The following is a 57,423-nucleotide window of genomic DNA, read 5'->3' as shown; positions in this document are numbered from 1 at the left end:
ACAGGTAGCCGCAATTTGCCTGGTCGGCATTGAAGTGCTGTACGCCGCCCAGGCCGTGGATATCCCAGCTGGCGCAGTCCCAGCCCTTGCCCTGGCAGAAGCTGGCGACGCCGGCCGGCAGGGCCAGGTCGCGGCCGTTGAAGGCGGCCAGGTTGTAGGCATCCTTGTACATATAGGTGTCGATATCGCTGAGCAGCTTGCCGACGTTGTCGCTGTAGTCGGTCACGGTCTTGCGCATCTTTTCCGTGGTGGAGTGGATTTCCAGTGCCGGGGTCAGGATTTCAGACCAGCCGATCGTGGTGCTGCGCACCGCGCTGGCGAAGGTGGCGGCGCTTTCCGGACCGGTGTAAGCCGCTTGCTGGCCGACGCCGCTGAACTGCAGCGCGACATTCAATGGGCTATCGGTTTCCTGCAGGCGCACGTAGATGATGCCGCCGGTCGGGCTGCTCAACTTGATGGTCTGGCCGGGTTCGAGCGGCACCTCATTACCCCACAAGAATTGCGGGCGGTCGTACTTGTCGCCAAAGATATGCGCGGCACCGCTGCGCAGCTGGTTGATGAACACCGTGACCTTGGCCGCGCTGCTGTCGTTGCGGGTCACGCTGAAAGTCTTGCCAGGCAGCGCATAAGTGGCTGCGCTGGTGCTGAAGTCAACCTTGCGGGTGGCAAAGCTGCGGCTGACCGAGGTCTCGGCGGCGCTGCCGGACAGCGATGGGAAGCTGCTGCCCTGCAGTTTCATGGCCGGCTGGATGTCGCGGTTGCTCGCCAGCGCATGGTCGGCGAACAGCGCCTGCAGGAAGGTGTTGACCGGCGTGCTGCTCTTGCTCATCGGGTAGGTGACGTGGTTGCGGTAGTAGTCGCCCAGCAGCACCAGGTACTTCAGGAGCTTGGGCGCATCCGCGTCAAACGGACGCTTGCCGGCAGTCTCGACACTGGCGATCCACGATTGCAGTTGTTCCGCGCCCTGGAAGAATTCAGCGCCCAAGGCCGGCACGGTAGGGCAGCGCCGGTCGTCTTCACACTGCCCGAGGTTGAAGGTGTAGTCGGCGGCCGCCAGGTGGTTGACCACGCGGCTGATCGACTGCATCGGCTTCAGCGCGCCCGGCTGGGCGGCCATCATGGCATCCTTGTTGGTCCAGTTGGCGCTGTCCTTGTCAAAGTAGTTGCCGGCGTAAGGCAGCGGCGCCTGGCCCAGCAGGCCGGCGATTTGCGGCAGCCCGCCGTCGCCCCAGCTGGCGGTGTGCTGGTACAGCAGGGGCTTGCCGGCCGCCAGCGATTTGTTCAGGAAGGCCAGCAGGGCCGCGTTGGAATCGTTCAGGCTGGAGCCCGCGCTGCCGACCAGCAGCAACTGGCCGTTCTGGGTGCAGCTGGCCAGTTGGTTGTCGTCGGCGCAGGTGCTGATGGTCCAGTTGGGGAACTGGGTCTTGAACCAAGCCTTCAAGGCCGTCTGTTCGCCGTTCGAGTAGCGCAGCAGGGTGATCTCGCGTGCGGCGCTGACGTCTTGCTGCTGGCCGGACAGCAGCCAGGACAGCAGGCGGCGCGTCGGCGCCACCATCGCAGGGAAGTCGCCGCCGATGACATTGGCGCCAAACGCTGCCACGCGGGCACCCTGCACCTTGCCGGCCATCGCCAGGCTGTCGCCACCGCTCCCCACCACCAGCGGGTAGGTGCGGGCCGACTCGCGCGTCGTCTGCGGGACCAGCAGCTGGCTATTGGCGCCCGGTGCGTAGACGATGGACTCGTTGCCCCATACCTGGTTCAGCAGGTCCGACTGTTCGGTTTCGCGCAGGGCGAATTCGGCCTTGATCGCTTTCAGCAGATCGGTGTTGTTGTCGTTCAATTTGCTGACGTCGCCGCTCGGCAGGGCGGCTTCCAGCGTGGATTTGCCATCAGGCTGGACCTGGGTTGGGGGCGTGCCGGAGCCGCCGTTGCCGGAGCCGCCGTTATTGCCGTTGCCGGAGTTGCTGGACTTGTCGCCGCCACCGCCGCAAGCGGTCAGCAGCATGGCCAGCGCCATGGTCGCCAGCAGGGGCCGGCGTTGTTGGGAGAGGTAAAAAGGCATGAAAAAAGTTTTGTGGAAACAAGGTAGTTAAATTTAACTGGCGAATTTACCACTAATTGCCACATGGAAACAAAAAGTTTCCGCTTGCGCGCTGAAAAAAAGCGGAAGGCATACAACAGTTTCGCGAAACTCATGTGAAAGAAGTGCTCCAACCCTGATCCATCTTATGGACGATTGGCCAACTCCTAAGGTAAAATCGCAGGTTGAGGGCGCAAAGGAGCGGTTTTGTTGCGCAATGCAGTGTCCGATTTCAACTGATTAAAGCCCACACCTATGAAAAAAATCTTCGCACTCCTCGCGCTGACCGCCGTTGCGCAGGCAGCCGTAGCCGCGGACATCGTCGGCGACGCCAAGAACGCAAAAGGCAAGATCGAGATGTGCATCGGTTGCCATGCAATTCCAGGCTACAAAGCGACTTTCCCCGAAGTTTTCCAGGTGCCGATGATCGGCGGCCAATCTGCCAAGTACATTGAAAACGCGCTCAAGGGCTACCAGAAGGGTGAGCGTAAGCACCCGAGCATGAAGGGTATCGCTGTCAGCCTGTCCGACCAGGACATCGCCGACATCGCCGCGTTCTACTCCCAGCAGAAATAAGGCCCTGAACCATGAAAAAACTGATTATTGCTCTGTTCTGCTCCGCGGTCTCGTTCAGCGCCCTGGCTGGCGGCAACATCGAAAATGGCAAGGCCCTGGCTGAAAAATACAGCTGCGCTGCCTGCCACGGCAAGGACTACAACTCCCCGATCGACCCGAGCTATCCCAAGCTGGCCGGCCAGCACAAGGACTACCTGCAGCACGCGCTGACCGCTTACAAGCGCGGCGACGCGCCGAACGGCCGCTCCAACGCGATCATGACCGGCCAGGTCAAGCCACTGACCAACAAGGACATCCAGGACATCGCCGCCTACCTGCACTCGCTGCCAGGTTCGCTGGTCCTGAAGCGCTGAACCAGCGCTGCTTGCAGAGAAGCCCGCCCAGTGCGGGCTTTTTCATTTTTAACCCATGGTTGCCGGCTTTCGTCACACCGGTGGTCCACGCGCCCCGGCCGCTGTTAAGCTTTCTCCAACTTTTTGGGGGGAAGACCATGGCTTACACACTCAATATCAACGGCGCGGCCCGAACGGCCGACGTCGAGGGCGATACGCCGCTGCTGTGGGTGCTGCGCGATACGCTGGGACTGACCGGGACCAAATACGGTTGCGGTGCCGGTGTGTGCGGGGCCTGCACCGTGCACATCGACGGCCAGGTGGTGCGCAGCTGCGTGATGCCGGTCAGCGCGGTGGGCAAGGGCAAGGTGCGCACCATCGAGGCGCTGTCGCCGGACCGCTCGCATGCCTTGCAGCAGGCATGGATTGCGGAGCAGGTGCCGCAGTGCGGCTATTGCCAGTCGGGCATGCTGATGGCAGCGGCGGCACTGCTTAAATCCCATCCCAAGCCGAGCGACGCGCAGATTGAGGAGGCCATGACCAACCTGTGCCGCTGCGGTACTTATCCACGCGTGCGGCGCGCGATCAGGCGCGCGGCGGGCATGCACGTGGAGGAGCTGGCATGAGCAATCGTCGCGATTTCCTGAAGACGCTGGCCGCCGGCGGCTTGCTGCTTGCGGTCGGCCCTGGCATCGTTGCCTCGGCAGCCGATGCGCCGGCGGCGGAGGTTGCGCCGCCGCCGGGCTGGGTGCGCATCGCGCCGGATGGCAGCGTCACCATCCTGTCCAATACCAGCGAGATCGGGCAGGGCACCGGCACCGCCATCGCGCAGATGCTGGCCGATGAAATGGACCTGGACTGGAAAACCGTGCGCATCGACATGGCGCCGGTGGAAAAGCAGTTCATCAATCCTGGCTGGGGCGAATACGCGACCTATGGCAGCGGCGGCGTGGCGCGCCAGTTCCAGCAGTTACGCAAGGCCGGCGCCCAGGCGCGCGCCATGCTGGTGGCGGCTGCGGCAGCGCAGTGGAAAGTCCCTGCGGCCGAATGCGACACCCAGCTCGGCGCCGTATTGCATCAGGCGACCGGCCGCAAACTGCCGTACGCGAAACTGGTGCAACAGGCTGCCCTGCAGCCGGTGCCGGCCGAGCCACCGCTGATGCCGAAGGAACGCTGGCGCCATATGGGCAAGGACGTGGCACGCCTCGACCTGCCGGCCAAGACCGATGGCAGCGCGGTGTACGGCATCGACGTGAAAATGCCCGGCATGCTGCATGCCGCCATCCTGCAATGCCCCCACTTCGGCGGCAAGCTGGCGGCAGTCGATGCGCAGCCGGCGCTGGCAAGGCGCGGCGTGAAAAAAGTGGTGCGCCTGCCCGATGCCGTGGCAGTCGTTGCCGATAGTTACTGGCGCGCGCAACAGGCGCTCAATGCGCTCAAGCCGGAATGGGATCTTGCCGCTGCCAGCAAGCACTCCAGCGCGCCTTACCGCGACATGCTGCGCGAGGCGGTGCGCAAAGATGGCGACCTGGTGGTGCCGCGCAATGGCAAGGCCGAAGACCTCAACGCCGCGCACGACGCCGGCGCGGCCAAGGCCAGCGCCTGGATTGAACGGACTTACAGCGTGCCGCTGCTGGCGCATGCCACGATGGAGCCAATGAACGGCACTGCCAGCGTCATGGACGGCAAGGCGCAGCTGTGGCTGCCGACGCAAGCGCAGGACACGGCCCGCACCTACGTCTCGCAGGCGCTCGGCATCGCGCCGGAAGCGGTCACCATCCACACCACGCTCAGCGGCGGCGGCTTCGGCCGCCGCATCGAGGCCGACTTCGCCGTGCAGGCGGCCTTGATCGCGAGGGACGCCGGGGTGCCGGTCAAGCTGCTGTGGAGCCGCGAAGAAGACATGCGCCACGGCTACCACCGTCCGGCAGCCGTACTGCGCCTGCGCGCCGGCTTCGATGCCGCAGGCGCCGTGACGGCCGTGCGCATGGACAGCGCAAGCGACACCCTGTTCAGCTACTCGCGCTTCGGCGCGGACAAGCAGTACGCCAAGCCCTTTGACCGCAGCGCGGTCGGCGTGCTGCTTACCCGCTACTATGGCTTGCCTGGTTTCGTCCACCGCACCAATACGGTCGATGCCGGGGTACCGCTTGGTTATTGGCGCTCGGTCGCGGCGTCGCAAAACATCTTTGCCACCGAGTCCTTCGTCGACGAACTGGCCTTGCGCGCCAAGCGCGATCCGCTCGACTACCGGCGCAGCCTGATGAAGCCGGGCAGCCGCGAACGCGCCGTGCTGGACCAGCTGGAAGCGCGTTCCGGCTGGCATGGCAAGGGGCCGGCCGGTCGTCACCGCGGCATGGCCTTCACCTGGGCCAACGGCACGTATATCGGCCAGGTGGTCGAGCTGTCGGTGGATGCGGAATCGCGCGTCAAGCTGCACCGGGTCACCACGGTGCTCGATTGCGGCATCACGGTCAATCCGCGCAATGTGCGCGGGCAGATCGAGGGGGGCGTCATCTTCGCCTTGAGCGCTGCCATCTATGGCGAAATCACGGTCAAGGATGGCGCGGTGGAGCAGTCGAACTTCACCGACTACAAGCTGCTCGCGCTGGCCGAGACCCCGGCGCTGGAGGTGGTCATCATCGACAGCAATGAAGCGCCCGGCGGTGTCGGCGAGGAAGCGGTCGGCCCCCTGGCGCCGGCGTTGGCCAACGCCTTGTTTGCCGCGACCGGGAAGCGCTACACCGATTTGCCATTGATCAAAGCGGGGCTGCGGCTGCAATGATTGGATAGTTTCCTTATGGCATCCATGGTCTATGCTGAAGTAAAGCTAGATGCCTGGAGGGAATTAATATGGAAACTTCGACAATCTATGTCAGCCACTCGCTGCCGCCGCGCGGGCTGCAGCGCCGGGTCGACAAGGCGCTGGGCCGGGTCGGGGGATTGCCGGCCAGCGTGCGCCGGGCCAGCCAGCACATGGTGGCGATCGAGCTGCGCGACGACGCCTTCTGCTGGCCGTGCGTGCTGCAGCGGGTCGGCAGCCGCGCCGCTTTGGCGGCGCTGGCGCTGCGCCTTGCTTCAGCGTTCGGCTCGAGCCACGCCATCGTCGCGCCGCGCGGCGGCCCTGGCGCGGGCGCCGCGTGGGACGACTTTGCCGCCGACGCGACGCTGCCCGAAATGCTGACGCACCTGGAAGCGTGTGCCGGTTCCTGCATCCACTTGCTAGCGGATGGACACCTGGCTGCGACGCCCGATGCGCGCCTGGCGGCCGGCTATTGCGTGTTCAGGAAGCCGGCATAAATAATTTGCGTTTCGCGATTTTTGGATAGTTTCCCGCCAGAACTGTTGGTCTATGATGACCCTATCCTGAAATCGCGGAGGTGCCGAGAAATGGTGTACTTGCTTACTGCATTGCTGGCCGGTGTGGCAGTGCTGATGCTGTGCCTGATCGCCCGCCTGGGACGCAAATCGCAAGCCTTGCTGGCAGCCACCTTGCCATGGCTGATCAATGTCGGCCCTGCGCTGGCCGTGGGTTCCGATCACCTGGTGCGCTCGGTGATTTTCGCGGCGATCGCCAGCCCGCTGGTGTTTGCCCTGATCTGGCATATGCCCATTGTCCGCGTGGACGAAGCTTAAATCCGGCGCTTGACCGCTTCCACATAGGCCGCGCCATCCGGCGGCACGCCACGGCGCTGCGAGTTCCAGATCATCTCGCCCAGGCATTCCATGATTTCATGGTGCGCCGCGTGTTCGGTGCCAAGCTTGCGCGCCAGGCCCACGAAGGCCTCGCGGATGCCGCGCGGCTGGTCGATCGAGAGCTGCTCGGTAATCGACAAGTGCATCGACAGGTGCAGGAAGGGGTTGGCCTCGCTGCCTTCCACCGAGTAGTCGCGCGCCATGGCGGCTTCCACATCTTTCAACTGGTCGTGGTATTCGGGGTGCGCCATGATCCAGTCGCGGGCGATCAGCTCGATCGGATCCATGATTTCGTTGGCGTTGGCTTTGCGGTAGACGTCGCAGAAGAAGCGGCGGACGTCGTGGGAAGACGGGGTAAACATTGCGCCATTGTACCTTGCGGCGCGAAGGTGTACCCTGCGCCTCTTTTTCGCTGTTCTTTTGCTAATGCCCATTTTCCTGCCATTCCTGTTCGTCGATCACGCGCTATATGAAGGCGCGCCCAAGGTGCCCGCCGCCATCGTGCTGCCGGTGAAAATCGACGGCATCGACTGTTACGCGCAGCTCGACACCGGCGCGCCCGGCGCCGTCATCTGGCACAGAAAAGGAAACGCGGATGCCCCGCGCAAGCAGGTGACAGTCGAACTGGCCGGGCTGCGCCGGGTCGCCAGTGCGGATGCTGCCAACCTGGCCCCGCTGGAGCAGGGCCACTGCACTTCCGACCTGATTGCCACCGTCGGCAATGAATTCTTCGAGCACGGCACGCTGGAACTTGACCTGGCTGGCGCCCGCTACCGCTGGCAGCAAGGACCATCCTTGCAGGATGCGCCGGACGCGCACACCATGCGTTATGTGCGCTGGGGCGGGCCGGGCGGCCACCCCTTGGTGACGGTGCGCGTGGCGGGCGGGGCGCCGCAAGCCGCGCTGCTCGATACAGGGTCGGCAGCCTTCGGCATCAATGGCCATTCGGCGCAGGCCTGGGCCGGGCTGACCGGCGGCGCGCCGCTACGGGACGCGCAGCGTTTCTCCGCCAACGCGTGGGGCCGCCAGTTGCCTTGTGTCATGGGAACGGTGCAGCGAACGCTGGAGATCGGCGACAGCGTCAAGCTTGCAGGCTTCCTGGCCGGATATTGCGAAGGGCTGGGCTTCCAGCCGGACGAACCATTGGCCGGGGTGGTGGGCTTGCACCATTTGCTGGGGAAGCTGCTGGTGATCGACTACGTATCGCAGCGCTGGGCCCTGCGCCAGCCGTAAAAAAAGCCGCCCTCGCGGGCAGCTTCCTTATTCCTTGGTCGCCAGTTCGGCATCCGGCGGCGTCACCACCGGCTGTTGCGGCTTGTCGCTGCTGCGCTGCCCACGCTGGCCGTGCGGCTGGCGCAGGTAGCGCGAGGAATGGCGGCGGTCGCCATGCGCCGGCCAGGTCAGGAAGCGCGATAGCTCCTGCAAGGCGCGCTGGTAGACTTCGCGCTTGAATTCGATCACCACGTCCAGCGGAACCCAGTAATCGTGCCAACGCCAGGCGTCGAATTCGGGATGGTCGGTCAAGCGCAGGTTCACGTCATTGTCGCGCGCGCACATGCGCAACAGGAACCAGATCTGCTTCTGGCCACGATAATGGCCGCGGATTTCCCGCTTGATAAAGTGATCCGGCACCTCATAGCGCAGCCAGTCGCGGGTGCGGCCGATGATCTTGACGTGTTCCGGACGCAGTCCGATTTCCTCTTCGAGCTCGCGGTACATTGCTTGCTCCGGCGTTTCACCATACTTGATCCCGCCCTGCGGGAACTGCCACGAGTGCTCGCGCACCCGTTTGCCCCACCACACCTCGTTATGCGAGTTGAGCAGGATGATGCCGACGTTGGGGCGAAACCCTTCACGATCGAGCATATTGCACCTCAAACTTTCCGTGGCCGAGGCGTCCTCTTATATTTTTGACTACAAATCCAACTGCAATAGCGCTCTTTGTATAAAGTTTGGACGCATCGGGCCAGCTAATCCTTTAAAATTAGGTTGATTATAACTCTCTCTTTTTAAAAAGAATTCACCGATATGCGTGCATCCCGCTTTTTTATTTCAACCCTCAAGGAAGCTCCATCTGACGCCGAAATCGTCAGCCACCAGTTGATGATGCGCGCGGGCATGATCAAACGCCTCGGTTCCGGCATTTATACCTATATGCCGATGGGCTTGAAAGTGATTCGAAAAGTCGAGGCCATCGTTCGCGAAGAAATGAATAATGCCGGTGCCATTGAGCTGCTGATGCCTCTGGTACAGCCTGCCGAGCTGTGGCAGGAAACCGGTCGTTGGGACAAGATGGGCCCGGAGCTGCTGCGCGTTAAGGACCGCCATGGCCGCGACTTCGCGATCCAGCCGACTTCCGAAGAAGTGATCACCGACGTGGTGCGCAGCGAGATCAAATCCTACCGTCAGATTCCGTTGAATTTTTACCACATCCAGACCAAGTTCCGCGACGAACGCCGCCCGCGCTTCGGCCTGATGCGTGGCCGCGAGTTCACCATGAAGGATGCTTATTCCTTCGACCGCGACCTGGAAGGCATGCAGAAGTCGTACCAGATCATGTTCGACGCCTACACCCGCATCTTCACCCGCTTCGGCCTGAAGTTCCGCGCTGTGGCGGCCGACAACGGCGCGATCGGCGGCACCGGCTCGCATGAATTCCACGTGATCGCCTCCACCGGCGAGGACGCGCTGGTGTACTGCCCGAGCTCCGACTACGCGGCCAATATGGAAGCGGCGGAAGCGGTGGCCACCGGCACCCGCGCGGCCGCCGGCGCTACGCTGGCCAAGACGTCGACCCCGAAGGCTGCCAAGTGCGAAGACGTGGCCAAGCTGCTGGGCATCGACCTGAAACAGACCGTCAAGACCATCGCCCTGACGTCGGAAAAAGAAGACGGCAGCAAGCAGCACTTCATGCTGCTGCTGCGTGGCGACCACGAGCTGAATGAAATCAAGGCCAGCAAGGTGCCTGGCCTGGCGCAGAACCGCTTCTCGACCGAGGCCGAGATCCTGGAAGTCTACGGCTGCAAGCCCGGCTACCTGGGCCCGATCGGCACCAAGGGAGCCGTGACCGTGGTGGCCGACCGCACCGTGGCGCTGATGTCGGACTTCGTGACCGGCGCCAACGAAGTGGATTACCACTTCACGGGCGCCAACTGGGGCCGCGACGTGGCGGAACCTGCCATCGTGGCCGACCTGCGCAACGTGGTGGAAGGCGATGCCTCGCCGGACGGCAAAGGCGTGCTGGCGATCGAGCGCGGCATCGAAGTGGGCCACGTGTTCCAGCTGGGCACCGCTTACTCCGCATCGATGCAGGCCACCTTCCTGGATGAAAACCAGAAGCCGGCCCCGCTGCAAATGGGCTGCTACGGCATCGGCATCACCCGCATCCTGGGCGCCGCCATCGAGCAGAACTTCGATGACAAGGGCATCATCTGGCCGACCTCCCTGGCGCCGTTCGAACTGGTGCTGTGCCCGATGGGCATGGACCGCTCGGAGCTGGTGAAGGCCGAGACCGAGAAGCTGTACACCGCTGCGCTGGAAGCCGGCATCGACGTCATCCTGGATGACCGCGGCCAGCGCCCGGGCGCCATGTTCGCCGACTGGGAACTGATCGGCGTGCCGCACCGCGTGGTGATCGGCGAGCGTGGCCTGAAGGAAGGCAACCTGGAATACCAGGGCCGCCGCGATACCGAGGCGACTGCCGTTCCGGTGGCCGATGCCCTGGCCTTCATCAAGGGCAAAATCCAGAAGTGATCCCGATGGCTTGGCGATCACCAAGGCAGGGACGCGAACGCCGCCGCTGGTGGGCGCGTCCTTTGCGCTGGTGGCATACGCTGGCATTCGCCAGCGGCGTGCTGTGCGCGCCGCTCGGCTTTGCCGGCAACCAGAAAGAGGAAGCGCTGGCCGACGGCGTGCGGGTGGCGCTGTCCAACGCCATCATGGATGCACGGCCGCCCAAGCCGGTGTTCCTGACGCCGGCCGACCGCGCGCAGTACGACCAGTGGTACGCCGCCATGTCGGACCGGTTGAGGCGCAAGCTGTCGGACGAATTCACGCGCCGCGAATTCCTCGAAACCGCCTGGTACGAAGCGCGCCGCGCCGGCCTGGACCCGGGCCTGGTGTTGGGATTGATCCAGGTCGAATCGGCCTACCGCAAATACGCGGTGTCGATCGTCGGCGCGCGTGGCTATATGCAGGTGATGCCGTTCTGGACCAATGTGATCGGCGACCGTGACCGCGCCAAATTGTTCAATATGCAGACCAACCTGCGCTATGGCTGCTCGATCCTGCGCATGTACATCGACATGGAGCAAGGCAACCTGTATCTCGCCCTCGGCCGCTACAACGGCAGCCGTGGCCGGCCCGAGTATCCGAACGCGGTGCTGGCGGCGTGGAACAAGTGGAAGCTTTAAAGCGGCTGTGACAATCGGTGCATCTGTGCGAGGAGGCTGGCGCTTACACTCTGCGCCTTGACTCACTCGCAACGGAGCACCTATGCATTCCAATAAATTCCTGTTCATCCTGGCCAGCCTGGCCTTCGCCGGCAGCACGGCGGCAGCTCCAGGCCAACTCGTCAAAGGCAAGCTGGTCGACGGCGGCGGCAAGCTCAAGGGCAAGCCTGTCAGCGCGACCATCGCTACCGGGCGCAATGCCGGCCGCATCGCAGGTCCTGACGATGATGAACGCGTCCAATTCATCCAGAGCATCTCGTTCAGCAAATAGCCTACGCATTAAAGTATTGCAAAATGTATTGAATTGTCGGAAATCTTTACATTTGTCTAATTTTGAACATTGGTCAATATTGTAACTGGCTGAAAGATAAGAAACTTTTCCTTTTGGCATGATTCCTGCTTGGAAATGTTGTAGCAATTAAACATTTCATGAAATCATGTAAAGGGAGAAGGTAATTTGAGCAATACCGCAATCAAGAAGCTGCTTGGCATCGTCCTGGCAATTGGCGCTGTCGGCAGCGCGTCCGCAGGCCCGGTGGCCCAACTGACCGGCCTCAAGCCGATGATCAGCGCCGGGGCGCCACCGGACTCTCCCGAAGCCCGCGTGGACGGCAACCTTGCTTCGTCGCGCTTCACCGGCGTGGTCAGCTTGGCCATCCAGAAAGATAACCAGTTGTACATCTGCTCCGGCACCCTGGTCGGCAAGCGCCAGGTGGTGACCGCCGGCCATTGCGTCGACTCCAACGACAACGGTGTCCTAGTCGACCTGAACAAGCCGGGCAATTCCGTGCGGGTAGTCTTCAACGCGACCTCGTCCGGCCCGGGTTCCCAAGTGATCAATGCGTCGAAAATCTCGATGCACGGCGATTACGCCGGCTTTGGCAATTGCCCGGCAGGCTTTGGTCCCAACGACCAGTGCGTCAATGATGACGTGGCGGTGGTGACCCTGAGCCAGGATGCGCCGAAGGAAGCGCAAATCTACAAGATCGCGGCCACCGAACTGCGGGCCGGTACTCGCCTGATCATGGCTGGTTACGGTACTTCGGGCGACGGTATCAACGGTTACACGGTCGACCCGCAGTTCCGCGTGAAGCGCAGCGGCGAAAACTATGTGGACGTGTTTGATGCAGACGACGAGCAAGGCTACACCGGCCGCCGCGAAGTCTGGTACGGCGACTTCGACGGTGAAGGCAAGGACTTCTGGTGCGCGAACGCCGGAGTGTGCACGCCGGTCCTGCCAAACGACCGCGAAGCCAATATCGGTGGTGGCGATTCGGGCGGTCCTACGTTCGTGGAAATGTACGGTGAGCTGATGCTGATCGCCACCAACACCTTCGGCGGGACGCCGCGCGGCCTGGCGGAAGGCGCGTTCGGCAGCTACTTCGGCGGCATGCTCCTGCACAGCTACCTGGACTACATCAAGGATGCCACCGGTGGTGACGTGACCTTCGTCCCCGAGCCGGCCTCGGTTGCCGTGTTCGGCCTGGGCCTGCTGGCGCTGGCCGGCGCCCGTCGCCGCAAGCAAGGGAAGTAAGACTTACCTGGGCAGCAGCAGCGCGCTGGCACCGACCATCGCGAACAGCAGGCCGCCCAGCGGCAGCAAGCCGTAATGCAGGAAGGGCGCCACCAGTTGCGTGGCGCCTGCAACACAAGCAAAGGCGAAGAACATCAAGAGGCCCGCGCCCTTGCCCGCATCTTCTCCGGCCGCATGCAGCGCGCCGCCCATGGTGGCAGGGCCGCGCAGGCCGAGCCCGGCGCAGAACAAGGCGGCCAGCACGGCCAGCGCCACCAGGCCGCGCGTGCCCACCAGGCCCGCCAGCGCCATCCCCATCAAGCCCGCACCCGCCAGACATTGCAGCAGCGTCCCTGTGCGCATCAGCCAGAGCTGGCCAAGCCGCTGCACCATGCGCACCGCAGCCGAGGCGCCGACCATGAAGGCCAGCACGCCGCACATCTGCAGGATGGCGAATGCTTCGATCCCGAGCCCGAGGGTATGCGTGACCAGTACCGGCGCACTTGCCACGTACATCAGCAAGGCGCCGAACATGACGGCGTAGCTCAGGGCGTAGCGCAGGTAGCGGCGGTTGCGCAGCAGCGGGGCATAGCCGCGCCGGGCATGGGATGCTGCCGGGGGCAGTTGCGCTGCGCGGCCGACGATGCGCGCGACCAGCGGCAGCAGCAGGAGCGACATGGCGGCGATCAGCCAGAACGTGGTGCGCCAGTCGGCGTACAGCACGATGGCGGCGCCGGCCACCGGTCCCAGTGCCGGAACGGTGGATTCGGCCATGGCGACCATGGCCAGCGCCTTGACGGCATCGGCCTCGTTGAAACGTCGCCGTATCAGGGCGGGCACGGCCACCGTTGCGGCTCCTGCGCCCAGCCCTTGCAGCAGGCGACCGGCCAGCATCGCGTCGATCGCAGGCGCCATGGCGCAAACCAGGCTGCCCCCGCCCAGCAGGGCGGTGCCGGCCATGATGGTGCGGCGGTCGCCGAAACGATCGGCCGCCCAACCCCAGGCCAGTTGCGACAGGGCCAGCGCCGCCATGAACAAGGCCATGGTCGCCTGCGCGGATGGAATGGAGGCGCCGAGCTCCGCCGCCATCACTGGAATCGCCGGCAGGTACAGGTCCGAGGCCAGCAGGCCCAGGGCTGTCAGGCTGGCGAGGGGAATGGCAAGGCGGTGCAGTGCTTGCATGGCGGCTGGCTAATGTTTGATGTCGGCGGAACGCCAGATAAACCCCGGCAGCAAGGCCGCTCCCGCAATCACCATCACGGCGGCGCTACCGAAGGTGATCAGTGCCGCGTCTTCCACATTGCCCTTGGCCGTCAACCGGATAGCGGCAGCGGCAACCGCGTGGCTGGCAAACTGTAGCAGCGACAAGCCGGCGCGTGCATGCCGGCCTGCCGCCTTGAGCGCGCCCGCGGTCAGCGGCATGGCGCATGCCGAGAAGCCGGCGCACAGTGCCGCCCAGCATCCGAACAGGTAATAGAAGGGATCGACGCCTTGCTCCAATTGGTTCCACGCGACGATGAAGGCGGCGGCCATGATCATCACGGCGATGCCGCCGGTGACCCGCTGCCTCGTCGGTCCGCCCGGGTTGCCGAACGACTGCACCAGCATGACCGAAGCGCCGGCGGCTTGCAGCAGGGCGATATGGGCGGCGCCCAGCCCAAGGTCGAGAGAGATCATGACGGGCAGGGTGGCTGCACCGGCCATCATGGCGCCAAAGCACAAGGCATGGCAGGCGGCATAGCGCAGGTAGGTGAAGTTTCCCATCAACTCCCCGAACTGGAACTCGTCGCCAGCCTTGTTGGCGGCGGCCGGCGCACTGGCCAACAGCACGAGCAACAGCAGGCACGCCGCTACCGCCATCCAGAAGGTGTAGCGCCAGCCGGCACCCAGCACCAACAGCGCGCCGATCGCCGGTGCCAGGATCGGGATCGCGCCATCGGTCAACAGGCGAAGCCGGCGGCTCGCATGGGGCCGCATCAGCAGCGGCAGCAGGGCCGCCGCGGCGCCCGCGCCCAGCCCTTGAAGAACGCGTCCGGCCTGCAGTTCCCACGGCACTTGCGCCAGCGCGCACAGGGCGCTGCCGGCGGTAAGCAGCAGCGTGCCGCCAATCAGGACCGCACGCTTGCCCAGGGCATTTGAGGTCCAGGCGAACAGCAGGTGGGCCGATGCCAGGGCTGCCATGTACACGGACAGCAGGGACTGTGCGGCGGGCAGGGACAGGCCGAATTCCTTGCCGAGCGCCGGCAAGGCCGGCAGGACAGCATCAAACGCCAGCGGGCCAAGGGCGGCCAGGCTGGCGAGCGACAGGGTCAGGTGAAGGCGTGCACGCATAAAAAATAAAAGCCCCGAGCGCGTGGCGTCGGGGCTCCTCGAATGGCTGCAACAGCCAGAAGCAGCTTATTTCAGGTGGTCGGAAATCAGCTTGGTCATTTCAAACATGGAAACCTGGGCCTTGCCGCCGAAGACAGCTTTCAGCTTGTCGTCCGCATTGATCATGCGGCGGTTGGCGGCGTCCTGCAGGTTCAGTTTCTTGATGTAGTCCCAGACTTTCTTGGTCACTTCGGTACGCGGCAGCGGTGCGGAACCGACTACGGCGGACAGTGCGCTCGATGGCGTCATCGCCTTCATGAAGGCTGCGTTAGGTTTACGTGCGGCTGGTGCTGCTGCTTTCTTTGCTGCTGGCTTGGCTGCTGCCTTGGCCGGCGCAGCTTTTTTTGCTGCTGGCTTGGCGGCGGCTTTCTTTGCTGCTGGTGCTGCTTTCTTGGCTGTTGCCATATTCGAGCCTCCTTAACAAACAAATGGAAAATTGCGCAATACTATCGCACGGCTAATATTGGCGGGGGTTTGCTGCTTGTGCAAGTGTTTTTGTGGGTTTTTTAGGGGAAACAAGCCTGAAACACAAAAAAAGCCGCCCGAAGGCGGCTTTTTGCGGCAACGCGAGGCTTAGCGCATGCCGGGCATCATGCCCTTCATCGAGCGCATCATCTTCATCATGCCGCCGCCGGACAGCTTTTTCATCATGGTCTGCATCTGCTCGAACTGGTTCAGCATGCGGTTCACTTCCTGCACCTGGACCCCGGCACCGGCCGCGATGCGGCGCTTGCGCGCCGCCTTGATCAGTTCCGGCTTGGCGCGTTCCTGCGGCGTCATCGAGTCGATGATGCCGACCATGCGCCGCACCTGCTTCTCGGCCTGGCCCATGTTGGCGCCGGCCGCGGCTTGCTGGAACTGGGCCGGCAGCTTGTCGAGCAGGCCGCTCATGCCGCCCATTTTTTTCATCTGCGCCAGTTGCGCCTTGAAGTCGTTCATGTCGAACTTGCCGCCCGACTTGACCTTGGCGGCCAGCTCGGCCGCCGCCTTGGCGTCGACGTTCTTCTGCGCTTCCTCGACCAGGGCCAGGATGTCGCCCATGCCCAGGATACGGTTGGCCATGCGCTGCGGATCGAACGCTTCCAGGCCGTCCAGTTTTTCCGACACGCCGGCAAACTTGATCGGCTTGCCGGTAATGTGGCGCACCGACAGCGCCGCACCGCCGCGCGAATCGCCATCGAGCTTGGTCAGCACCACGCCGGTCAGCGGCAGCGCGTCGTTGAAGGCCTTGGCGGTGTTGATCGCGTCCTGGCCCAGCATCGCGTCGACCACGAACAGGGTTTCGATCGGCTTGACCGCGCCGTGCACGGCGGCGATCTCTTTCATCATCTCTTCGTCGATACCGAGGCGGCCGGCGGTGTCGATGATCAGCACGTCATGATGGTGCTTCTTGGCCCAGTCCAGCGCGGCCAGCGCGATGTCGACCGGCTTGTCCTGCGCAGTGGAAGGGAAGAAGTCGGCGCCGACCTGGCCGGTCACCGATTGCAGCTGGGCGATAGCGGCGGGACGATACACGTCGGCCGATACGGTCAGCACTTTCTTCTTCTTTTGTTCTTTCAGGTACTTGGCCAGCTTGCCGACGGTGGTGGTCTTGCCCACGCCCTGCAAGCCGGCCATCAGGATGATCGCCGGCGGCTGCTGGGCGAAGGAAAGCTGCGACGCTTCGGCACCCAGGTCCGCGCCCATCAGGGCGCCCAGTTCGCGCTGCACCACGCCGACCAGGGCCTGGCCCGGGGTCAGCGAGGAAATCACTTCTTCGCCGAGGGCTTTTTCCTTGACCTTGGCGATGAATTCGCGCACGGCCGGCAGGGCGACGTCGGCCTCCAGCAGCGCCATGCGCACTTCGCGCAGCATGTCGGCGGTGTTGGTTTCGGTCAGGCGGGCCTCGCCGCGCATCGTCTTGACGACTTTGGCAAGGCGCGTAGTCAGGTTGTCTAGCATTGGTGGCCTACTAATTAATAAAGAGAGCTGCGAATAAAGAGAGCGGCGAAAGAGCGCTGCGATCAGCGGAAAATCCCGCCATTCTACCTTAGTAGGGGGCGCCGGCGGCAGCGCAGGGTGGTGACCGCCTGTCTCTCACGAAATGTCACTATCGTGCACAAATTTGCGAAATAAACAAAGTTTCTTCTTGACAAGACATGCGGCCACCATGCATCTTGTTCATAAATTAATTTTACGGATGAACTTGTGCAATCGCTGGCCGTTCCAGACCTGATCAATCTATGCGCGCCCGGCCGGCGGCGCGCCCTGCGCCATTGGCGCCTGGCAGCCCTGGTGGCTGCGGTGTGCCTTGTCCTGTGCGCCGGCTGGCAACTGGCCCGCCCCGTCATCGTCGACCAGTTGGCCGCGGCGTTTCCGCCGGCCCTGGAAATCCAGCTGGGACAGGACATGCTGCGCCAACTGGACCTGCAGGCGCTGAAACCGAGCGAGCTGTCGGAGACGCACCGGGCCCGCATCGGCGCGGCCTTCAACAGCCTGCAAGCGCCGCACGAAGGCGCGCCGCGCCACCGCCTGCTGTTTCGCAGCAGCCAACTGGGCGCGGCCGCCTTCACGCTGCCCTCGGGCGACATCATCCTGACCGACAGCCTGGTGCTGGCGCTGCCCGACGACGGCGCGGTGCTGGCGGTACTGGCCCATGAACTGGGCCACCAGCAGCAGCACCACATGCTGCGCCGCCTGGCGCAGGAAGCCATGTTGCCGGCAGCAGCCGGCGTGGTGCTGGGCGATACCAGCTGGCTGGTTTCCAGCATGGCGGCGCGTGCGCCGCATCTGGATTGGCCGCAACAGACCGAAATCGAAGCCGACAAGTATGCCGCCGACCTGCTGGAACATAACGGCTTGTCCTTGCGCCTCCTGAGCGAAGTACAGGAAGCATTAAGCGGCGCCACCGGCATGGCCGGCGCAGAGCGAGCCTACCTCTCGATCCATCCGCCATGCGCGGAACGCCTGGCGCAACAGCGCGAACGCAGCGCCCTTTAAGCGCCCCTGCCTTCAATGTATGATGGGCGCGCGGCCGCGCAGGCCAACTATTCACTAAGGAGAGCTGGATGAGACTGAAAAGTATCGGCACGGCGGCAGCCGTGGCGGCATTGGTGTTGGCTGGCAGCGCGCAGGCGCAGGAGGTGGTGCGGCTGGGGAACCTGAAGTTCGCCCATTACGGCGCCGTATCGTATATCAAGGAGATCGCGCCGAAGTGCGGCATCAAGGTCGAAGAGCGCGTGTTCGCCAAGGGCCTGGACGTGATGTCCGCCGTGCTGGCCGGCGAGCTTGACGTGGGCGCTACCGCTTCCGAGGCTGCCATCTCCGGCCGCGCCGGCGGCGCGCCGATCTACGTGGTGGCCGGTTTCGCCAAGGGCGGCGCACGCCTGGTGGGGCGCAGCGACCTGAATCTCAAATCGATCAAGGACCTGAAGGGCAAGCGGGTCGGCGTGACGCGCGGCGGCATCCAGGAAGTGCTGCTGCTGGCGGAACTGCAGCAGGCCGGCCTGACCGTCTCCGAACAACCGGGCAAGGACGTGCAGACCGTGCTGCTGGCCTATGCGGACCTGAACCAGGCCCTGCTGGGCAAGCATATCGACGCCATGATGCAGTCGGAGCCGCAATCGTCGCAAGCCATCAACAAGGGCTACGGCAGCGAGATCCTGAAGCCGTACAACACCGCGATCGGCGAGCCGATCCGCACCATGGTGATGACCGAGAAGTTCTACAAGGAGCGCCGCCCGGTGGCCGAGAAGTTCATGCGCTGCTTCGTGGAGGCGACCAAGACCTTCATCGACCAGCCGGCCACGGCCGAAAAATACGTGCGCGATACCGTGTTCAAGGGCCAGATCACCAGCGACGATTTCCAGGACGCGATCGGCAACTCGCCCTATTCGTACGACGTGTCGCCCGAGCACATCCAGGTTACCACCGACACCATGGTCAAGACCGGCGTCGGCAAGATGGCCAAGCCGCCGCTGGCCAAGGACTGGGTCAAGACCGACCTGCTGGAGCAGGCCAAGAAATCGCTGGGCGTCAAATGAGGGTGGCGTGGCGCGATGTCGCTGTCGGCCTGGTGGTGCCGGCGGCGCTGGTATTGGTCTGGCATTTCGTCACGTTCCGCGGCTGGGTCAACCCGCAGGCCCTGCCGTCGCCGGAAGCGGTGGCGCGCAAGTGGGTGGAATACCTGCTGCCGCTGCAGCCGTATGACGGCAACGGTAGCCGGCTGGCGTGGGCTTTCTCCGGTGAGTTGATCCACGATGCGATCGGCAGCATGTACCGCGTGCTGCTCGGTTTCGTCATCGGCGGTGGACTGGCGCTGCCGCTGGGACTGGCCATGGGCGCCAGCGCCCACGCCTACCGCCTGTTCAATGTGCTGGTGCAGATCATCCGCCCGGTGCCGCCGATTGCCTATATCCCGCTGTCGATGCTGTGGTTCGGGCTGGGCAACCCGCCGGCCATCTTCCTGATTTCGCTGGGCGCCTTCTTCCCGGTCCTGATCAACACCATCGCCGGCGTGCGCCAGGTGGACGGCATCTACCTGCGCGCGGCGCGCAACCTGGGCGCCTCCGGTCCCACCATGTTCCTGCGCGTGATCCTGCCGGCAGCGGTGCCGTCGATCCTGGCCGGCGTGCGCATCGGCATCGGCACCGCCTTCATCGTGGTGATCGTGGCGGAAATGGTGGCGGTGAACAACGGCCTGGGCTTCCGCATCAGCGAGGCGCGCGAGTACTTCTGGTCGGACAAGATCATCGCCGGCATGATCACCATTGGTATGCTGGGACTGGCGATCGACGTCGCGATGGACCGCCTGAACAACCACCTGCTGCGCTGGCACCGCGGCCTGGAGAGCTGAATGAGCGCCGCACATATTGAAGTCAGGGGTGTCAGCAAGGTCTTCGGCACCTCGGTGGTGGCGCTGCAGGACATCAACCTGGAGATCCCGCGCGGCCAGTTCGTCTGCCTGCTCGGGCCTTCCGGCTGCGGCAAGTCGACCCTGTTGAACGCCATCGCCGGCTTTTCGCCGCCCACCGGCGGCAGCATCGTCGCCGATGGCAAGCCGGTGACCGCTCCGGGCCCGGAGCGCGGCATGGTATTCCAGGAATACGCCCTGTTCCCCTGGATGACGGTGGCCGACAACGTGGCCTTCGGCCTGGAGATCAAGGGCCTGCCGAAGGAGCAGATCGCGGCCACGGTGGACCAGCTGCTGAAGACCTTGTCGCTGCAGGACTTCCGCCAGCGCTTCCCGAAAGACCTGTCGGGCGGCATGCGGCAGCGGGTGGCGATCGCCCGCGTGCTGGCGCTGGATTCGCCGATCATGCTGATGGACGAGCCGTTCGGCGCACTCGATGCGCTGACCCGGCGCGACCTGCAGGACGAGTTGCTGCGCATCTGGGACGAGCAGAAAAAGACCATCATCTTCGTCACCCACAGCATCGAGGAGGCGATTTACCTGGCCGACCGCATCGTGGTCATGACGTACCGTCCCGGTACGGTCAAGCGCGACATCCTGGTCGACCTGCCGCGCCTGCGCGACCCGTCGTCGCCGGAATTCAACGCCTTGAAGCGCGAGCTGGGACAGTTGGTGATGGAAGAACAACAACGCCATCATCATGACGAGTTGCGTGCGGCGGCGGTTGATTGAAATCGTCCCGGTGCCAGCTCCTGACACGCGGAGCGTGTTGGGACCTGGCACCGCTGACTGAGTGTTAAACTTACCGGATGCAAACTTACTTCCTGCTCGCAGCAACGCTGCTTTACCTGATTTGTGGTGTCCTCCCGTCGCGTAAATCCGTGCCTATCGCCGCACTGACGGCCGGCGCCTGGCTGCTGCACGGGGCGGCGCTGTGGGTCGACGTGATGGTGCCCGGTTCGCTGCGCGTCGGCTTTGCCACCATGCTATCGTCGGCGCTGTGGATTTCGGTGGGCGCCTACTGGCTGGAAAACCAGAACTTCCCGCTGGACGGCCTGCGCCGCATCGTGATGCCGGTGGCCGCGCTGGCGGTGGCCTTGCAAGCGGGCTTCCCCGGCGCGCTGATCCCGACCGCCGGCCGTTCCACCATGCTGGGCTGGCACATCGCCATCGCCACGCTGGCCTACAGTACCTTGACCATCGCCGCCTTCCACGCCGTGCTGATGGCGCTGCAGGAGTCGCGCCTGCATACGCGCAGCGACAGCCCGGGCTTTTTCGCCACCGCCCTGGACCAGTTGCCCGCCTTGCTGACGATGGAAAAGCTGCTGTTCCGCCTGATCGCCTTCGGCTTCGTGCTGCTCAGCCTGACCGTCCTGTCGGGCATCGTGTTCAGTGAAGAATTGTTTGGCCGGGCGCTGAAGTGGGACCATAAATCGGTCTTCACCCTGCTGTCCTGGGCCCTGTTCGCCGCCTTGCTGGCCGGCCGTCATTTCCGCGGCTGGCGCGGCAAGACTGCCCTCAGCTTCACGCTGGCGGGCTTTGCGACCCTGCTGCTGGCCTACGTCGGCAGCCGTTTTGTGCTGGAAGTGGTTTTACATCGAGGTTTGGCATGACACGAGTCCTGTTCTGGCTGGCGCTGTTTTTCCTGGTGATCGCCGCCATCCGCAGCAAATTGCGCAAGATGAGCGGCCCGCCGCAAGGCGGCACATCGCCTGCGCCGCAGCAGCCGCGCGCGGCCGAGCCGCAACAGGCTGAACAGATGCTGCAATGCGACCATTGCGGCGTGCATTTCCCAGCCTCCGAAAATGTCCCGGCCAACGGCCGTGACTACTGCTGCGCGGCGCACGCCCCGCATTGAGTTCCAGCGTGTTTGCCCGTCTCCACACCCTGTCGGCCGCCTCGCGCGACACCTTCTGGCGCTCGCTGAAGGCGCTGGGCGCGACCCGCATCGTGATCACCCTGGTGCTTTCGCTGTACTTTACTGCCGGCGACCTGTTGTCGCGCGAGCTGAAGGTGCAGGTGTGCGCGGCCTACCTGCTGGCGGCGGTCGCCATGCAGGTGCTGGCCATGCGCTGGCGCCGCCACTTCATGTTGCAGCTGATGTCGCAGGTAGCCTGCGACCTGACCTGCATTTCGCTGCTCTACCTGGCGGCGGGCGGCTTGCGCTCCGGACTGGCCATCCTGTACCTGTTCCCGCTGGCCGGCTGCGCCATCCTGGCGCCGCTGGTGCTGTCGCTGTTCAGCGCCTCGCTGGCCACGCTGTTCATGCTGGCCGACAGCACCTATCTCGCTATTTCGGGCGGAGAATCGCTGGTGTTGCAGGCCGGCCTGTACGGCGTTGCCTGGTTTGCCGTGGTGCTGATCGTGAACCGCATGGCGGCGCGCCTGATCGGCCAGGAAGAGCTGGCAGCCCAGCGCGGCATTGAAATCGGCGTGCAGCAAGCCGTCAACCGGCTGGTGATCGCACATTCGGCCGACGGCATCCTGGTGGTCGGACCGGACGGCACCATCCACATGAGCAACCCGGCGGCGCAGCAAATGCTGGGCGGCACCGCACAGGTGCTGGATGGCGCGGCGCTGCAGCCGATCGCGGTCGCCTATGAGGCTTGGCGCAGCGACCCGCAACAGGCCAGCGCCTTCATCACCATCAAGCCGTTCGAGGATCCGGAGCAGGCAGACCTGACCGCCGCCTGGAATTCGCGGCGCGACGTTTCTTTGCACCTGAAATTGCGCTTCGCCGCCGCCGACACCAAGGGCCTGGATGTGGAACGCAACGTGATCTTCCTGGAGGACGTGACCGGCATCGAGGAAAAGGCGCAGCAACTCAAGCTGGCCTCGATGGGCCGCCTGACCGCCAGCATCGCGCATGAAGTGCGCAACCCGCTGTCGGCCATCGGCCACGCCAATTCGCTGCTGGAAGAGGATTTGCAGGCGCCGGTGCACAAGCGGCTACTGAGGATCATCAGCGACAACGTGGCGCGCGTGAATCGCATGGTGGAGGACATCCTGCAGCTGTCGCGCAAGGCGCAAAGCCACCACGAACCGATGGAACTGGAATCCTTCCTCAATGAGTTGAAGGCGGAGTTCGACGAAACCCATCGGCTGGACCGCAAGATCGTATGTTTGGGCGGCATGGCCCAGGTGATGGTGCGCTTCGACCCGCTGCACTTGCGCGAAGTGCTGATCAACCTGCTCAATAACGCGGTGCGCTATGCCAGCGGCACCCCGGCCAGCATCCGCGTCTTCGTCGTGCAGGTGGCCGGGCGGCCGCTGGAATTGCATGTGCAGGACGATGGCCCCGGCATTTCGCCGCAGGTGCGGGCCCACCTGTTCGAGCCGTTTTATACAACATCGAGCAAGGGGACGGGCCTGGGCCTGTATCTGGCGCGCGAATTGTGTTTGAATAACGAAGCCATGCTGGATTACGAGCACCGATTCGAAGACAGCGTGACTGAGGGCGGCGCGCGCAAGTCGAGCGGCCGCTTTGTGATTACATTTGCGAAAAACACATGACTTCTCCACGTGTCCTGGTCGTTGACGATGAAGCCGACCTGCGCGAATTGCTGGAAATTACCTTGTTGAAGATGGGGCTGGACGTGGACAGCACCGAAACCCTTCAGCAAGCGCGCCAGCATTTTGCCGAAAAAGATTATCAACTGGTGCTGACCGACATGCGCCTGCCCGACGGCCTTGGGCTGGACCTGGTGCGCGAGGTGACGGCCAGCGGCAAGAACATCCCGATCGCGGTCGTGACGGCCTTCGGCAGCGCCGAAAATGCCGTGGTGGCGCTGAAGGCGGGCGCCTTTGACTATGTCAGCAAGCCGGTGCAGCTGGAGCAGTTGCGCATCCTGGTGCAGTCGGCATTGAAGGTGAGCGACAGCGTGCCGGCCGCCGCCCCGGCGCGTGGCCAGTCGCCAAGCCGGTTGCGCGGCAGCTCGGCCGCGATCCAGGCCCTGCGTGCCCAGATTGCCCGGCTGGCGCGGTCGATGGCGCCGATTGCCATCAATGGCGAGTCGGGCAGCGGCAAGGAACTGGCGGCGCGCGAAATCCATGCCCAGAGCTCGCGCGCGGACAAGCCTTTCATCGCCGTCAACTGCGGCGCCATTCCGGAGGCGCTGATGGAGGCCGAGTTCTTCGGCTACCGCAAGGGCGCCTTCACCGGTGCGGCCGACGAACGCGACGGCTTTTTCCAGGCGGCCAACGGCGGCACCCTGATGCTGGACGAAGTGGCCGACCTGCCGCTGGCGATGCAGGTCAAGCTGCTGCGCGCGATCCAGGAACGGCGGGTGCGCAAGATCGGCGCCACGGCCGAAGAGCCGGTCGACGTGCGGATCATCTCGGCCACCCACAAGAACCTGGAAAAACTGGTCGAGGATGGCCTGTTCCGGCAGGATTTGTTCTACCGCCTGAACGTGATCGAGCTGCGCCTGGCACCGTTGCGCGAGCGCCTCGATGACCTGGATGAACTGGTGGAGGCCATCCTGGCGCGGCTGGGCAGCTTTGACCACAAGGTGGTGTTGGCGCCCGGCGTGCTGGACGCCTTGAAGGGATATCCCTTCCCGGGCAATGTGCGCGAGCTGGAGAACATCCTCGAACGCGCACTGGCATTTTCCAACGATGGCGTGATCTCGGCGGAAGACCTGGCGCTGAAGGGCGGCACCTTGCCGCCGGCCGTGCCAGCCGCAGCGCAGGCAGCGGTACCGGCTGCTGGCGCCAGCCAGGCGGCCGCTCCTGCCGGCGCGGCGCCAAGCCAGGCGGTTGAAGCGGCGGCCGTGGAAGCCGCGCCAGCCGGTGAGTCATCGCTGCCGGCGCTGCCGGTGTTCGACGTCCTGCCCAGCAACCTGCCGGCTTACCTGGAAGCGGTCGAACGCCACATCATCACGCGCGCCCTGGCCCAGACCAATTACAACCGCACCCAGGCTGCCCAGCTGCTGGGCATCAGCTTCCGCCAACTGCGCTACCAGATGCAGAAGCTGAACATCCAGGACCCAAGCTAGCGGTTCGCGGCGGCGCGGCAGGCGCCGCCCGAATCGTCTATAATCCCGGTCCGCTGCGAAAATCCCGCCCAATCCTGTAGCGTTTTCGCCAGCGCACAAGCGCATGCTGCGCTGCAACATTGCTTAATCGATCAGCAAACAAAACGCGGTGCCGCCACTGATCGCCTGTTCTGGCAGGGGATATCAAAAGTCAATAAAAAATCGTGGCTGATTCGAAAAAATTCATCTTGTGCCAACCTTATCGCGTCACTACAATTAGTGCACAGCATTCAATGGTTCACTAGATATAGTGGCCATAAACAAAACTTAGATACGCGGAGCATAAATGCAATCTACTCAAGATATTTCCACCACTCAGGCGCCTCAAGTGCCTGTTTCCGCTGGCGAAACTGCCGGTGGTGTCGCTGTTTCCGCTAGCCAGATGGCCGACTACCGCATCATCCGCCGCAATGGCGCCGTGGTAGCTTTCGAGCCATCCAAGATCGCCGTCGCAATGACCAAGGCTTTCCTGGCAGTGAACGGCGGCCAGGGTGCGGCTTCCGCCCGCATCCGCGAACTGGTGGAAGACCTGACCAAGCACGTGGTGGCCGCCCTGATGCGCCGCCAGCCAGCCGGCGGCACCTTCCATATCGAAGACGTGCAAGACCAGGTTGAACTGGCCCTGATGCGTTCCGGCGAACACGACGTGGCACGTTCCTACGTGCTGTACCGCGCCAAGCACATGGAAGAACGCCGCCTGAAGAAAGAGGCTGCCGGTGCTTCCGCCACCGCGGAGCCGCAGATCAACGTGACCGAGAACGGCGTTTCCCGTCCTCTGGTGATGCAGGAAGTGCGCGACCTGATCGGCGCCGCCTGCAAGGGCCTGGAAAAGCACGTCGATGCCGACGCCATCCTGGCCGAAACCGTCAAGAACCTGTACGACGGCGTGCCGGTCGAAGAACTGCACAAGTCCGCCATCCTGGCTGCCCGCGCGCTGATGGAAAAGGACCCTGCGTACTCCCAGGTGACCGCCCGCATCCTGCTGCACACCATCCGTAAGGAAGTGTTCGGCAAGGAAGTGCCGCAAGCCGGCGCCGTTGCCGCCTACATCGAGTACTTCCCACAGTACATCGCCAAGGGCATCGCCGCAGAACTGCTGAACGAAGAACTGGGCAAGTTCGACCTGGCCAAGCTGGCCAAGGCCCTGGTGGCCGACCGCGACCTGCAGTTCGGCTACATCGGCCTGCAAACCCTGTACGACCGCTACTTCCTGCACGTGCGCGATGTGCGCATCGAAATGCCGCAGGCCTTCTACATGCGCGTCGCCATGGGCCTGGCCCTGAACGAAACCGACCGCGAAGCGCGCGCCATCGAGTTCTACAACCTGCTGTCGACCTTCGACTTCATGTCGTCGACCCCGACCCTGTTCAACTCCGGCACCCAGCGTTCGCAGCTGTCCTCCTGCTACCTGACCACCGTGTCCGACGACCTGGAAGGCATCTACGACGCCATCAAGGAAAACGCACTGCTGGCCAAGTTCGCCGGCGGCCTGGGCAACGACTGGACCCCGGTGCGCGCACTGGGCGCCCACATCAAGGGCACCAACGGCAAATCGCAAGGCGTGGTGCCGTTCCTGAAAGTGGTGAACGACACCGCGGTGGCAGTGAACCAGGGCGGCAAGCGCAAAGGTGCAGTCTGCGCCTACCTGGAAACCTGGCACATGGACATCGAGGAATTCCTCGACCTGCGCAAGAACACCGGCGACGACCGCCGCCGCACCCACGACATGAACACCGCGAACTGGATTCCGGACCTGTTCATGAAGCGTGTGATGGAAAAATCGCACTGGACCCTGTTCTCGCCGTCCGAAACGCCTGACCTGCACGATAAAGTCGGCAAGGCCTTCGAAGAAGCCTACGTCGGCTACGAAGCCAAAGCCGCTGCCGGCGAAATCCGTGTGTTCAAGAAGATCGAAGCGCTGGACCTGTGGCGCAAGATGCTGTCGATGCTGTTCGAAACCGGCCACCCATGGATCACCTTCAAGGATCCTTGCAACATCCGTTCGCCGCAGCAGCACGTCGGCGTGGTTCACTCGTCGAACCTGTGCACCGAGATCACCCTGAACACCAACGAAGACGAAATCGCCGTCTGCAACCTGGGTTCCGTGAACATGCCTGCCCACATGAAAGAGGGCAAGATCGACCACGTCAAGCTGCAGAAGACCATCCGCACCGCAATGCGCATGCTCGACAACGTGATCGACATCAACTACTACGCAGTTGAGAAGGCACGCAACGCCAACATGCGCCACCGCCCGGTCGGCATGGGCGTGATGGGCTTCCAGGACTGCCTGCACATGATGCGCGTACCGTACGCCTCGATGGAAGCGGTGCAGTTCGCCGACACCTCGATGGAAGCTGTCTGCTACTACGCCTACCTGGCATCGACCGAGCTGGCCGAAGAACGCGGCAAGTACGAGTCCTACGAAGGTTCCCTGTGGTCGCGCGGCATCCTGCCGCAAGACTCGGTGCGCCTGCTGGCAGAACAGCGCGGCGGCTACCTGGAGCAGGACCTGTCGTGCGCGATGGACTGGACCCCGGTACGTGAACGCATCGCCAAGTTCGGCATGCGTAACTCGAACTGCGTGGCGATCGCCCCGACCGCGACCATTTCGAACATCATCGGCGTGTCGGCTTGCATCGAACCGACCTTCCAGAACCTGTATGTGAAGTCCAACCTGTCCGGCGAATTCACCGAGATCAATGCCTACCTGGTACGCGACCTGAAGGCGCGCGACCTGTGGGACGAAGTGATGATCGCCGACCTGAAGTACTTCGACGGCTCGCTGAGCAAGATCGACCGTGCACCGCAAGACCTTCGCGACATCTACGCCACCGCGTTCGAAGTGTCGCCAAGCTGGCTGGTGGAAGCCGCGTCGCGCCGCCAGAAGTGGATCGACCAGGCCCAGTCGCTGAACATCTACATGGCAGGTGCATCCGGCAAGACCCTGGACGAGACCTACAAGCTGGCATGGCTGCGTGGCCTGAAGACCACCTATTACCTGCGCACCATCGCTGCCTCGCACATGGAGAAGTCGACTTCCCGTACCGGCGCCCTGAACGCCGTGTCCGCGAACGTGCCGGACGCCCCGGCGGCCGTAGCTGCTGAGCCAGATGGCGCCGCCTGCTACCTGCGTCCTGGTGACGACGGTTTCGAGGAATGCGAAGCCTGCCAGTAATACAATAGAGAGGTAATGGTGTCAGACCCGATGGGTCTGACACCGGTTTACCGGTTTTGAATACAAGAGGAAATAATACAAATGCTATCCTGGGATGATGAAGCCGCGGCTGCCCCGCGCCAAACCCCACCACAGGGCGCCACTGCCGAAGCCAGCGCCGCACAAGTCGCCCTGCGCGTCAACGCCGACGACAAGCGCGTGATCAATGGCCAGACCGACGTCAACCAGCTGGTCCCGTTCAAATACAAATGGGCCTGGGACAAATACCTGGCCGGCTGCGCCAACCACTGGATGCCGCAGGAAGTGAACATGCAGCGCGACATCGAGCTGTGGAAGAACCCGAACGGCCTGTCCGAAGACGAGCGCCGCCTGGTCAAGCGCAACCTGGGTTTCTTCGTCACCGCCGACTCGCTGGCAGCCAATAACATCGTGCTGGGCACCTATCGCCACATCACCGCTCCCGAGTGCCGCCAGTACCTGCTGCGCCAAGCCTTCGAAGAGGCGATCCACACCCACGCCTACCAGTACATCGTGGAATCCCTGGGCCTGGATGAGCAGGAAATCTTCAACGCCTACAACGAAGTAGCGTCGATCCGCGACAAGGACCAGTTCCTGATCCCGTTCATCAACGTGCTGACCGAACCGACCTTCAAGACCGGCACACTGGAGACCGACCAGCAACTGCTGAAGTCCCTGATCGTCTTCGCCTGCCTGATGGAAGGCCTGTTCTTCTACGTCGGCTTCACCCAGATCCTGGCGCTGGGCCGCCAGAACAAGATGATGGGCGCCGCCGAGCAGTACCAGTACATCCTGCGCGACGAATCGATGCACTGCAACTTCGGCATCGACCTGATCAACACCATCAAGCTGGAAAACCCTCAACTGTGGACTCCGGCCTTCAAGGAAGAGATCAAAGGCCTGTTCCTGCAGGCGGTCGAACTGGAATACCGCTATGCGGAAGACACCATGCCACGTGGCGTGCTGGGCCTGAACGCAGCCATGTTCAAAGGCTACCTGCGCTTCATCGCCAACCGCCGCGCCACCCAGATCGGCCTGGAAACCCTGTTCGACCAGGACGAGAATCCATTCCCATGGATGTCGGAAATGATCGACCTGAAGAAGGAACGCAACTTCTTCGAAACCCGCGTGACCGAGTACCAGACCGGCGGCGCGTTGAGCTGGGATTAAACCCCGCTACCAGGAAAGCCCGGCACTGCCGGGCTTTTTTGTATCTGAAGCCAGGATGCTCATTAGGAGCGCGGCCTGACAGAAGCACAAATTGAGGTACTTCAATGACCAACGTTGTCTCTCCGAAGCAGATCGCGGCCGGCCTTACTGAACACTGGTCGCCCCGCGTAGTAGCAGAACTTGACGACTCGTTCGTCAAAGTTGCCAAGGTACTTGGCTCGCTCATCTGGCACAGCCACGATAACGAAGACGAGCTTTTCTATATTCTCAAAGGTTCATTAACTATCGAGATGGAAGATAGAACAGTGGTGCTGCATGAGGGGGAGGCTTTCGTCGTCCCGAAAGGCGTCAGGCACAATCCTGTCGCTGTTGAGGAGTGCCATATCATGCTGATCGAACGAAAATCGACGCTTCATACCGGTACCGAAGTAGCGACAATGACGCGGAGCCTTGCCGATCAATTGCGGCCGGTCTGAGCCCCTTCGGCATAGGCGAGTACGCCAGGGGCGCGATGTCGTTTATGCTGTTTTCCGCTGCGCTTTGTCAATGTAAAAAAATTCAATCGTGCATCAATGAAGTGTTGAATAAAATATAATTTCCGCTCCGAATTTTCTTGATTTTCAGGAGTGCTCGCATGTCCCCACGCCTCGCCGGCCTTGAAATGGCCGGGCTCACCGAAGCCAATCGTCCGATCCGCCTGCGCCTGTTCCGCGGCGAGGGCGCAGCCGACGACAAACTGCTGGTCAAGCATGTCAGCGGTGTGGAGACCATCTGTGGCGGTATCGAATACAGCCTGCTCTGCGTTGCGTCTGAAGCCGGCCTGCCGCTCAAGCAGTTCATGGCGAACCCGGTTGAACTGCAGTTCGTTACCGACAGCGGCGGCATGCGCTCCGTGTGCGGCATCGTCGCCTCGGCCATTGAAGGGCAGGGCGATGGCGGCCTGGCTACCTACCAGTTGATCGTGCGCGACGCGCTGTCCTTGCTCGACAAAACCAGCAACACGCGGGTGTTCCGCAATGCCAGCGAAACCGATATCACCAATACCATCTTGCGCGAATGGCGGGAATCCAACCCCGTCGTGGCACGCGCATTCCAGTTCGACCTGGGTCACCTGAAGACCTACCCGGCGCGCGAATTCACTATGCAGTACAACGAATCGAACGCCGCTTTCCTGCAGCGCCTCTGGAAGCGCCGCGGCATTGCGTGGTTCATCCGTCCCGGCGCATCGAGTGAACACGGCAGCGACGAAGCGCCAGCCCACACGCTGGTGCTGTTCGACGATGCCATGACGCTGGAAGAAAACGCGGCCGGCACCATTCGCTACCACCGGGACGACGGCACCGAACAGCGCGACTCCATCACGACCTGGCACGCAGTGCGGCAACTGAGCGCTGGCAGCGTGAGCCGCCGCAGTTGGGATTACGCCCAGGCCTGGTCTATGGGAAGCCAGAACCTCAGCGGGGCTGACCAGGGAAAACTTGGCAACCAGTTCGCCAGCGGCCTTGATGACTACCTGGTCGATGTGCCGCATGCCGGCGAAAATGACGTCGATTACCGCAGCCTGGGCACCCTGCGTATGCAAAGGCATGAATACGAGTCCAAGTTTTTCCAGGGCGAGGGCAGCGACCGCAGCATGTGCGTCGGCCAGTGGAACCGTGTGAGCAGCCATCCGGAGCTCGAGTCCCATCCGGAAGAGCAGCGTGAGTTTGTCATCACCGAGTTGCGTGTGGAGGCCGAAAACAACCTGCCGAAAGCGTTCGACGACCGCGTGCGCCGGCTGTTCGCGCTCAATCACTGGCGCACCGACAGCAACGGCATGGAGCAGGCCAGCGCCGAACGCGGCGTGCGCTACACCAATCGCTTTACTTGCGTGAGACGCGGCATTCCCATCGTGCCGCGCTACGACCCGCGCATTGACCTGCCGCGTACCGAGGCTCAGAGCGTGACGGTAGTCGGCCCCATCAACGAAGAAATCCACTGCGATGCGCTGGGTCGCGTCAAGATCCGCTTTGCCGGCTGCCGCAACGAAGACCACGAGCACGCCAACGGCGCTGGAGCGTCCGACAGCGAGCGCGATTCGGCCTGGGTGCGCGTGGCCAGCGGCTGGGCCAGCGCCCAGTACGGCGCGATCTCCCTGCCGCGTGCCGGGGACGAAGTGATCTGCGTCTTCCTCGGCGGCGACCCGGACAAACCGCTGATCGTCGGCCGCGTACATGGTGGCAAGACCAACCCACCCTCATTCAGCCACCGCAGCCGACTGCCCGGCGACAAATACCTGTCCGGCATCAAGAGCAAAGAGGTCAAGGCACAGCGCTATAACCAGCTGCGCATGGACGATACGCCCGGGCAGATCAGCGCCCAATTGGCCAGCGAACATGGGCACAGCCAGTTGAACCTCGGCTACCTGACCCACCCGCGCTGCGACGGCGAAGCCGACCCGCGCGGTGAAGGCTTCGAGCTGGCCACCAACGACAGCGGCGCCATTCGCACGGCCAAGTCGCTCCTGATCTCCGCCTGGAAGCGGCTCGACGCCTGCGGCAACCAGTTAAGCGGCGACGAGCACCTGGCCCTGATGCAGGACTGTCTGGACCTGTTCAAGTCCCTTGGCCAGTACGCCGCCGAACACCAGGGCCTGGCGCTGGATGCCGAGCCGCAGGCTGAACTCAAAGACCATGTGGACGCCGCTGCCGGTGGCAGTAATACCGATCGCCAGCGCGACGGTGGCAAGCCGACGCTGAGCATGACGGCGCCGGCCGGTATCGCGCTCAGTACACCGAAAACGCTGGTCAGCTACGCCGGTGTGAACGTCGACACGGTGGCCCAGCAGCATATGCAGTTCACCAGCGGCCAGCGCTTCAACCTCAATGCGGGCAAGGGCATTTCGCTGTTCTCGCACATGGACGGCATCACCCAGGTGGCGCACAAAGGCAAGTTCCTGTTGCAAAGCCAACTGGATGACATGCAGATCAATTCGGCCAAGGACATCAAGGTCACCGCAGCCAAGCGCCTGATCATCATGGCCGAAGAAGAAGTGACCTTGATGGTGAGTGGTGGCGCCTATTTGACGCTGAAAGGCGGCAATGCCGAAATCGGCGGTCCGGGATCACTCACCGTGAAAACGGATGGCCACCACTGGAACGGCCCCGCAAGCGCCACAACGGAGTTGCCCAAGTTTGAATCAGGCGACTTTGGCCGCGTGCCACGCCTGCTGCGCGCCACCGACGGCAAGCCGGTGGAAGGCATGCAGCTGCACGTCGAGCGCGTCGGCGACAGTGCGATGAAGGGCATCAGCGATGGTGCCGGTACCGGCGAAAAGATCGTCGCCGACCGCCTGCAGCAGATCAAGGCCATTTTCTATCGTCCGCGCAAATGAAGCGCACTCCCGTATCAGCCAGGAAATCGCATCAATGACGAAGCCCTTATCTTTCGACAGTCCGTTTGAAGACCCCTGTAATCTGATCGTCGGCGCCAAAAGTGGCGTCTGTCTGGTCGACCCCAAACACCTCGACGTGATCGCCCAGATGCCGCTGCCGGGCATCACCATTTTCGTCCATGGCGTCAATTCTGACGGCGAGTGGTATACGCAATCGGAAGACGGCATCTGTAAGGGCCTGAACGACCGCCTCAAACGCAATGAGGGCCAGATCGTCCATGCTACGCCAGAAGGTGGCCAACTGAAACCGGCCAAATATATGGACGAATTGACGCCGGATGGTTTCATCAATCCCAAAATGACCGATAAATCCTTCGTATCCAGCGAAGGTAGTTTCTCCCCCGTCATCCATTTTCGCTGGGGCTACAAGGCCAGCAGCGAAGAACTGCAGGCATTCGGCGACTCCATTTATCTCAATGAAGAGAATTACTGGGGTGGAGGTCCGTTTGCCAATGGTTGCACCTCGTTGCCCGATTTATGGGGCAGTGGCATCGACGATAGCCTGTTCTTGTGGCTTCACATCCAGCACATGAACCCCACGAACGATCGCCTGGTGTACTCCACCCCTCCGCGTCCATACTACGTGTTGGCCGCATTACGTCTGGCTAAGCTGGTCGAGTCGATCCGCAAGAAGCAGGCTGACACCCCCATTACCATCGTCTGCCATAGCCAAGGCAATATGATCGGCATCGCCGCCGCCTTCCTCGGCGACCGCCTCGATCCGGTAACTGACGTCGCCGGCAAGACCGGCAACTGCGTAGCCGATACCTATGTGCTGTGCAATCCGCCCTATAGCCTATTGCAAAAGAATGCCACCCAGACCTGGTCCGAACGCGGCATGGAAGATCCGGAGGGAAAGCATGGCCGTACCAGCGGCGAAGCGCGCTACAAGACCATGGCCGCATTCTTCGACATCATCCGTAAGCAGTCGAATTTTGAGCAACCCGCCGCCACCATCGATGAATTGATGAAGAATGAGGCCCATGGTTTCGATGCGCGCAGCGACCGCAACAAATACGGCTACGGCGATAAACTCTCCACGCTCGGTCGGGTAACGCTATATTTCAACCCTCACGATCAGGTGATTTCGTCCACCACCATCCAAGGTATCGGCTGGCGCGGCCTGAGCCAGCAGGAAATCAATGCCACCAATGGTCATGGGGTTTTCAGCCAACGCGTGTTTGCACAGGGATTCAAAGTCGGTGAGCAAGGGCACTATGACTTTGCCCAGGCAATGAAGGACCGCGGCGTGACAGAATTCTGGCATCCACCATCGCCGATCGCAAAGTATTCCCTGTCAAAGGGCTTGGCCGCAAACACCACGAGCATCGGCAAGGTAATGACGATTGTCACTGCTCCTGTAATAAGTATTGTCACGGCCGTGGCGCGCACTCGCATTAATGGCGACCCGCCTAAGGACTGGAAGACTCCGCTAACGGCGCCGAAATTGCCGGAAGCGTTCTTGCCGGTAGCCGTGCGTTTCGGCCAGCCTTGCGCCGATTTCGATCAGGGCTACGACATGCCGGGCGAGTCACGCGACCAACAGCGTGTGCGCGATGTTGACGATCCGTATGCAGGTGATCGCAACATACCGCGTGGCGGTGCCGAGGGAGCAGCGCGAAAGCGTACTGATGCGGCACAGGGCGACACCTCCACCGAGGCTGGTTTGCGCTATGAGCACCACGCTATGTTGCGGATGCAGGCAAAGCGTGAAGGGCTCTATAAAAATGGGGAGCAGGTGACAGAAGAAGACGATCCGCCTTCCGCCAGCTCAGAATACAATGCCTGGCGCACAAAAAAGATCAAAGAAAGCCTGGCGGGCAATATCGACACTCATGCAACGGACCACTCAACCATCATGACCAACGGCATGCATGCGCAGAAGGCACTGGCATACGATGTCGCGGTCGGTACGTGCTACATCACTGAAAAGGACATGAATAAGCTCAGAAAGGCCGCTGACTGGCGTTTCCTCGACGGTCTCGAGGACATCGATCCTAACAAAGAATTTAAGGAATATTTCAAAACCGGCCTCTTTCGAAAAGTTCCCATCCCTCAGTGGGCAAATGAAACGCCGGAGGGCAGCATGCCAGTTAAGATTGTCAATCAACGCGGCTTCTTCGCTAAAGTTCCTAAAGGTGCCCAATGAAAGTTTTAGTTCAGACGCGTTCGCGTCGCGTTGCCTGCGCCTTGGCCGCCTTCGCTTTCGCGATAATCACGGCGCTCTTTCTTACAAGAGCGTCTAGTTTATCTGCGCCGCATGTGCTATCAGATGGAGACCTTATGAATCGTTTCTTGCTTTTCCCTACGCTGTTTGCCGCTGGCGTACTGGCCTTACTTAGCTTCAGTGCTTCAGCGTCGGCCCAGACTGTTGCCAGTCCGATAGCTCCAGCCGTACCGCAGCACGCCAAGCCATTCCAAGCTCAAGTCGTCGGACTGCAATGGCTCAACCCACTGCAGCGGCGCGACTATCCGACTGAATGGCAATTGCTTTGGACCTTGGGATTAGCGAAGCCCAATAAAGACGATGACATGGTGAAGACTGATCCCAAGACATTTTCTAAACTTCAGGCGATCGGAATTATCGCCAATGGAAATGATGGTGAGGAAACGTTCAAGGGATTTCACCATAAATACGTCGAAGCATTGACAGTACGTTTTCATGACATCTATTTCTCAAGCTCCACGTACTTCTATAACGCACATTCACTTACGGATAAGAAGACTCGGCGTGAACTGGCGGGCATTCATATCGAATACGCCCTTCCAGAAGGACGGCTCGACCCGGTTGAAGCCGCAAATTACCTGCGAGATGACATTATTGCTACTTTCAGTATTGGTAATAAGGCGGTTCCAAATGCTTGGAGCAGAGACACCCCCCCTGATGTGCGCGTGACCATGGGCGGCGCAAACGCCGGCTTCAGTTCATTGGCGGCGGGCCTGGACTACCTGCAAACGCATCCGAAAGAAACCGTCTGGGTAATGAACTGGGACGCCCCGAGCTTCCCGCCGAAGGACGAGCAAATCAACGAGAACATGGTGCTGCTCGTACTCGCCGGAGCTGACTACAACACTGAGCGCGCTCCGTTGGCCTGGATCGGTTACCCTGCCACCAAAAAAGTTGGCGAATTCGAAGCGCAGAAGGGCTTGCCTCCACGCCAGATCCAGGCATGGAAAGCCGCAGTTGAGGCGGCAGCGTATAACGCCGGAAAACAGGACAGTGACATTGGTTACGTAATCCATGACGCAAACAACAGTCATCCCGCATCGTCCGAACGCATTGGGGCCCTGGCGCAAACCCTCACTACTGAACTGGTGGATTTCGATTTCAAGAGGCAGACCTTCAATACGCCAGCGCTTTTGGGCGAAATGGGAGCTGGCACGGCGTTGACCAACGTTGCACTTGGTATTGCCTACGCAAATCACTTGGGTAAGAACGTCCTGGTCGCCGGCACTACAAACTCAGAGCAACCAACAGCAGTTGTTGTGAGCCCGCCATCTAAGGTGCGCCCAATCGATCCGAACGCGCCGTGGTTCCGTGCCCGTGGCGGGGGGAATGCGTTCCTGCCCTGGTGGGGACTGCGTCACGATACCAAGCCTGGTTCACAAGGCTATTCGCGATGAGTAAAGCTTTCACATGCGCGGTGTAATCCGCTTGAACGACCCTACTAGCCACGGTGGGATCGTCATCAGTGCATCGCCCAATTCCACCGTCCATGGAATTGCGGTCGCTCGCAAAGGGGACAGCTGTACCTGCCCCTTGCCTGGGCATGGTGTCTGTGTGATTGCTGAGGGCGACCCGAAAGTGCTGATTGACGGTGTGCCAGTCGCGTTCGATGGTCACAAAACCAGTTGCGGAGCTACCCTTATAACAACTGCCCCAAAGAGCACGCGGGGGTAGGGCTGGGCAATTGCCCATCAAAGCGATAGAAGCGGCGTTTATGTCGGCGCTATTTCGATTAGCTATTGCCGTTGGACTCACGCTACCCTGTCACTAAGACAGCGTTGGCTCGCGCATCTCTTCGATACTGAGATTGAGTTCACAGACGCACCCTGGGACGGTTGCCAGTATTGGCAAGAGCTTGATCCCAAGCTAGGTGAGAAGATCAATGCGCAGATCGACGCGTACATGGATTCGCCCACTTCGGGGATCGGCAAGCCAGAGCCGCTCAAAGGAACCTGACAGGTCTCTGGTCGCGGCGGATTAATCGCGAGCACCGTCTTGTCTACATGTTCGAGACCGGCACTCTGTCTATTGTGTCGTGCCGTTACCATTACTAAACGTAACCGTCGTAAGCGGCATTCGGGCGCGCACGACTGAAATCAAATTTCCTTGGCTTTTGTATAATTGCGCGCCTGTTAACATTGCCACTGCACAACATGGAAGAAACCACGATCCCAGAACAGCCAAAACGCGCCAGGAAGCTGGGCCGCATTGCCATTTACATCTTTGCCGCAGTCGGCCTGCTGTTCTCGGTGCTGATCGCAGTGATCGCGCTGCAGGAAAAACCGCAAGCGCCACGCACTTTCGACGCCAACGAAGCCATCGACGGCGTCATGACGCGCAACTATGGCAAGTATTCGGAAGCCCAGCATGGCTGGCTCTATGTGGACGAAGCAAGTCATGCAACGTATCTCGTCACGGTAGTGCAGCAAAAGAAAGTCGACGGCAAGGAGGGCGATGAACTCTACCTGGTCACCAGCGGCCAAGCCACCGACGGTGATGATTCGTTCTACGGCGTGTTCCAGCTGCGCTACCGCGATGGCCAGCTGTATGAGTACAGCGACCCGCGCCGCGCGAGCGGCGTCGAGCCGGTCACCCCGGAGCGCGTGCATTTCGAAGCCTTGAGCGCCGATGTGTGGGGATGGGTGGTGAAGGTCAAAATGAAGGAGTTCGGCGTGGGGCAACAGTTCACCACCACTAATAACGTCGTCCTGGCGCCGCGCAACGAACAGATCGTCGAGCTGACGGAGTTCACTTCCGCGTTCCAGGTTCTCGGCGGCGGCGACTGCAAGGAAACCGAGAGCCGGTACGCCGAGTGGGAAAAGACCAAGGGCGACAAGAAGATCGCGCCGGCCGAGGGGGAAGGTTCGCCTGAAACACCGAGCGAAGAAGTGGAGGACGACGAAGACATCGTTCCGCCGCGTTGCACCCAGCTGCAGTGGTCCTACCGGACCGACCCGGTAAGCGATTCGACCTTCACGCCGCTGTACATCACGCGCAAGGCCGGTATGCAGGAGGGCATCCAGGTCGACACGAAAACCTGGAAGGTGATGTTCGATCCAAAGAGCTATACCTATCTGCTGCCGGACGAACTGAAAAACGTCGGCACCTGAAGCCGCACAGGCGCTTAGCGGAACTGGGCCAGGATCCGTGCCAGCGTGCCGTCCTTGCTGGCGGCAGCGATCGCCCGATTGGCTTCTTCCAGGCTGAGCCGGCCTTTGCGTGAGACCGCGCAGCGGGTGTTGAAGGTCGCCGCGGGCAAGGGTGGATGCAGCTTCAGCGGCATGGCCCGCAGGCGCTGCCGGTATTCGAGGACGCCGCGCGCGATCAGAATGTGGTGCACCCGGCCGCGCGCGAGTTTCTCAAGATTGGTTTCCATATTGGGCGAATCGTCGCGTACGAATCCGGCACCCAGGATCTTTTCGATTTCCGGGTGCTGGTAGCCGAGGATGGTGCCGATGGCCTGTCCGCGCAAGTCGGCGATGGCACGCGGTTGCGGCTGGCTCGCATCGGTGACCAGGACTTCCTCCGCCGTGAACACAGTCTCCGTCCATAAATAGTCCCCCTCGATCCATTCCGGCGTATAGCCGCACAGGATGTCGGCCTCGCCTTGCTGCAGGGCCTTGGCAATGCGCTTGCGCGGCAGCAGCAGGAAACGCAGCTCGCGCCCGGTGCCACGGGCCAGCGCCTCTCCCAGCATTTTGTGCACGCCGTCCGTCAGGCGGCCATTCTCGATGCGCGACATGGGCATGTCGGCTGCACGGTCGACCAGCACGACGAGTTCACCGCACCATCCGTACGACGCGGAAAGCAGCAGGCAGGCGAGGGCGAGCGGGCGCAACGGCTTCATTCGTCAGGGCGCTAGGGCGGCGATGGAGTTGTACAGGATTGTGTGCAATGATGACACGCAAATTGACTCTAAGGAATCGATGCAGGCATCAGCCGCCCGGCCGGCCAATGCGTACGACTTCATTGCCTTCTTCCCCGATCATCGCCCACCGCTTTTCCACCATCCTGCAGATGGCCACTACCAGAACCTGATGCGGCACCAGGTGGCGCTGGCCGGTTAGCCCGGGCATGGGAAAACGGTGGTATCATGACCGGCTATTTACATCATATTGTGATATAAAATGCCCTCTCCACCCGATTCGCTGGCCAAGGCCGATTTCATGGCGCTGTCCGAATTCCGCTACCAGATGCGGCGCTTCGAGCGCTTTTCCGAGAACGCCGCCCAGGCCGAGGGCATCACGCCGCTGCAGTACCTGTTGCTGCTGCACATCAAAGGCTTCCCCGGCCGCGACTGGGCCACCGTTGGCGAGCTGGCCGAGCGGCTGCAGGCGCAGCAGCATGGCGTGGTGGCCTTGCTGGGCCGCTGCGAGGCGGCCGGGCTGGTGCAGCGCCGCCCCAATGCGCAGGACCGGCGCCGGGTCGAAGTCCACCTGATGCCGGCCGGCGAAGAGGTGCTGCTGCGCCTGGCCGCCATCCACCGCGCCGAACTGCAATCGCTGCACGGCGTGTTCACCATTCCCAACCTGCCTCGAAAACCATGAAACCGTACGACCCACGACGCGACTTCAGCGGCGACGCGCGCCTGTTGCCGATCGGCGCCATGGCCGCCTTGATCGGCATGCTGAGCACAGGCACCGCCTGGCTGCTGCTGAAGGCGATCACGCTGTTTACCAACCTGTTCTTCTTCCAGACCCTGTCCAGCGTGCCGCAATCGCCGGCCGCCCATACGCTGGGCGCCTGGGTGATCGCGGTGCCGGTCATCGGCGCCGTGCTGATCGGATTGATCGCACGTTACGGCTCGGAGCAGATCCGCGGCCACGGCATTCCGGAGGCAATCGAGGCCATCCTGTTCAAGCGCAGCGCCATGTCGCCCAAGGTGGCGCTGCTCAAGCCGCTGGCGTCGGCGATTGCCATCGGCAGCGGCGGCCCGTTCGGCGCCGAGGGGCCGATCATCATGACCGGCGGTGCGGTCGGCTCGCTGTTCGCCCAGCACTTCCATCTGAGCGACGCCGAGCGCAAGACGCTGCTGGTGGCCGGCGCGGTCGCCGGCATGACGGCCGTCTTCGGCACGCCGATTGCGGCGCTGCTGCTGGCGGTTGAATTGCTGTTGTTCGAATTGCGTCCGCGCAGCCTGCTGCCGGTGGCGGTTGCCTGCGCGGTGGCCGGTTTCCTGCGGCCGCTGCTGATGGAAGCCGGACCGCTGTTCCCGCAGCAAAGCCCGGTGCTGCCGCCGGTGGCTTTGCTGTCCTGCGCCGTGGCCGGGGTGCTGTGCGGCGCCATGGCGTGGCTGCTGTCGACCGCCCTGTACCGCGTGGAAGACGGCTTCCACAAGCTGCCTGTTCACTGGATGTGGTGGCCGGCGCTGGGCGCCGTCGCCATCGGCATCGGCGGCTACTTCCAGCCGCGCGCGCTGGGCGTTGGCTACGACGTGATCGGCGACCTGCTGCAAAACCACCTGGCCGCCGGCGTGGTGGCGGCGCTGCTGGTGGCCAAGGCCATCATGTGGCTGATCGCGCTCGGTTCGGGCACTTCCGGCGGCGTGCTGGCGCCCCTACTGATGCTGGGCGCCGGCCTGGGCACGGTGCTGGCGCCTTACCTGCCGGGCGGCACGCCTGCCGTGTGGCCGCTGGTGTTCATGGCCGCCACGCTGGGCGGCATGATGCGCGCACCGATCATGGCCACCGTGTTCGCCTATGAGCTGACGCATGACGCCAATGCGCTGCTGCCGGTATTGGCCGCGTCGGTGGTGGCATACGGCTTTACCGTCATCACCATGCACCGTTCCATCCTGACCGAGAAGATCGCCCGCCGCGGCCACCATATCTACCGCGAGTACGGCATCGATCCGCTGGAGCGGCATAGCGTGGCGGAGGTGATGACGGCCAGCCCGATGTCGATCGACGCCGATGCGCGGGTGGCCGAGGTGCTGGTTTCCCACTTCGGCGCCACCCAGCGCCACCGTGCCTATCCGGTCACCAGCCAGGGCATGGTGCTTGGCATGCTCGATCGCGCGACCCTGGAGCAGGCCAGGCATGCGGTGCACGTGCGCGAACTGTACGGCGTGAACGCACCGATCGTGGCGCTGCGCGGCGAGACCTGCCGCACGGTGGCGGTGCGCCTGGCGGTGCATGGCCTGGAGCGTTTGCCGGTGGTGGCCGATGCCGCCAATCGTCAGTTGGTGGGTGTGATCAGCCGCAGCGACATGATCAAGTCGTCGCTTGCGCTGGACAACGAGGAGCACCGGCGCCACCGCTTCCGCCGCTTTACGCTGCGTCCCCCCGGTTGACGGAAATCGGGCGCTTGAAAGATGGCACCGAGGTGTCAGCCCCGGGCTGGCGCGTGGCATTCACTGTGCCGGCCGCGTTGCGCCGGCCCGGTCGGCAGGCGGCGCTGGCCGCCAATTGGCATACTTGCGGTCTATCGCGCTCGAGGTACCGTCTTTCACCATGTCGGCCATGGCGGCCGACATCGCGGCGATCTGCGCGTCCGGCACCGCCTTGTTGCAGGCCAGATAAGCACGTGAAGTGCGGAAGGTGAGCAGCGGCACGATCTTGCCGAGCAGGCCTTCCTGCGCCAGTACGCCGTTGGCCAGCTGGTGGCTGGTCACCCACAGGTCGATGCGCCCGCCCAGCAATTTGCGCGGGTTGGAAAAATTATCCGGCGCCGTATCGACCGTGAAGCCGCGCGCCAGCAGGTATTGGGCGCGCACGTCGCCGTTGTAGCCGCCGATGCGCAAGTGCCTGGCATCGTCCAGCGTGGCCAGCTGGAACGGCGGCTTGGCCAAGCCATACAAGGTCCAGTCCACCTCGCGCAGCGGTCCCACCCATTTGAACAGCGCTTCCCGTTCCGGCGTGCGGGAGGTGGAAAACACGCAGGAACCGGGCGTGCGCAGCGCCAGTTCGTAGGCGCGGCGCCAGGCCATGATCTCGATGCTGTAGCCGATGCCGGCGCGCGCCATGATTTCTTTCACCTTGTCCGGCGAGATGCCGACAATCGTTTCACCTTCACGCATGATGTCGGGCGGGGTGTACTCGGTAAACAGTTGAAGCGGGCCCGCCGGCGCCGCCAAGGGGAGCGCCAGGATGGTTGCGGCAAGGTGCAGCTTGGGAGCCATAGTCAGCCAATCATGTGCGCCTTGGCGGGCGAAGTCAATCAAAGTGAAGGGCCTTACTTGTGTCGTCGAATAATTGCTGGTACAACATTACTAGTAGCGCAAATCCAACAATTAATCAGCAACTGGAGAACCACATGAAACGACGCGCCCTCATCACCGCCATGGCATGCCTGCCCCTGTTCGGCGCCGGCCTTGCGCAGGCCCAGAGCTACCCGACCAAGACGATTACCATGATCGTGCCGTTTGCCGCCGGCGGACCGACCGACACCGTGGCGCGCCTGCTGGCGCAATCCATGGGCACCAAGCTGAAACAGCAGATCATCGTGGAAAACGTCGGCGGCGCCGGCGGCACCATCGGCGCGGCGCGCGCCGCCAAGGCCACTCCGGACGGCTACACCATCTTCCTGCACCACATCGGCCACTCCACCGCGCCGGCCCTGTACCGCAAGCTGAGCTACAACGCGATCGACAGTTTCGAGCCGATCGGCCTGGTGACCGACGTGCCGATGACCGTGGTGGCGCGCAAGGACTTCCCGGCCAAGGATTTCAAGGAGATGCTGGCTTATGTGAAAGCCAACAAGACCAAGGTCACCTACGCCAACGCCGGCCTGGGTTCGGCGTCCCACCTGTGCGGCATGCTGTTCATGTCCGCCATCCAGACCGACCTGACCACCGTGCCGTACAAGGGCACCGGCCCGGCCATGAACGACCTGCTGGGCGGCCAGGTGGACTTCATGTGCGACCAGACCACCAATACCACCAGCCAGATCAAGGGCGGCAAGATCAAGGTCTATGGCGTGACCACCAAGACCCGCGTGCCGTCCATGCCGGACGTGCCGACCCTGAACGAAGCCGGCCTGCCGGGCTTTGAAGTGGCGGTGTGGCACGGCATGTACGCGCCGAAAGGCACGCCGAAACCGGTGATCGACACCCTGGTCGGCGCGCTGCAGGTGGCGCTGAAAGATCCGGCCGTCAAGCAGCGCTTTGCCGACCTGGGCACGGAACCGGTGGACGCCAAACGCGCCACGCCGGAAGCGCTGCGCAGCCACCTGAAGGCCGATATCGACCGTTGGGCGCCGATCATCAGCAAAGCCGGTGTTTACGCTGACTAAGCGCCGGCCAAGGAGTCTGTGATGTCTTCCGCAATCCGTCACCCGAAGGATTTCTGGATCGGGGTGATCTTTATCGTTATCGGACTGGGCGCCGTGTTCACGCGCGGCGACCTGGCCATGGGCACGTCCTTGCGCATGGGGCCGGCCTTCTTCCCGGTCGTGCTGGGCGTCCTGCTGGCCGTGATCGGCCTGACCGGGGTGCTGCGTTCCTTCTTCCGCCACGGCGCGCCGATGGAAAAGCTGCACCTCAAGCCGCTGGCCCTGGTCACGCTCGCCGTGGTGCTGTTCGGCGTGCTGATGCGCGGCGCCGGGCTGGTGCCGGCCGCCGTGGTGCTGGTGCTGGTCAGCGCCTATGCCAGCCCCAAGTTCCGCTGGAAAGAAGCGGGCCTGCTGGCCGTCGGCCTGGCGCTGTTCGCCTATCTGCTGTTCATTAAACTGTTGGGATTGCCGATACCTGCGCTCGGCCCCTGGCTCGGATTCTAGGGAGCTGGCATGGAAATTTTAAGCAACCTGGGTTTGGGCTTTGAAACCGCCTTCACCCTGACCAACCTGATGTACTGCCTGATGGGCGTCTTCATCGGCACGGCGGTCGGTGTGCTGCCGGGCCTGGGCCCGATCGCCACCATCGCCATGCTGCTGCCTGCCACCTTCGGCCTGCCGCCGGTGGCGGCGCTGATCATGCTGGCCGGTATTTATTACGGCGCCCAGTATGGCGGTTCCACCACGGCCATCCTGGTCAACCTGCCGGGCGAGTCATCCTCGGTGGTCACCGCCATCGACGGCTACCAGATGGCGCGCAACGGCCACGCCGGCAAGGCGCTGGCGACGGCCGCCCTGGGCTCCTTCTTTGCCGGCACGGTGGCCACGGTGGTGGTGGCCTGCTTCGCGCCGCCGCTGGCCGACCTGGCGCTGGAGTTCGGCGCGGCCGACTACTTCTCGCTGATGGTGCTGGGCCTGGTGGCGGCCGTGGTGCTGGCCAGCGGTTCCTTGCTGAACGCGATCGGCATGGTGGTTACGGGCCTGCTGCTGGGCATGATCGGTACCGACGTCAACTCCGGGCAGCAGCGCTACACCTACGATGTGCCGGAATTGGCGGAAGGCATTTCCTTCGTGATCGTGGCGATGGGCATGTTCGGCATCGGCGAGATCGTACGCAACCTGGAGCATAGCGAGGAACGCCATGTCCTGATGAAGAAAGTGTCGGGGCTGATGCTGACCAAGCAGGACTTCAAGCGCATCCTGGCGCCGGTCTTGCGCGGCACCTTGCTCGGTTCGGCGCTCGGCATCCTGCCCGGCGGCGGCGCCATGCTGGCTTCCTTCGCCTCCTACTCGATCGAGAAAAAGGTGTCGCCCAATGCCAAGGAGTTCGGCAAGGGCGCCATCGAAGGGGTGGCGGCGCCCGAGTCGGCCAACAACGCCGGCGCCCAGACTTCCTTCATCCCGATGCTGACACTGGGCATCCCGTCCAACCCGGTGATGGCCTTGATGATCGGCGCCATGATCATCCAGGGCATCACGCCGGGACCGGCGGTGATGACCGAGAAGCCGGACCTGTTCTGGGGCCTGATCGTGTCGATGTGGTTCGGCAACCTGTTCCTGGTGGTGCTGAACCTGCCGATGATCGGCCTGTGGGTCAAGATGATCACCGTGCCTTACCATCGCCTGTTCCCGGCCATCCTGATGTTCTGCGCCATCGGCGTGTTCAGCCTGAACAACTCGCAGTTCGACGTCTGGCTGATGGCGCTGTTCGGGGTGTTCGGCTACCTCTGCGCCAAGCTCGATGCCGAGCCGGCGCCGATGCTGCTCGGTTTCATCATCGGCCCCATGCTGGAAGAGTACCTGCGGCGCGCCATGACGCTGTCGCACGGCGATCCGATGGTGTTCCTCAACCGCCCGATCAGTGCCACCTTGCTGGCGCTGGCGGTGCTGGCGCTGGCGGTGGTGCTGTCGCCGTCCTTGCGCAAGAAGCGGGAAGAAGCCTTCCACGAAGAGTAAGAAACTGACAACGCCCGGCTTGCCGGGCGTTGTTGCGTTGTGGGTCCACAACGGTGACAAAGCGTGAGTTTCCCGCGCAGGGCGATGTCTATACTGAAGATTCTCAGTGGCAACATCCCCCTTCAGGAGCTCACCCAAATGAACAGCCCAGCCATCCAGCAAAGCCAGCTACAGGAAGTCGAACTGCAGGCCATCAACGCCGCCCTCAACCGGGTCCAGGCCGTCATTGAATTCCAGCTCGATGGCACCATCCTGCACGCCAACGACAACTTCCTGAGCGCGGTCGGCTACACGCTGGATGAAGTGCTGGGCCGCCATCATTCGATGTTCTGCGACCCTGCTTTTGCGGCAAGCGAAGCATATAAACAATTCTGGGAACGCCTGCGCGGCGGCCACTTCGAGCACGGCGAGTACAAGCGTTGCGGCAAAGGCGGGCGCGAGATCTGGATCAACGCTTCCTACAACCCGGTGTTCGATGCAGACGGCAAGCCTTATAAAGTAATCAAGTTCGCCACCGACATCACCGCCACCAAGCTGCGCAACGCGGAGTACGAGGGCAAGGTCAGCGCGATGGACAAGGCGCAGGCCGTGATCGAGTTCGACATGGGCGGCCACGTGCTGACCGCCAACGGCAACTTCCTCGATGCGATGGGTTATTCGCTGGACGACATCCAGGGCGAACACCACCGCATGTTCTGCGAGACCGAATACGCCGCCAGCGTCGACTACAAACGCTTCTGGCAAAAACTGAACCGCGGCGAATTCGACAGCGGCCGCTACAAACGGGTCGGCAATGGCGGCAAGCCGATCTGGATCCAGGCCACCTATAACCCGATCCTCGACATGAACGGCACGCCTTTCAAAATCGTCAAGTTCGCCAGCGACATCACCGAGCAGGTGATGATGGAGCAGGGCATCAAGGACAAGGCCGCCAGCGACGCGGCCAAGATCGAGCGCCTGCTCGATGCGGTGGCGCGCGCGGCAAAAGGCGACCTGACGGCCGACGTGCCGCTGGCCGGCGCGGAGCCGCTCGACCAGCTGGGCGCCGGCATCGGCAAGATGATGGGCGATTTGCGCGGCGTGATCGGCCAGGTGGTGATGTCGGCCACCGCCTTCGCCGATGACGCCGAGGAGATCGCCAACCGCGCCGGCGTGGTGGCGGGCGGCTCGCAGGAGCTGGGCGCCACGGTGGAGGAAATGAATGCCACGGTGGACGGCCTGACCCGTTCCATCGATGCGATTGCCACCAGCACCGGCCATGCCAACGACTTGGCCAAGTCGACGCAGGACGAGGCCGAGGCGGGCGCCAAGGCCGTGGCGCGCTCGATCGAGGCGATGGACTTGATCAACCGTTCCTCGGAAGACATCGGCGAGATCGTGAAAGTGATCAGCGATATTGCCAATCAGACCAATATGCTGGCCTTCAACGCCGCCATCGAAGCGGCGCGCGCCGGCGAACACGGTCTCGGCTTCTCGGTGGTGGCGGACGAGGTGCGCAAGCTGGCCGAGCGTTCTTCGCAGGCGACCAAGGAGATCTCCAAGCTGATCAGCGAGTCGGTCAAGCGGGTGAATACCGGCACGGCCATTTCGCACCAGGCCAGCGAAGCCTTCGACCGCATCGTGAAGGGCGTCGGCAAGACCAGCGAAGCGATTGCCGAGATCTCGCACGAGGCCCGGGAGCAGCTGTTGTCGGCGCGCGAGGTCAGCGTGGCCATCAACCATATTGCCGAAGCGGCCGAGCAGTCCGCCGGCAGTTGCGACAGCATTGCCTCGTCGACTTCCAGCCTGAATGCGCGCGCCGGGGAATTGAACAAGCTGGTCGCCGGCTTCGTGGTGTAAGCCATGGAAGCCTTGCGTGTAGTGGCGGCGTCGGCGCAGGCGGACGCCGGGGCAGCGGTTGAACTGTTCGGCTCCTTCATGCTGGGCGGGGACGAGTTCGCGCTGCCCGCCCTGTGCATCCGGGAGGTGGTCAATTTTCCCGAACGCATGACCAGCCTGCCGTTGGCGCCGGCCTACCTGGAAGGCATGTTCACGCTGCGCGGCAGCGTGATCCCGGTGGTGAACCTGGGGCGCTTGTTCGACCCGGCGGCGCCGGCGGCCGCAGCGTCCAACAAGATCGCCATCATCGACTACCAGGAAGCGCAAGTCGGTTTGCTGGTTCACGCAACCGGCGAAATCCTGCGCGTGCGGCCCGAACAACGCAGCCGGTTGCGTTATGCGGAGGGTTCGACACAAGGGGTAGTAGCCGGCACCATCTTGCTGGAGGAGGGCCGGCGCCTGCTCCAGGTGCTGGACATCGCGCGCCTGGTGCAGATCGAGAACGTGCCGCAGGTGCAGTCAATGCGCGCCGCCGGCGCCGAAACGCGGCGCCAGTTGCGCGTGGTCGGCGAGCGCCGCCACGCGATCAGCTTCCGCGCTGCCGGCACCCGTTTTGCGATGGAGATGAAGGCGATCCAGGAAATCGTCCGCGTGCCCGAGCTGGCCGAATCGGTCCTGGCCAGTCCCCTGTGCCGCGGCCGGATGCCGTTCCGCGGCATGCAGGTGCCGGTGGTGGACTTTGCCGCCCTGGCCGGCGCCCAGCCGGTGCCGGCGCACGCCGAACAGCGCATCCTGGTGGCCCACATCGGCGAGGCGACGCTCGGCTTCCTGGTCGACGAAGTCGAAAGCATCCTGCATTTCACCAGCGATGAAGTACTGGCCATCCCTTTGCTGAGCAAAGAGCGCAGCGCCATGTTTGCCGGTTGCGTGGCGCGGGCCGGAGAGCAAGATGTGATCCTGCTGGACCACGAAGGCATTTTCTCGCGCAGCGAGATCGGCGCAATGGACCTGGGCCACCGGCAGCTGTATCCCGTCCAGGATGGTGCACCGGCGGCAACCGGACAACGTGCCGGGCGCAAGGTCTACCTGAGCTTCCGGGTCGGCGAACTGTTTGCACTGGAGTTGAAGCAGGTGCGCGAGATCATCGACCACGCCGGCGATATCAGCCATCCGCCCGGCATGCCGGACTACTTGTGCGGGGTGCTTAACCTGCGCCAACAGCTCATCAGCCTGGTCGACCTGCGCCGCCTGTATGGCATGGCGGCAGGCGAGGGCAGGGGCAAGGTGCTGGTCATCGAGCGCGCAGAAGGACGCTACGGCCTGGTGGTCGATGCAGTGGCCGACATCGTCACGGTCGGCGACGGCAAGCGCTTCGCCGCACCGTCGCTGATGAAGACCTCGGCGACAGCGCAAGGCCTCTCGGCGGAATCGAACGAAGTGGTGGAGCTGCCGCAAACAGATGGCAGCACGCACAGCACCTGTTTGCTCGATCTCGAACGTGTGATGAAGCGGATTTTGCATGTCGCGTAATCGCGACGAAAAAAAAATTTCAAACGCATCCTTCGGCCGCCCCGGTCTCGCGCCCAAACGCGAGCCGGGGCGCTTCACTTTTTATACAGCCTTTACCTAAAGGCGTTATGCGAAGGTGGTCAGCACTGCGATGAGCGATCGATGTGCGTGAACGGCTCGTGAAGCGCGCTTCAATGTGCGCGAACTCGCAGATCGACGCAAAAAAAGAAGAAGAAAATCATTCGTGCTGGTTGCGCATCGACAAGCTTTCGTGTACTTTGCGAACTTGAAATCGCGTGAATTTGCAAGCACTGTTTTTTGAGTGTGTTGTTACCGCAAAAATCGAACAATAATGGGAACCAAAAACGCATAAGTATGCTTAAAGACCACACGACGACAGCGAAGCCGCTCACCTGATCTCTCGATCAGGCCGGGCGGTTTTTTCTTTGAACGCTGGTCGTATCACGTGGCCCGACGAGGGTTGAGGAGCTGTATTCACGCCCCACCCGCGCAATCGTCGCGACAAAGAATTTGAGTCCTGCGCTGCCAAGCACCGGCGTAGGAATCGATGGCTGAAGCGCTGCACTTGTGAGGAGGTGCAGCAGTTCAGCTGGGTGCAGAATTCATTAGCGCAAACCGCAACCGTGTTTGTGCCGATGAATAATTCGCCTGGTCCAGCGCAGGGCCGGACGGGTTTTAAATTTGTGCGTGAATTTTCCCATCCCAGATGAAGGAGAACTAAAAATGGCAACCGCCGCTAAGAAGAAACCAGCAGCCGCTAAAGCAGCTGCTCCAGCAAAGAAAGCTGCCGCTAAGCCGGCCGCTAAAGCCGCAGCTAAGCCAGCTGCTAAAGCTGCAGCTAAACCAGCTGCCAAGAAAGCCGCTGCCAAGCCAGCCGCTAAACCAGCCGCTAAGAAAGCTGCCGCTAAGCCAGCAGCAAAACCAGCAGCGAAAAAAGCAGCTGCAAAACCAGCTGTGAAGAAAGCCGCTGCTAAGCCAGCAGCAAAACCAGCTGCCAAGAAAGCAGCAGCCAAGCCAGCAGCGAAGAAAACCGTCGCCAAGGCAGCCGCTAAGCCAGCAGCTAAAAAAGCAGCCGCTAAACCAGCAGCTAAAAAAGCCGTCGCTAAAAAAGCAGCAGCCAAGCCAGTAGCAAAGAAAGCCGCAGCGAAGCCGGCAGCCAAGAAAGCTGCAGCTAAACCAGCAGCTAAAAAGACCGTAGCTAAAGCAGCTGCCAAGCCAGCCGCCAAGAAAGCAGCTGCAAAACCAGCCGCCAAGAAAGCTGCCGCTAAGCCAGCTGCCAAGAAAGCCGCTGCCAAACCAGCTGCGAAGAAAGCTGCTGCCAAGCCAGCTGCCAAGAAGGCCGCTCCTAAAGCTGCTGCCAAACCAGCCGCCAAGAAAGCCGCTGCCAAGCCAGCCGCCAAGAAAGCCGCTGCCAAGCCAGCTGCTAAAAAAGCCGCTCCTAAAGCCGCCGCAAAACCAGCTGCCAAGCCTGCAGCTAAAAAGGCCGCCCCAAAAAAAGCCTCGGCTAAGCCAACAGCCAAGCCAGCTGTTGCGCCAGTAGCCGTAGCACCGGCTGCAGCTCCGGCTGCCAAACCAGCTGCCCCTAAAAAGGCCGCTCCTAAGAAACCAGCTGCTCCTAAGAAGGAAGCTGTGAAGCCAGCCGCCGCACCAGCACCTGCTGCTGCAGCCCCGGCTCCAGCCGCCGCCCCGGCAGCTAAAACCGTGATCGCCCCGGCAGCCGCCTGGCCGTTCCCGACCAGCACCCGTCCTGCCTAAGCCCTTCAACGCTTAGTGCCGGATGGCGAAAACACCGCTGTGTGAGACAATCGCACAGCGGTTTTTTTATTTGGAGAACTCGTGTTTAGTATTCTTAAGCTGATCGTCGATGTCGCAGCCGGCCTGCTTGGCGGGGTTCTATTGCTGCGATTCTGGATGCAGGCTATCCGCGTCCGCCCGCCTTCGTCGGTGGCACAGTTTACTTTTCAATTATCGGATTGGCTGGTGCGCCCGCTGCGCCGCATCGTCCCCGGCATGGGGGGCTATGACTGGGCCAGCCTGATTGGCGCGTTCCTGATTGTGATCCTGGCGACCTCGGTGCTGTTCCTGGTGGGGGCGACGCCGGAGATTGTGCTGCTGGCGGCCTTGCAGCGCTTCCTGGAATGGGTCCTGTTCGGCTTTATGGCCTTGCTGATCATCGAAGCGATTTTCAGCTGGGTCAATCCGCATGCGCCGCTGGCGCCCTTCGTGCGTGCGCTGAACGATCCGCTGCTCAGGCCTATCCGTAAGGTGGTACCCCTGGTGGGCAACCTGGATTTGTCGCTGTTGGTGGCCTTGATCCTGCTGCAAATCTGCCAGATCCTGCTTGGCATGCTGTTCGGCCGATGAGCCGTATGTGGTGCTGGAGGATGTTGGCCGGCTGTTAAACCGGTACACCGGGGTCCGACCCGCAGGGTCGGACCCAGCCTTACCTGATTAGAAGCGGTAGCCGAACGCCGCTTCGAACTTGTCCGCGATTTCTGCAGGGGTGAAGACGTGGTTCTGCGCGCCTTTGGTGACGATCTTGATGGCGCCCAGCAAGCTGGCCAGGCGGCCGGTCGATTCCCAGCCCAGGTCATTGACCAGGCCAAACAACAGGCCTGCGCGGTAAGCGTCGCCGCAGCCGGTCGGATCCAGGTCCAGCGACGCATCCACGGTCACCGCAGGAATATCGATGCGCTTGCCGCCCGCGTAAATCTCCGAACCCTTCTCGCCGCGCGTCACGATCAGCGCTTCCAGCTTGGCAGCGATCTCCGGAATGGTCAGGCCGGTGCGCGACATCAGCAGCTCGATCTCATAGTCATTGCAGGTGACATAAGTAGCCTGTTCAATGAAGCCAATCAATTGTTCCGGCGTGAACATCGGCATCTGCTGGCCCGGGTCGAAGACGAACGGGATGCCCAGGCGTGCCAGGTCTTCCGCGTGCTTCAGCATGCCCAGATGGCCGTCAGGTGAAATGATCGCGATGCGGGCCGCGCCGGCTTTCTCGATCGGATTCTCATGCGCAAACGACATGGCGCCAGGGTGGAAGGCGTTGATCTGGTTGTGGTCCGCATCGGCGGTGACGAAGCACTGCGCGTTGTAGGCATCCTTCTTGATCAGGATGTTGTCGGTCGAGATGCCGAGCTGCTGGAAGCGTTCCAGGTAGGCCGCGCAATCCTGTCCCAATACGCCGACGATGCGCGGGTCGCCGCCCAGCATCTTCAGCGAGTAGGCGATATTGCCGGAGCAGCCGCCAAACTCGGTGCGCATGGTCGGCACCAGGAAGGACACGTTGACCTTGTGCAGCTGGTCGGCCAGCAGCGTGTCGCCGAAACGGCCTTCATATTGCATGATGATGTCGATGGCCAGCGAGCCACAGACAAGCGCGGTTTTAGTCATAGTATTTTTAAGGGTAGAAAATGGCGATGTGATAGCCGGAAGCTTTGAGCTCTTTCAGCTCGAAGTACAGTTTAATGCTTTGTTCGCTGCGCGGGCCGAAGCCTTTTTCGGCCTCGGTCGACGACGGCAGGTATTCGATCGGGGCGAACACGCGGCGCAGCACCGGCTTGTCGGCGTTGTCGTTCAAGGTCAGTTCGACGTGCGGCCAGGCTTGCGGGGTCTTGGACTGGTTACGCAGGACGGTGCTGAAGCTGAAGGTGTTTTCAGTCATGCTGGCCAGCTCGCCCGGTTCGACGCTGAGGGCGTCGAGCTGGCTTGGAAGCGCGATCTTGCAGCCGAGCGGCTGGCAGACGGCGGTCAGGGCCGGCTTCAGTTGCGGGTAGTTGGCGGCCAGGGTATCGCGGAAGGTGGTGGCGGCTTGCAGCACCAGTCCGGCCAGCAGGATCGGGACGCCGACCGCCATCGTGATGGTGACGGCCTTGCCGTATCTCTGGCTGCGGTCGACGCGTTTTACGAAGTTCAGGTCGGCGTGATCGAGGTCTTCGGATGCCGCTGCGCTCTCATCGACGCCGGCGATGGCGCGCATGCGGGCGGCGACTTCTTCGGCGCTGATTTCCTGCTCGGGGCCGTTCTCTTCGAGGGCAAAGACCTCGTGTTCAGCGGCAGGGCCGCTGGCGTCGCGGCGCGATTTGGCGCGTTTCAGGGCGCGTTCACGGCGGGACTTGGCTGGTCGGTCGGCCGGTTCGTCGTCGGTAACGGAGGCGCCGTCATCCGGCGCGTCCGTGTTGACAGCCGCCACGGCGTGCAGGGCGGTTTCGTCGGGTTCGGACAGGCTCCATGGTTCGCCGTCCGGCTCGCGCGCCTGGTCCGCGGCCAAGTCGGTGCCGGACCAGGGTTCTGCATGCAGCGATGGCTCGCTGATACCGTCCGCCTCGGGGTCGGCGACCGGCAACTCAGCTGCAGGCTGCTCGTCGGGCGGCAAGTCTTCAAAATGATGCGCGTCATCGAGTGCTGCGATGAGCAGGTGCTCTTGCGGTGTGTCGAGTGAAGGCTCGACGCGGCCGTCAGGATGCGGTTGGTCAGCCGACCATTGGTCGATAGCATCCACGAGTGCGGCGCCGGCTTGCTCACCGGTGTCGGCCGGTGCGCTGGCTTCGTCGGCAGGCGGTTCCGACTGATCGGGCGACGATGGGGGTTCGACTGCCGGCGTTTGTTCCCAGGCTAGTGCCTCAACCTCGACTGGCTGTTCCGGCGCGGCCGGCGATTCGTCTTGCGGCGGCGGGGCCTCAGCGGCAGGCGCGGCTTCGTGGTCGACCGGCGCTGGTGCCTCGAAGGCGGGCGTGAGCGCGTCTTCCGGCGGGAGCTGGCTCTCTTCGGCAACTTCCTCAGGCTCGGCTGGAGCCTCACCGGGATGCTGCGGCGCTTCAATTGTGACGGCGTCGTCCGATGGGAGCGCGTCTTCTATGGCGAGGTGCTGGGGCGCGACGGGTTCTTCGTCTCCCAGCGGCAGCACTTCAGCAGCAGGGGCCGCCAGACTATTTTCCGATGGCAGCGCGTCCTCTATGGCGTTGCGCAGAGGTTCGGCAGGGGCTTCGTCTCGCACAGGCGGCGCTTCCGCGGTGGCGGGAACTGCGTGGCTAACCGGCGGCGGCGTGTCGATTACGGGTGCCGGTTCCGACGCGAACTTGCTCGCTTCAGGGGCCGGCGCGGGCTCGGCGGGCGCTTCGACGCGAGGCGGCAGGCCAGCCGCGGGGCGGGCAACCGGGACTGGCGGCGGCGCGAAAGCGGTGCGGGGTGCCGGGGCGGCTGGTGCCGTGGCAGCAGGCGTCGTTCCGGTAGCCGCCGAGAAGGTGGCGTCAGGCGAAAACGCGTCTGAAAGCTGGGCCGAGCCGGTCGCAAGCGGTGCTTTGGCAAACGACGGCGCGGTAGCCGGCGGCGCCAGTGGCGGCGATGGTTCCGCGGTGGCTGAGAAGATGGCGTCTGGCGCCACCAAGTCCGCCAGCGACGACAGGCCGGCAGGCGATTTGGCCCGTGCTGGCGACGCCACGTCAAGCGGTTCGGGCACCAGCGGAGGCGATGGCTCGGCGGCGGCGCTGAAGGCTGCGTCGGGCGACACGACGTCGATCAGCGAGCGCGTGGCCGGAGCAGGCGTTGCGCGAGCTGCTGGCGCGGCGGCGGCAAATACTGGAGCAGGTGCCTGCTCGGCAGCGCGTTGCGGCAGCGGCGCTTGCGCCGGTGCCGCAGGATGCGATGGAACGAAGCTCTGCGACGGCTCGGCCGTTGGCGCTGGGGCAGGCCCTGGCACGGCGGCATGCGGTGGTTCTGCTGCCCGCGGCGACTCGAAGGCTGGTATCGGTACGCTGCTTGGCGATGCCGCAGCTGGCGTAGACGGGGCATCATGCGTAGTAACGGCGGCGAACGCGCGGGCCACGGCGGCTATGGCGATGTCGTCCGGGGTCGGGGCATGCGGCTTGGCGGCTGCATGCACCGGCCCAGGGACGGAAGCGGGCGCGCTGGGCGATGGTGTGCCGGGCGCAGGAGCTGGCGTGGAACGCCACACGGCAGGCGACGGCGCGTCAGCCGCTGGCACAGCCTCGGCCGGCTTGGCGGCGGGCTGCTGCGGCGCCTCGGCGGCCGGCTCTTCGCTGAAATCGATCTCGAAGTCGACCGGCGAGCCATGGACGTAGTCGGAGATCGCCGGCTTCGCAGGCGGCGCTTCGGCCACGACATCGGGAATCACAGGAGTCGGCTTGGTTGCCGGTTCGACCAGGGCGGCATTGCCGTCGAAAACCAGCGCGCATGAGCCGCAGCGGACAATGCCCCCGCGCAGTTTCAGTTGGTCAGCCGCGACCCTGAAGATCGTACTGCAATGGGGGCATTTAGTGGCGAGCGCCATCAGTCAGGGGGATACCTTATGCCAGCGTGCCGGACAGGCACACCCAGCCTTCGTGCTCAGCCCAGACGCTCAGCTTGATGAACGGTGCGTAAGCCGCAGCGACTTCTTCCGCCTGGCGCGCCAGCACGCCGGACAGCACCAGCGCACCGCCTGGCGCCACGCGGCCGGACAGCATCGGTGCCATCAGCTTCAGCGGGGAGGACAGGATGTTGGCGACCACGATATCGAAACGCTGCGCGGCAAACGACGATTCCGCGAAATCATCCGGCACGAAGTACTGGATATCTTCCACGCGGTTGCGCACCGCGTTGTCGTTGGCCGACACGACAGCCTGTGGATCGATATCCACCCCGGCGACGGTAGTGGCGCCCAGTTTGCGCGCCACCATGGCCAGGATGCCCGAACCGCAGCCGTAGTCCAGCACGGACTTGCCCGGCGCCGGATGGGCTTCCAGCCACTCCATGCACAGCTTGGTGGTCGGGTGCGACCCGGTACCGAAGGCCAGGCCCGGGTCCAGCTCCAGGATCAGGGCCGACGGATCCGGCGCCTCGTGCCAGCTCGGCACGACCCAGATGTTCTTGCCGATATGGATCGGCTCAAATTGCGACTGGGTCAAACGCACCCAGTCGGCGTCTGCCACCTTGCGGGTGGTGAACTTGGGCAGGTGAGCCAGCCCGATCGCGCCGGCGGCAGCCGCCACGATCAGGGCCTGGTCTTCCTCGTCATCGGTCAGCGCGACCACGCGGCTATGATCCCATGCCGCTTCGGTCGGCTCCATGCCCGGCTCGCCGAACAGGGGTTTTTCGGCGTCGGTGCCTTCATCGGCATCCTCCACCGACACCGACAGCGCGCCCGCGTCCATCAGCGCCTCAGACAGTGCCTCGGCGTGTTCACGTGCTACTTCGATGACGATTTCAGTCCAGCTCATATTGATTACTTACCTGCCTTATTTGCCTGCTTTTGGCATTTCTGCCAGACGTTGTTCCAGATAGTGGATGTTGGTGCCACCTTCGATGAAGCGTGCATCGACCATCAGCTCGCGGTGCAGCGGGATGTTGGTCGAAATGCCTTCAACCACCATTTCCGACAGCGCGATCTGCATGCGTCGGATCGCCTGCTCGCGGGTTGCGCCGTAGGTAATGACCTTGCCGATCATCGAATCGTAGTTCGGTGGTACAAAGTAACCCGCATAGGAGTGCGAGTCAACACGCACGCCTGGGCCACCCGGAGTATGCCATGCGGTAATGCGGCCTGGCGACGGGGTGAACTTGAACGGATCCTCGGCATTGATACGGCACTCGATGGCGTGGCCGGACAGCATCACGTCGCGCTGGCGGAAGCGCAGCTTCTCACCCGCAGCAATGCGGATCTGTTCCTGCACGATGTCGATTCCGGTGATCATTTCGGTCACCGGATGCTCAACCTGCACGCGGGTGTTCATTTCGATGAAATAGAACTCGCCGTTTTCGTACAGGAACTCGAAGGTGCCCGCACCGCGGTAGCCGATCTTGCGGCAAGCTTCGGCGCAACGGTCGCCGATCTTTTCGATCACCTTGCGCGGGATGCCCGGTGCCGGCGCTTCTTCGATCACCTTCTGGTGGCGGCGCTGCATGGAGCAATCGCGCTCGCCCAGCCAGACGGCGTTCTTGTGTTCGTCGGCCAGGATCTGGATTTCCACGTGACGCGGATTCTCCAGGTACTTCTCCATATAGACTTCCGGATTGCCGAAGGCAGCACCGGCTTCCGATTTGGTCATGGTGACCGCGTTCAGCAGGGCAGCTTCGGTATGCACCACGCGCATGCCGCGGCCACCGCCGCCGCCGGCGGCCTTGATGATCACCGGATAGCCGATTTTGCGCGCAATCTGCACAATGGCTTTCGGATCATCCGGCAGGGCGCCTTCGGAACCTGGCACGCATGGCACGCCGGCCTTGATCATCGCGTGCTTGGCCGACACTTTGTCGCCCATCAAGCGGATCGATTCGGCGCGCGGGCCGATGAAGACGAAACCGGATTTCTCCACCCGCTCGGCAAAGTCCGCGTTCTCGGACAGGAAGCCATAGCCAGGGTGGATCGCTTCCGCGTCGGTGACTTCGGCCGCGGAAATGATGGCCGGCATATTCAGGTAGGACTGCGCCGAAGGAGCCGGGCCGATGCAGACGGATTCGTCGGCCAGCTTCACGTACTTGGCGTCACGGTCGGCCTCGGAGTGCACGACCACAGTCTTGATGCCCAGTTCGCGGCACGCGCGCTGGATGCGCAAGGCGATTTCGCCGCGATTGGCAATAAGGATTTTTTCAAACATGGCAGCTTCTATGTTTGTGGAAAGGGAGGATGTGCTGGCCGCTGGGATGTCCACAGCGGCCATGGTCCGGCGTTAGCCGATCACAAACAGTGGCTGGCCGAATTCGACCGGTTGGCCGTTCTCGACCAGGATCTGGGTGATGGTGCCGGACTTGTCGGCATCGATCTCGTTCAGCAGCTTCATCGCTTCGATGATGCACAGGGTATCGCCTTCTTTCACGGTGGCGCCCACTTCAACGAAAGCGGGATTGCCCGGTGCGGAAGCGCGGTAGAAGGTGCCC

52 protein-coding genes and 1 pseudogene (2 of these 53 running past the window's edge) are annotated in these 57,423 nt (G+C 62.8%); 38 read left to right on the top strand and 15 right to left on the bottom strand.

Annotated features, from left to right (window positions below):
* On the bottom strand, positions 1-2,062 hold the 5' portion of the coding sequence (locus BM269_RS02025; protein WP_090435218.1) for an ImpA family metalloprotease. The gene continues 761 nt to the left of window position 1, outside the view; only the first 2,062 of its 2,823 coding nucleotides appear in the window; its start codon is at positions 2,060-2,062; its stop codon lies beyond the left edge, outside the window.
* A gap of 273 nt (positions 2,063-2,335) precedes the next feature.
* Between BM269_RS02025 and BM269_RS02020 the strand changes: the two genes are divergently transcribed.
* The 6 genes from BM269_RS02020 (at position 2,336) to BM269_RS01995 (ending at position 6,624) form a co-directional block, all read left to right on the top strand.
* Positions 2,336-2,656 carry a c-type cytochrome gene (locus BM269_RS02020; RefSeq protein ID WP_055929173.1) on the top strand — a complete coding sequence of 107 codons (321 nt, stop codon included), beginning with the start codon at positions 2,336-2,338 and terminating at the stop codon, positions 2,654-2,656.
* Between the two features lie 11 nt (positions 2,657-2,667).
* Positions 2,668-3,009 carry a c-type cytochrome gene (locus BM269_RS02015; RefSeq protein WP_090435215.1) on the top strand — a complete coding sequence of 114 codons (342 nt, stop codon included), beginning with the start codon at positions 2,668-2,670 and terminating at the stop codon, positions 3,007-3,009.
* A gap of 137 nt (positions 3,010-3,146) precedes the next feature.
* Positions 3,147-3,614: a (2Fe-2S)-binding protein gene (locus tag BM269_RS02010; RefSeq protein ID WP_090435213.1), complete on the top strand. Its 468-nt coding sequence runs from the start codon at positions 3,147-3,149 to the stop codon at positions 3,612-3,614.
* The gene (locus tag BM269_RS02005) at positions 3,611-5,773 is read left to right on the top strand and encodes a xanthine dehydrogenase family protein molybdopterin-binding subunit (protein WP_090435210.1); all 2,163 of its coding nucleotides are present in this window, start codon (positions 3,611-3,613) and stop codon (positions 5,771-5,773) included. The genes BM269_RS02010 and BM269_RS02005 overlap by 4 nt, the downstream gene beginning before the upstream one ends.
* Positions 5,774-5,841: 68 nt before the next feature.
* Entirely contained in the window at positions 5,842-6,288 is a 447-nt protein-coding gene (locus BM269_RS02000) for a hypothetical protein (protein ID WP_090435207.1), read from the top strand.
* 90 nt (positions 6,289-6,378) lie between these two features.
* Positions 6,379-6,624, top strand: a complete 246-nt coding sequence (locus BM269_RS01995; protein WP_090435204.1) for a hypothetical protein — start codon at positions 6,379-6,381, stop codon at positions 6,622-6,624.
* On the opposite strand, the gene BM269_RS01990 is transcribed toward BM269_RS01995, so the two are convergent.
* Entirely contained in the window at positions 6,621-7,046 is a 426-nt protein-coding gene (locus tag BM269_RS01990) for a DUF1841 family protein (protein WP_090435201.1), read from the bottom strand. The genes BM269_RS01995 and BM269_RS01990 overlap by 4 nt on opposite strands.
* Before the next feature lie 64 nt (positions 7,047-7,110).
* Between BM269_RS01990 and BM269_RS01985 the strand changes: the two genes are divergently transcribed.
* A complete protein-coding gene (locus BM269_RS01985; RefSeq protein WP_090435198.1) occupies positions 7,111-7,917 on the top strand; it encodes a hypothetical protein in 807 nt (268 codons plus the stop codon).
* Positions 7,918-7,944: 27 nt separating this feature from the next.
* Here the strand turns inward: BM269_RS01985 and BM269_RS01980 are convergent, their stop codons facing one another.
* Positions 7,945-8,550: an RNA pyrophosphohydrolase gene (locus BM269_RS01980; protein ID WP_090435196.1), complete on the bottom strand. Its 606-nt coding sequence runs from the start codon at positions 8,548-8,550 to the stop codon at positions 7,945-7,947.
* 162 nt (positions 8,551-8,712) lie between these two features.
* Between BM269_RS01980 and BM269_RS01975 the strand changes: the two genes are divergently transcribed.
* From BM269_RS01975 to BM269_RS01960, 4 genes are all read left to right on the top strand, one after another.
* Complete coding sequence (locus BM269_RS01975) at positions 8,713-10,437, top strand: proline--tRNA ligase (protein ID WP_090435193.1); 1,725 nt, start codon at positions 8,713-8,715, stop codon at positions 10,435-10,437.
* Between the two features lie 5 nt (positions 10,438-10,442).
* Complete coding sequence (locus tag BM269_RS01970) at positions 10,443-11,096, top strand: lytic transglycosylase domain-containing protein (protein ID WP_090435189.1); 654 nt, start codon at positions 10,443-10,445, stop codon at positions 11,094-11,096.
* A gap of 82 nt (positions 11,097-11,178) precedes the next feature.
* Positions 11,179-11,406: a hypothetical protein gene (locus BM269_RS01965; RefSeq protein WP_090435186.1), complete on the top strand. Its 228-nt coding sequence runs from the start codon at positions 11,179-11,181 to the stop codon at positions 11,404-11,406.
* A gap of 186 nt (positions 11,407-11,592) precedes the next feature.
* Positions 11,593-12,669 (top strand): trypsin-like serine protease, encoded by a 1,077-nt coding sequence (locus BM269_RS01960; RefSeq protein ID WP_090435183.1) that lies wholly within the window; start codon positions 11,593-11,595, stop codon positions 12,667-12,669.
* Positions 12,670-12,672: 3 nt separating this feature from the next.
* On the opposite strand, the gene BM269_RS01955 is transcribed toward BM269_RS01960, so the two are convergent.
* From BM269_RS01955 to ffh, 4 genes are all read right to left on the bottom strand, one after another.
* A complete protein-coding gene (locus tag BM269_RS01955; protein WP_090435179.1) occupies positions 12,673-13,830 on the bottom strand; it encodes an MFS transporter in 1,158 nt (385 codons plus the stop codon).
* A gap of 9 nt (positions 13,831-13,839) precedes the next feature.
* A complete protein-coding gene (locus tag BM269_RS01950) occupies positions 13,840-14,979 on the bottom strand; it encodes an MFS transporter (RefSeq protein ID WP_090435176.1) in 1,140 nt (379 codons plus the stop codon).
* A gap of 66 nt (positions 14,980-15,045) precedes the next feature.
* A complete protein-coding gene (locus BM269_RS01945; RefSeq protein WP_055929217.1) occupies positions 15,046-15,423 on the bottom strand; it encodes an SWIB/MDM2 domain-containing protein in 378 nt (125 codons plus the stop codon).
* Between the two features lie 168 nt (positions 15,424-15,591).
* A complete protein-coding gene (ffh, locus tag BM269_RS01940; protein WP_090435173.1) occupies positions 15,592-16,959 on the bottom strand; it encodes a signal recognition particle protein in 1,368 nt (455 codons plus the stop codon).
* Positions 16,960-17,205: 246 nt separating this feature from the next.
* On the opposite strand from ffh, the gene BM269_RS01935 reads away from it, so the two are divergent.
* The 17 genes and pseudogenes from BM269_RS01935 (at position 17,206) to BM269_RS01855 (ending at position 38,081) form a co-directional block, all read left to right on the top strand.
* Entirely contained in the window at positions 17,206-17,997 is a 792-nt protein-coding gene (locus BM269_RS01935) for a M48 family metallopeptidase (RefSeq protein ID WP_090435170.1), read from the top strand.
* 68 nt (positions 17,998-18,065) lie between these two features.
* Positions 18,066-19,040, top strand: coding sequence for an ABC transporter substrate-binding protein (locus BM269_RS01930; RefSeq protein ID WP_090435167.1), 975 nt, complete (start codon positions 18,066-18,068; stop codon positions 19,038-19,040).
* Positions 19,037-19,852 carry an ABC transporter permease gene (locus BM269_RS01925; RefSeq protein WP_090435163.1) on the top strand — a complete coding sequence of 272 codons (816 nt, stop codon included), beginning with the start codon at positions 19,037-19,039 and terminating at the stop codon, positions 19,850-19,852. The genes BM269_RS01930 and BM269_RS01925 overlap by 4 nt, the downstream gene beginning before the upstream one ends.
* Positions 19,853-20,641 carry an ABC transporter ATP-binding protein gene (locus tag BM269_RS01920; RefSeq protein ID WP_090435160.1) on the top strand — a complete coding sequence of 263 codons (789 nt, stop codon included), beginning with the start codon at positions 19,853-19,855 and terminating at the stop codon, positions 20,639-20,641.
* A gap of 77 nt (positions 20,642-20,718) precedes the next feature.
* Entirely contained in the window at positions 20,719-21,522 is an 804-nt protein-coding gene (locus tag BM269_RS01915) for a cytochrome C assembly family protein (RefSeq protein WP_090435157.1), read from the top strand.
* On the top strand, positions 21,519-21,767 hold the full coding sequence (locus BM269_RS01910; protein ID WP_090435154.1) for a PP0621 family protein: 249 nt from the start codon (positions 21,519-21,521) through the stop codon (positions 21,765-21,767). Before BM269_RS01915 ends, BM269_RS01910 begins: the two co-directional genes overlap by 4 nt.
* Before the next feature lie 8 nt (positions 21,768-21,775).
* A complete protein-coding gene (locus BM269_RS01905) occupies positions 21,776-23,422 on the top strand; it encodes a sensor histidine kinase (RefSeq protein WP_090435151.1) in 1,647 nt (548 codons plus the stop codon).
* A complete protein-coding gene (locus BM269_RS01900; protein WP_090435147.1) occupies positions 23,419-24,906 on the top strand; it encodes a sigma-54-dependent transcriptional regulator in 1,488 nt (495 codons plus the stop codon). Before BM269_RS01905 ends, BM269_RS01900 begins: the two co-directional genes overlap by 4 nt.
* Positions 24,907-25,231: 325 nt before the next feature.
* The gene (locus tag BM269_RS01895; RefSeq protein WP_090435144.1) at positions 25,232-28,123 is read left to right on the top strand and encodes a ribonucleoside-diphosphate reductase subunit alpha; all 2,892 of its coding nucleotides are present in this window, start codon (positions 25,232-25,234) and stop codon (positions 28,121-28,123) included.
* Positions 28,124-28,204: 81 nt separating this feature from the next.
* A complete protein-coding gene (locus BM269_RS01890; RefSeq protein ID WP_090435141.1) occupies positions 28,205-29,311 on the top strand; it encodes a ribonucleotide-diphosphate reductase subunit beta in 1,107 nt (368 codons plus the stop codon).
* Positions 29,312-29,415: 104 nt separating this feature from the next.
* Positions 29,416-29,787, top strand: a complete 372-nt coding sequence (locus tag BM269_RS01885; RefSeq protein ID WP_090435138.1) for a cupin domain-containing protein — start codon at positions 29,416-29,418, stop codon at positions 29,785-29,787.
* Between the two features lie 158 nt (positions 29,788-29,945).
* The gene (locus BM269_RS01880; RefSeq protein WP_170860253.1) at positions 29,946-32,684 is read left to right on the top strand and encodes a type VI secretion system Vgr family protein; all 2,739 of its coding nucleotides are present in this window, start codon (positions 29,946-29,948) and stop codon (positions 32,682-32,684) included.
* A gap of 34 nt (positions 32,685-32,718) precedes the next feature.
* Complete coding sequence (locus tag BM269_RS01875) at positions 32,719-34,893, top strand: T6SS effector phospholipase Tle3 domain-containing protein (RefSeq protein WP_090435134.1); 2,175 nt, start codon at positions 32,719-32,721, stop codon at positions 34,891-34,893.
* Positions 34,890-36,368 carry a virulence factor gene (locus BM269_RS01870; protein ID WP_090435131.1) on the top strand — a complete coding sequence of 493 codons (1,479 nt, stop codon included), beginning with the start codon at positions 34,890-34,892 and terminating at the stop codon, positions 36,366-36,368. Before BM269_RS01875 ends, BM269_RS01870 begins: the two co-directional genes overlap by 4 nt.
* Before the next feature lie 13 nt (positions 36,369-36,381).
* Complete coding sequence (locus BM269_RS01865; RefSeq protein WP_090435129.1) at positions 36,382-36,645, top strand: PAAR domain-containing protein; 264 nt, start codon at positions 36,382-36,384, stop codon at positions 36,643-36,645.
* 132 nt (positions 36,646-36,777) lie between these two features.
* Positions 36,778-37,025, top strand: a pseudogene (locus BM269_RS30140) (Txe/YoeB family addiction module toxin).
* 99 nt (positions 37,026-37,124) lie between these two features.
* Entirely contained in the window at positions 37,125-38,081 is a 957-nt protein-coding gene (locus BM269_RS01855) for a hypothetical protein (protein WP_090435126.1), read from the top strand.
* 14 nt (positions 38,082-38,095) lie between these two features.
* On the opposite strand, the gene BM269_RS01850 is transcribed toward BM269_RS01855, so the two are convergent.
* A complete protein-coding gene (locus BM269_RS01850) occupies positions 38,096-38,818 on the bottom strand; it encodes a substrate-binding periplasmic protein (RefSeq protein WP_090435124.1) in 723 nt (240 codons plus the stop codon).
* Positions 38,819-38,897: 79 nt separating this feature from the next.
* On the opposite strand from BM269_RS01850, the gene BM269_RS29340 reads away from it, so the two are divergent.
* From BM269_RS29340 to BM269_RS01840, 3 genes are read left to right on the top strand one after another with little or no spacing between them, the layout of a single operon-like run.
* Positions 38,898-39,038 (top strand): hypothetical protein, encoded by a 141-nt coding sequence (locus BM269_RS29340; RefSeq protein ID WP_170860252.1) that lies wholly within the window; start codon positions 38,898-38,900, stop codon positions 39,036-39,038.
* A 60-nt stretch (positions 39,039-39,098) separates the two neighbouring features.
* A complete protein-coding gene (locus BM269_RS01845) occupies positions 39,099-39,518 on the top strand; it encodes a MarR family winged helix-turn-helix transcriptional regulator (protein WP_090435121.1) in 420 nt (139 codons plus the stop codon).
* Positions 39,515-41,263 carry a chloride channel protein gene (locus BM269_RS01840; RefSeq protein ID WP_090435118.1) on the top strand — a complete coding sequence of 583 codons (1,749 nt, stop codon included), beginning with the start codon at positions 39,515-39,517 and terminating at the stop codon, positions 41,261-41,263. Before BM269_RS01845 ends, BM269_RS01840 begins: the two co-directional genes overlap by 4 nt.
* Before the next feature lie 60 nt (positions 41,264-41,323).
* Here BM269_RS01840 and BM269_RS01835 read toward each other — a convergent pair whose 3' ends face one another.
* Positions 41,324-42,091 (bottom strand): substrate-binding periplasmic protein, encoded by a 768-nt coding sequence (locus BM269_RS01835; protein WP_139232644.1) that lies wholly within the window; start codon positions 42,089-42,091, stop codon positions 41,324-41,326.
* A gap of 134 nt (positions 42,092-42,225) precedes the next feature.
* Between BM269_RS01835 and BM269_RS01830 the strand changes: the two genes are divergently transcribed.
* The 5 genes from BM269_RS01830 (at position 42,226) to BM269_RS01810 (ending at position 48,546) form a co-directional block, all read left to right on the top strand.
* Positions 42,226-43,203, top strand: coding sequence for a tripartite tricarboxylate transporter substrate binding protein BugD (locus BM269_RS01830; RefSeq protein WP_090435112.1), 978 nt, complete (start codon positions 42,226-42,228; stop codon positions 43,201-43,203).
* Positions 43,204-43,224: 21 nt separating this feature from the next.
* Entirely contained in the window at positions 43,225-43,686 is a 462-nt protein-coding gene (locus BM269_RS01825; RefSeq protein ID WP_090435108.1) for a tripartite tricarboxylate transporter TctB family protein, read from the top strand.
* Between the two features lie 9 nt (positions 43,687-43,695).
* Positions 43,696-45,198, top strand: coding sequence for a tripartite tricarboxylate transporter permease (locus BM269_RS01820; RefSeq protein ID WP_090435105.1), 1,503 nt, complete (start codon positions 43,696-43,698; stop codon positions 45,196-45,198).
* A 138-nt stretch (positions 45,199-45,336) separates the two neighbouring features.
* Positions 45,337-47,037, top strand: a complete 1,701-nt coding sequence (locus tag BM269_RS01815) for a methyl-accepting chemotaxis protein (RefSeq protein ID WP_090435102.1) — start codon at positions 45,337-45,339, stop codon at positions 47,035-47,037.
* A 3-nt stretch (positions 47,038-47,040) separates the two neighbouring features.
* A complete protein-coding gene (locus tag BM269_RS01810; RefSeq protein WP_090435097.1) occupies positions 47,041-48,546 on the top strand; it encodes a chemotaxis protein CheW in 1,506 nt (501 codons plus the stop codon).
* A 605-nt stretch (positions 48,547-49,151) separates the two neighbouring features.
* Here BM269_RS01810 and BM269_RS29600 read toward each other — a convergent pair.
* Positions 49,152-50,066 (bottom strand): hypothetical protein, encoded by a 915-nt coding sequence (locus BM269_RS29600; RefSeq protein WP_211482648.1) that lies wholly within the window; start codon positions 50,064-50,066, stop codon positions 49,152-49,154.
* 109 nt (positions 50,067-50,175) lie between these two features.
* Between BM269_RS29600 and BM269_RS29950 the strand changes: the two genes are divergently transcribed.
* Together BM269_RS29950 and BM269_RS01800 are read left to right on the top strand one after the other, a co-directional pair.
* On the top strand, positions 50,176-50,301 hold the full coding sequence (locus BM269_RS29950; RefSeq protein WP_255356994.1) for a hypothetical protein: 126 nt from the start codon (positions 50,176-50,178) through the stop codon (positions 50,299-50,301).
* Between the two features lie 99 nt (positions 50,302-50,400).
* Complete coding sequence (locus BM269_RS01800) at positions 50,401-50,910, top strand: YggT family protein (RefSeq protein ID WP_090435575.1); 510 nt, start codon at positions 50,401-50,403, stop codon at positions 50,908-50,910.
* A gap of 87 nt (positions 50,911-50,997) precedes the next feature.
* On the opposite strand, the gene BM269_RS01795 is transcribed toward BM269_RS01800, so the two are convergent.
* The 5 genes from BM269_RS01795 to accB all read right to left on the bottom strand — a co-directional run.
* Positions 50,998-51,942, bottom strand: a complete 945-nt coding sequence (locus BM269_RS01795) for a carbohydrate kinase family protein (RefSeq protein ID WP_090435091.1) — start codon at positions 51,940-51,942, stop codon at positions 50,998-51,000.
* Positions 51,943-51,949: 7 nt separating this feature from the next.
* Positions 51,950-54,838, bottom strand: coding sequence for a DUF3426 domain-containing protein (locus BM269_RS01790; protein ID WP_090435088.1), 2,889 nt, complete (start codon positions 54,836-54,838; stop codon positions 51,950-51,952).
* 16 nt (positions 54,839-54,854) lie between these two features.
* Positions 54,855-55,766: a 50S ribosomal protein L11 methyltransferase gene (gene prmA, locus BM269_RS01785; protein ID WP_090435084.1), complete on the bottom strand. Its 912-nt coding sequence runs from the start codon at positions 55,764-55,766 to the stop codon at positions 54,855-54,857.
* 18 nt (positions 55,767-55,784) lie between these two features.
* Entirely contained in the window at positions 55,785-57,143 is a 1,359-nt protein-coding gene (accC, locus tag BM269_RS01780; RefSeq protein WP_090435078.1) for an acetyl-CoA carboxylase biotin carboxylase subunit, read from the bottom strand.
* 72 nt (positions 57,144-57,215) lie between these two features.
* On the bottom strand, positions 57,216-57,423 hold the end of the coding sequence (accB, locus tag BM269_RS01775; RefSeq protein WP_090435075.1) for an acetyl-CoA carboxylase biotin carboxyl carrier protein. The gene runs 248 nt beyond the window's last position; the window shows 208 of its 456 coding nt (coding positions 249-456); its start codon lies off the right edge, out of view — the gene reads right to left on this strand; its stop codon occupies positions 57,216-57,218.

It is taken from the genome of Duganella sp. CF458 (assembly GCF_900113115.1).
GTDB lineage: Bacteria > Pseudomonadota > Gammaproteobacteria > Burkholderiales > Burkholderiaceae_D > Rugamonas.
This window is presented reverse-complemented; position numbering and strand designations above follow the sequence as displayed.

Coding starts and splice junctions, on each gene's coding strand:
- BM269_RS01890 (WP_090435141.1), top strand. CDS start 28,205: ATGCTATCCTGGGATGATGAAGCCGCGGCTGCCCCGCGCCAAACCCCA.
- BM269_RS01825 (WP_090435108.1), top strand. CDS start 43,225: ATGTCTTCCGCAATCCGTCACCCGAAGGATTTCTGGATCGGGGTGATC.
- BM269_RS01965 (WP_090435186.1), top strand. CDS start 11,179: ATGCATTCCAATAAATTCCTGTTCATCCTGGCCAGCCTGGCCTTCGCC.
- BM269_RS01975 (WP_090435193.1), top strand. CDS start 8,713: ATGCGTGCATCCCGCTTTTTTATTTCAACCCTCAAGGAAGCTCCATCT.
- BM269_RS01925 (WP_090435163.1), top strand. CDS start 19,037: ATGAGGGTGGCGTGGCGCGATGTCGCTGTCGGCCTGGTGGTGCCGGCG.
- BM269_RS02005 (WP_090435210.1), top strand. CDS start 3,611: ATGAGCAATCGTCGCGATTTCCTGAAGACGCTGGCCGCCGGCGGCTTG.
- BM269_RS01895 (WP_090435144.1), top strand. CDS start 25,232: ATGCAATCTACTCAAGATATTTCCACCACTCAGGCGCCTCAAGTGCCT.
- BM269_RS01945 (WP_055929217.1), bottom strand. CDS start 15,423: ATGGCAACAGCCAAGAAAGCAGCACCAGCAGCAAAGAAAGCCGCCGCC.
- BM269_RS01845 (WP_090435121.1), top strand. CDS start 39,099: ATGCCCTCTCCACCCGATTCGCTGGCCAAGGCCGATTTCATGGCGCTG.
- BM269_RS01855 (WP_090435126.1), top strand. CDS start 37,125: ATGGAAGAAACCACGATCCCAGAACAGCCAAAACGCGCCAGGAAGCTG.
- prmA (WP_090435084.1), bottom strand. CDS start 55,766: ATGAGCTGGACTGAAATCGTCATCGAAGTAGCACGTGAACACGCCGAG.
- BM269_RS01865 (WP_090435129.1), top strand. CDS start 36,382: ATGCGCGGTGTAATCCGCTTGAACGACCCTACTAGCCACGGTGGGATC.
- BM269_RS01985 (WP_090435198.1), top strand. CDS start 7,111: ATGCCCATTTTCCTGCCATTCCTGTTCGTCGATCACGCGCTATATGAA.
- BM269_RS02015 (WP_090435215.1), top strand. CDS start 2,668: ATGAAAAAACTGATTATTGCTCTGTTCTGCTCCGCGGTCTCGTTCAGC.
- BM269_RS01880 (WP_170860253.1), top strand. CDS start 29,946: ATGTCCCCACGCCTCGCCGGCCTTGAAATGGCCGGGCTCACCGAAGCC.
- BM269_RS01810 (WP_090435097.1), top strand. CDS start 47,041: ATGGAAGCCTTGCGTGTAGTGGCGGCGTCGGCGCAGGCGGACGCCGGG.
- BM269_RS01815 (WP_090435102.1), top strand. CDS start 45,337: ATGAACAGCCCAGCCATCCAGCAAAGCCAGCTACAGGAAGTCGAACTG.
- accC (WP_090435078.1), bottom strand. CDS start 57,143: ATGTTTGAAAAAATCCTTATTGCCAATCGCGGCGAAATCGCCTTGCGC.
- BM269_RS01995 (WP_090435204.1), top strand. CDS start 6,379: ATGGTGTACTTGCTTACTGCATTGCTGGCCGGTGTGGCAGTGCTGATG.
- BM269_RS02020 (WP_055929173.1), top strand. CDS start 2,336: ATGAAAAAAATCTTCGCACTCCTCGCGCTGACCGCCGTTGCGCAGGCA.
- BM269_RS01840 (WP_090435118.1), top strand. CDS start 39,515: ATGAAACCGTACGACCCACGACGCGACTTCAGCGGCGACGCGCGCCTG.
- BM269_RS01900 (WP_090435147.1), top strand. CDS start 23,419: ATGACTTCTCCACGTGTCCTGGTCGTTGACGATGAAGCCGACCTGCGC.
- BM269_RS01910 (WP_090435154.1), top strand. CDS start 21,519: ATGACACGAGTCCTGTTCTGGCTGGCGCTGTTTTTCCTGGTGATCGCC.
- BM269_RS01915 (WP_090435157.1), top strand. CDS start 20,719: ATGCAAACTTACTTCCTGCTCGCAGCAACGCTGCTTTACCTGATTTGT.
- BM269_RS29340 (WP_170860252.1), top strand. CDS start 38,898: ATGCAGGCATCAGCCGCCCGGCCGGCCAATGCGTACGACTTCATTGCC.
- BM269_RS01980 (WP_090435196.1), bottom strand. CDS start 8,550: ATGCTCGATCGTGAAGGGTTTCGCCCCAACGTCGGCATCATCCTGCTC.
- BM269_RS02000 (WP_090435207.1), top strand. CDS start 5,842: ATGGAAACTTCGACAATCTATGTCAGCCACTCGCTGCCGCCGCGCGGG.
- BM269_RS01790 (WP_090435088.1), bottom strand. CDS start 54,838: ATGGCGCTCGCCACTAAATGCCCCCATTGCAGTACGATCTTCAGGGTC.
- BM269_RS01970 (WP_090435189.1), top strand. CDS start 10,443: ATGGCTTGGCGATCACCAAGGCAGGGACGCGAACGCCGCCGCTGGTGG.
- BM269_RS01920 (WP_090435160.1), top strand. CDS start 19,853: ATGAGCGCCGCACATATTGAAGTCAGGGGTGTCAGCAAGGTCTTCGGC.
- BM269_RS01835 (WP_139232644.1), bottom strand. CDS start 42,091: ATGGCTCCCAAGCTGCACCTTGCCGCAACCATCCTGGCGCTCCCCTTG.
- BM269_RS01870 (WP_090435131.1), top strand. CDS start 34,890: ATGAAAGTTTTAGTTCAGACGCGTTCGCGTCGCGTTGCCTGCGCCTTG.
- BM269_RS01875 (WP_090435134.1), top strand. CDS start 32,719: ATGACGAAGCCCTTATCTTTCGACAGTCCGTTTGAAGACCCCTGTAAT.
- BM269_RS01885 (WP_090435138.1), top strand. CDS start 29,416: ATGACCAACGTTGTCTCTCCGAAGCAGATCGCGGCCGGCCTTACTGAA.
- BM269_RS01990 (WP_090435201.1), bottom strand. CDS start 7,046: ATGTTTACCCCGTCTTCCCACGACGTCCGCCGCTTCTTCTGCGACGTC.
- BM269_RS01830 (WP_090435112.1), top strand. CDS start 42,226: ATGAAACGACGCGCCCTCATCACCGCCATGGCATGCCTGCCCCTGTTC.
- BM269_RS01795 (WP_090435091.1), bottom strand. CDS start 51,942: ATGACTAAAACCGCGCTTGTCTGTGGCTCGCTGGCCATCGACATCATC.
- BM269_RS01950 (WP_090435176.1), bottom strand. CDS start 14,979: ATGCGTGCACGCCTTCACCTGACCCTGTCGCTCGCCAGCCTGGCCGCC.
- BM269_RS01820 (WP_090435105.1), top strand. CDS start 43,696: ATGGAAATTTTAAGCAACCTGGGTTTGGGCTTTGAAACCGCCTTCACC.
- ffh (WP_090435173.1), bottom strand. CDS start 16,959: ATGCTAGACAACCTGACTACGCGCCTTGCCAAAGTCGTCAAGACGATG.
- BM269_RS02010 (WP_090435213.1), top strand. CDS start 3,147: ATGGCTTACACACTCAATATCAACGGCGCGGCCCGAACGGCCGACGTC.
- BM269_RS01850 (WP_090435124.1), bottom strand. CDS start 38,818: ATGAAGCCGTTGCGCCCGCTCGCCCTCGCCTGCCTGCTGCTTTCCGCG.
- BM269_RS01955 (WP_090435179.1), bottom strand. CDS start 13,830: ATGCAAGCACTGCACCGCCTTGCCATTCCCCTCGCCAGCCTGACAGCC.
- BM269_RS01930 (WP_090435167.1), top strand. CDS start 18,066: ATGAGACTGAAAAGTATCGGCACGGCGGCAGCCGTGGCGGCATTGGTG.